This is a genomic window from Sphingomonas sp. GC_Shp_5, from assembly GCF_026540855.1.
Lineage (GTDB): Bacteria > Pseudomonadota > Alphaproteobacteria > Sphingomonadales > Sphingomonadaceae > Sphingomonas.
The window spans coordinates 1-55,865 of record NZ_JALNUP010000020.1 but is presented as its reverse complement, the minus strand read 5'-3'; the positions used below and the strand labels follow the sequence as shown (position 1 = coordinate 55,865).

The 55,865-nt window shown below is 65.4% G+C and carries 56 protein-coding genes, 1 tRNA gene and 1 pseudogene (1 of these 58 running past the window's edge); 29 read left to right on the top strand and 29 right to left on the bottom strand.

Annotated elements, in window-relative coordinates; genetic code table 11:
• Both OXR60_RS15145 and OXR60_RS15140 read left to right on the top strand, forming a co-directional pair.
• Positions 1–316: the 3' portion of a VOC family protein gene (locus OXR60_RS15145; protein WP_267396768.1), read on the top strand. It extends 476 nt beyond the left edge of the window; only the last 316 of its 792 coding nucleotides appear in the window; the start codon falls outside the window, past its left edge; its stop codon occupies positions 314–316.
• Positions 313–771, top strand: a complete 459-nt coding sequence (locus OXR60_RS15140) for an SRPBCC domain-containing protein (protein ID WP_267396767.1) — start codon at positions 313–315, stop codon at positions 769–771. The genes OXR60_RS15145 and OXR60_RS15140 overlap by 4 nt, the downstream gene beginning before the upstream one ends.
• A 21-nt stretch (positions 772–792) precedes the next feature.
• Here the strand turns inward: OXR60_RS15140 and OXR60_RS15135 are convergent, their stop codons facing one another.
• Positions 793–1,347, bottom strand: a complete 555-nt coding sequence (locus OXR60_RS15135) for a J domain-containing protein (RefSeq protein WP_267396783.1) — start codon at positions 1,345–1,347, stop codon at positions 793–795.
• 94 nt (positions 1,348–1,441) lie between these two features.
• Here OXR60_RS15135 and OXR60_RS15130 point away from each other — a divergent pair, with 94 nt between their 5' ends.
• From OXR60_RS15130 to OXR60_RS15105, 6 genes are all read left to right on the top strand, one after another.
• Positions 1,442–1,729 (top strand): BolA family protein, encoded by a 288-nt coding sequence (locus tag OXR60_RS15130; protein WP_267396766.1) that lies wholly within the window; start codon positions 1,442–1,444, stop codon positions 1,727–1,729.
• Between the two features lie 5 nt (positions 1,730–1,734).
• The gene (locus OXR60_RS15125) at positions 1,735–2,448 is read left to right on the top strand and encodes a glutathione S-transferase (RefSeq protein WP_267396765.1); all 714 of its coding nucleotides are present in this window, start codon (positions 1,735–1,737) and stop codon (positions 2,446–2,448) included.
• Positions 2,438–2,908 (top strand): NUDIX domain-containing protein, encoded by a 471-nt coding sequence (locus OXR60_RS15120; RefSeq protein ID WP_267396764.1) that lies wholly within the window; start codon positions 2,438–2,440, stop codon positions 2,906–2,908. Before OXR60_RS15125 ends, OXR60_RS15120 begins: the two co-directional genes overlap by 11 nt.
• On the top strand, positions 2,901–3,800 hold the full coding sequence (locus OXR60_RS15115) for a pirin family protein (RefSeq protein WP_267396763.1): 900 nt from the start codon (positions 2,901–2,903) through the stop codon (positions 3,798–3,800). Before OXR60_RS15120 ends, OXR60_RS15115 begins: the two co-directional genes overlap by 8 nt.
• Before the next feature lie 34 nt (positions 3,801–3,834).
• Complete coding sequence (locus OXR60_RS15110) at positions 3,835–4,716, top strand: alpha/beta hydrolase (RefSeq protein ID WP_267396762.1); 882 nt, start codon at positions 3,835–3,837, stop codon at positions 4,714–4,716.
• 108 nt (positions 4,717–4,824) lie between these two features.
• Positions 4,825–5,313 carry an RcnB family protein gene (locus tag OXR60_RS15105; RefSeq protein ID WP_267396761.1) on the top strand — a complete coding sequence of 163 codons (489 nt, stop codon included), beginning with the start codon at positions 4,825–4,827 and terminating at the stop codon, positions 5,311–5,313.
• Between the two features lie 23 nt (positions 5,314–5,336).
• Here OXR60_RS15105 and OXR60_RS15100 read toward each other — a convergent pair whose 3' ends face one another.
• Positions 5,337–5,834, bottom strand: coding sequence for a MarR family transcriptional regulator (locus tag OXR60_RS15100; protein ID WP_267396760.1), 498 nt, complete (start codon positions 5,832–5,834; stop codon positions 5,337–5,339).
• Between the two features lie 81 nt (positions 5,835–5,915).
• Here OXR60_RS15100 and hisG point away from each other — a divergent pair, with 81 nt between their 5' ends.
• Complete coding sequence (gene hisG, locus OXR60_RS15095) at positions 5,916–6,584, top strand: ATP phosphoribosyltransferase (protein ID WP_267396759.1); 669 nt, start codon at positions 5,916–5,918, stop codon at positions 6,582–6,584.
• Positions 6,581–7,876: a histidinol dehydrogenase gene (gene hisD / locus OXR60_RS15090; protein ID WP_267396758.1), complete on the top strand. Its 1,296-nt coding sequence runs from the start codon at positions 6,581–6,583 to the stop codon at positions 7,874–7,876. Before hisG ends, hisD begins: the two co-directional genes overlap by 4 nt.
• Positions 7,877–7,945: 69 nt before the next feature.
• Here hisD and OXR60_RS15085 read toward each other — a convergent pair whose 3' ends face one another.
• Entirely contained in the window at positions 7,946–8,437 is a 492-nt protein-coding gene (locus OXR60_RS15085; RefSeq protein ID WP_267396757.1) for a phosphatase PAP2 family protein, read from the bottom strand.
• A 776-nt stretch (positions 8,438–9,213) separates the two neighbouring features.
• On the opposite strand from OXR60_RS15085, the gene nusB reads away from it, so the two are divergent.
• The 3 genes from nusB (at position 9,214) to OXR60_RS15070 (ending at position 13,063) form a co-directional block, all read left to right on the top strand.
• A complete protein-coding gene (nusB, locus tag OXR60_RS15080; protein WP_267396756.1) occupies positions 9,214–9,669 on the top strand; it encodes a transcription antitermination factor NusB in 456 nt (151 codons plus the stop codon).
• Between the two features lie 26 nt (positions 9,670–9,695).
• Complete coding sequence (gene thiL, locus OXR60_RS15075) at positions 9,696–10,601, top strand: thiamine-phosphate kinase (protein WP_267396755.1); 906 nt, start codon at positions 9,696–9,698, stop codon at positions 10,599–10,601.
• A 296-nt stretch (positions 10,602–10,897) separates the two neighbouring features.
• A complete protein-coding gene (locus tag OXR60_RS15070) occupies positions 10,898–13,063 on the top strand; it encodes a sodium-translocating pyrophosphatase (RefSeq protein ID WP_267396754.1) in 2,166 nt (721 codons plus the stop codon).
• A 33-nt stretch (positions 13,064–13,096) separates the two neighbouring features.
• Here OXR60_RS15070 and OXR60_RS15065 read toward each other — a convergent pair whose 3' ends face one another.
• From OXR60_RS15065 to OXR60_RS15055, 3 genes are read right to left on the bottom strand one after another with little or no spacing between them, the layout of a single operon-like run.
• Positions 13,097–14,347 (bottom strand): adenosylmethionine--8-amino-7-oxononanoate transaminase, encoded by a 1,251-nt coding sequence (locus OXR60_RS15065; RefSeq protein ID WP_267396753.1) that lies wholly within the window; start codon positions 14,345–14,347, stop codon positions 13,097–13,099.
• Complete coding sequence (gene bioD / locus OXR60_RS15060; RefSeq protein WP_267396752.1) at positions 14,344–14,964, bottom strand: dethiobiotin synthase; 621 nt, start codon at positions 14,962–14,964, stop codon at positions 14,344–14,346. The genes OXR60_RS15065 and bioD overlap by 4 nt, the downstream gene beginning before the upstream one ends.
• The gene (locus tag OXR60_RS15055; RefSeq protein WP_267396751.1) at positions 14,961–16,079 is read right to left on the bottom strand and encodes an 8-amino-7-oxononanoate synthase; all 1,119 of its coding nucleotides are present in this window, start codon (positions 16,077–16,079) and stop codon (positions 14,961–14,963) included. The genes bioD and OXR60_RS15055 overlap by 4 nt, the downstream gene beginning before the upstream one ends.
• 227 nt (positions 16,080–16,306) lie before the next feature.
• Between OXR60_RS15055 and infA the strand changes: the two genes are divergently transcribed.
• The 8 genes from infA (at position 16,307) to OXR60_RS15015 (ending at position 24,245) form a co-directional block, all read left to right on the top strand.
• Entirely contained in the window at positions 16,307–16,552 is a 246-nt protein-coding gene (gene infA, locus OXR60_RS15050; protein ID WP_055844981.1) for a translation initiation factor IF-1, read from the top strand.
• A 43-nt stretch (positions 16,553–16,595) separates the two neighbouring features.
• Positions 16,596–17,183: a nucleoside triphosphate pyrophosphatase gene (locus OXR60_RS15045; RefSeq protein ID WP_267396750.1), complete on the top strand. Its 588-nt coding sequence runs from the start codon at positions 16,596–16,598 to the stop codon at positions 17,181–17,183.
• A complete protein-coding gene (locus OXR60_RS15040) occupies positions 17,176–18,123 on the top strand; it encodes a ribonuclease (protein WP_267396749.1) in 948 nt (315 codons plus the stop codon). The genes OXR60_RS15045 and OXR60_RS15040 overlap by 8 nt, the downstream gene beginning before the upstream one ends.
• Entirely contained in the window at positions 18,120–18,293 is a 174-nt protein-coding gene (gene yacG, locus OXR60_RS15035; RefSeq protein ID WP_267396748.1) for a DNA gyrase inhibitor YacG, read from the top strand. Before OXR60_RS15040 ends, yacG begins: the two co-directional genes overlap by 4 nt.
• A gap of 28 nt (positions 18,294–18,321) precedes the next feature.
• A tRNA-Phe gene (locus OXR60_RS15030) sits at positions 18,322–18,397 on the top strand.
• Positions 18,398–18,478: 81 nt separating this feature from the next.
• Positions 18,479–20,560 carry a beta-L-arabinofuranosidase domain-containing protein gene (locus OXR60_RS15025; protein WP_267396747.1) on the top strand — a complete coding sequence of 694 codons (2,082 nt, stop codon included), beginning with the start codon at positions 18,479–18,481 and terminating at the stop codon, positions 20,558–20,560.
• 163 nt (positions 20,561–20,723) lie between these two features.
• On the top strand, positions 20,724–22,817 hold the full coding sequence (locus OXR60_RS15020; RefSeq protein ID WP_267396746.1) for a phospholipase C, phosphocholine-specific: 2,094 nt from the start codon (positions 20,724–20,726) through the stop codon (positions 22,815–22,817).
• A 111-nt stretch (positions 22,818–22,928) separates the two neighbouring features.
• Complete coding sequence (locus OXR60_RS15015; RefSeq protein ID WP_267396745.1) at positions 22,929–24,245, top strand: MFS transporter; 1,317 nt, start codon at positions 22,929–22,931, stop codon at positions 24,243–24,245.
• Here OXR60_RS15015 and OXR60_RS15010 read toward each other — a convergent pair.
• The 4 genes from OXR60_RS15010 to OXR60_RS14995 form a co-directional block, all read right to left on the bottom strand.
• The gene (locus OXR60_RS15010; RefSeq protein ID WP_267396782.1) at positions 24,221–24,976 is read right to left on the bottom strand and encodes a DeoR/GlpR family DNA-binding transcription regulator; all 756 of its coding nucleotides are present in this window, start codon (positions 24,974–24,976) and stop codon (positions 24,221–24,223) included. The genes OXR60_RS15015 and OXR60_RS15010 overlap by 25 nt on opposite strands.
• 108 nt (positions 24,977–25,084) lie before the next feature.
• Positions 25,085–28,099 (bottom strand): carboxypeptidase regulatory-like domain-containing protein, encoded by a 3,015-nt coding sequence (locus OXR60_RS15005; RefSeq protein WP_267396744.1) that lies wholly within the window; start codon positions 28,097–28,099, stop codon positions 25,085–25,087.
• Positions 28,100–28,482: 383 nt separating this feature from the next.
• Positions 28,483–29,313, bottom strand: coding sequence for a 23S rRNA (adenine(2030)-N(6))-methyltransferase RlmJ (gene rlmJ, locus OXR60_RS15000; protein WP_267396743.1), 831 nt, complete (start codon positions 29,311–29,313; stop codon positions 28,483–28,485).
• A gap of 130 nt (positions 29,314–29,443) precedes the next feature.
• Positions 29,444–29,764: a hypothetical protein gene (locus tag OXR60_RS14995; RefSeq protein ID WP_267396742.1), complete on the bottom strand. Its 321-nt coding sequence runs from the start codon at positions 29,762–29,764 to the stop codon at positions 29,444–29,446.
• Between the two features lie 562 nt (positions 29,765–30,326).
• Between OXR60_RS14995 and OXR60_RS14990 the strand changes: the two genes are divergently transcribed.
• On the top strand, positions 30,327–32,840 hold the full coding sequence (locus OXR60_RS14990) for a TonB-dependent receptor (RefSeq protein ID WP_267396741.1): 2,514 nt from the start codon (positions 30,327–30,329) through the stop codon (positions 32,838–32,840).
• 56 nt (positions 32,841–32,896) lie between these two features.
• Here OXR60_RS14990 and OXR60_RS14985 read toward each other — a convergent pair whose 3' ends face one another.
• The 5 genes and pseudogenes from OXR60_RS14985 to OXR60_RS14960 all read right to left on the bottom strand — a co-directional run bounded on the left by OXR60_RS14985 (position 32,897) and on the right by OXR60_RS14960 (position 38,038).
• Positions 32,897–34,123 (bottom strand): hypothetical protein, encoded by a 1,227-nt coding sequence (locus OXR60_RS14985; RefSeq protein ID WP_267396740.1) that lies wholly within the window; start codon positions 34,121–34,123, stop codon positions 32,897–32,899.
• 327 nt (positions 34,124–34,450) lie between these two features.
• Positions 34,451–35,237 (bottom strand): annotated as a pseudogene (locus tag OXR60_RS14975) (SDR family oxidoreductase).
• An 85-nt stretch (positions 35,238–35,322) separates the two neighbouring features.
• A complete protein-coding gene (locus OXR60_RS14970; RefSeq protein WP_267396739.1) occupies positions 35,323–35,964 on the bottom strand; it encodes a 3-oxoacid CoA-transferase subunit B in 642 nt (213 codons plus the stop codon).
• Complete coding sequence (locus OXR60_RS14965; protein WP_267396738.1) at positions 35,964–36,674, bottom strand: CoA transferase subunit A; 711 nt, start codon at positions 36,672–36,674, stop codon at positions 35,964–35,966. The genes OXR60_RS14970 and OXR60_RS14965 overlap by 1 nt, the downstream gene beginning before the upstream one ends.
• Before the next feature lie 62 nt (positions 36,675–36,736).
• Positions 36,737–38,038, bottom strand: a complete 1,302-nt coding sequence (locus tag OXR60_RS14960; protein WP_267396737.1) for an Nramp family divalent metal transporter — start codon at positions 38,036–38,038, stop codon at positions 36,737–36,739.
• Between the two features lie 72 nt (positions 38,039–38,110).
• On the opposite strand from OXR60_RS14960, the gene OXR60_RS14955 reads away from it, so the two are divergent.
• Both OXR60_RS14955 and OXR60_RS14950 read left to right on the top strand, forming a co-directional pair.
• Positions 38,111–38,332, top strand: coding sequence for a hypothetical protein (locus tag OXR60_RS14955; RefSeq protein ID WP_267396736.1), 222 nt, complete (start codon positions 38,111–38,113; stop codon positions 38,330–38,332).
• Positions 38,333–38,588: 256 nt separating this feature from the next.
• Positions 38,589–39,359 carry a hypothetical protein gene (locus OXR60_RS14950; protein ID WP_267396735.1) on the top strand — a complete coding sequence of 257 codons (771 nt, stop codon included), beginning with the start codon at positions 38,589–38,591 and terminating at the stop codon, positions 39,357–39,359.
• Between the two features lie 558 nt (positions 39,360–39,917).
• Here the strand turns inward: OXR60_RS14950 and OXR60_RS14945 are convergent.
• Both OXR60_RS14945 and OXR60_RS14940 read right to left on the bottom strand, forming a co-directional pair.
• Positions 39,918–41,138: an integrase arm-type DNA-binding domain-containing protein gene (locus tag OXR60_RS14945; protein WP_267396734.1), complete on the bottom strand. Its 1,221-nt coding sequence runs from the start codon at positions 41,136–41,138 to the stop codon at positions 39,918–39,920.
• Positions 41,139–41,731: 593 nt separating this feature from the next.
• Positions 41,732–42,385, bottom strand: coding sequence for a hypothetical protein (locus OXR60_RS14940; protein ID WP_267396733.1), 654 nt, complete (start codon positions 42,383–42,385; stop codon positions 41,732–41,734).
• 736 nt (positions 42,386–43,121) lie between these two features.
• Between OXR60_RS14940 and OXR60_RS14935 the strand changes: the two genes are divergently transcribed.
• A complete protein-coding gene (locus OXR60_RS14935; protein WP_267396732.1) occupies positions 43,122–43,586 on the top strand; it encodes a hypothetical protein in 465 nt (154 codons plus the stop codon).
• A 162-nt stretch (positions 43,587–43,748) separates the two neighbouring features.
• Here the strand turns inward: OXR60_RS14935 and OXR60_RS14930 are convergent, their stop codons facing one another.
• Together OXR60_RS14930 and OXR60_RS14925 are read right to left on the bottom strand one after the other, a co-directional pair.
• On the bottom strand, positions 43,749–44,036 hold the full coding sequence (locus tag OXR60_RS14930) for a hypothetical protein (protein WP_267396731.1): 288 nt from the start codon (positions 44,034–44,036) through the stop codon (positions 43,749–43,751).
• A 77-nt stretch (positions 44,037–44,113) separates the two neighbouring features.
• Positions 44,114–44,500, bottom strand: coding sequence for a DUF6334 family protein (locus OXR60_RS14925; RefSeq protein WP_267396730.1), 387 nt, complete (start codon positions 44,498–44,500; stop codon positions 44,114–44,116).
• A 434-nt stretch (positions 44,501–44,934) separates the two neighbouring features.
• On the opposite strand from OXR60_RS14925, the gene OXR60_RS14920 reads away from it, so the two are divergent.
• The 3 genes from OXR60_RS14920 (at position 44,935) to OXR60_RS14910 (ending at position 47,911) form a co-directional block, all read left to right on the top strand.
• On the top strand, positions 44,935–46,548 hold the full coding sequence (locus tag OXR60_RS14920; protein ID WP_267396779.1) for a pilus assembly protein TadG-related protein: 1,614 nt from the start codon (positions 44,935–44,937) through the stop codon (positions 46,546–46,548).
• Positions 46,545–47,129: a TadE/TadG family type IV pilus assembly protein gene (locus tag OXR60_RS14915; protein ID WP_267396729.1), complete on the top strand. Its 585-nt coding sequence runs from the start codon at positions 46,545–46,547 to the stop codon at positions 47,127–47,129. The genes OXR60_RS14920 and OXR60_RS14915 overlap by 4 nt, the downstream gene beginning before the upstream one ends.
• A 77-nt stretch (positions 47,130–47,206) precedes the next feature.
• On the top strand, positions 47,207–47,911 hold the full coding sequence (locus OXR60_RS14910; protein WP_267396728.1) for a TadE/TadG family type IV pilus assembly protein: 705 nt from the start codon (positions 47,207–47,209) through the stop codon (positions 47,909–47,911).
• Between the two features lie 11 nt (positions 47,912–47,922).
• On the opposite strand, the gene OXR60_RS14905 is transcribed toward OXR60_RS14910, so the two are convergent.
• Positions 47,923–48,288 carry a helix-turn-helix domain-containing protein gene (locus OXR60_RS14905; protein WP_267396727.1) on the bottom strand — a complete coding sequence of 122 codons (366 nt, stop codon included), beginning with the start codon at positions 48,286–48,288 and terminating at the stop codon, positions 47,923–47,925.
• A gap of 847 nt (positions 48,289–49,135) precedes the next feature.
• Here OXR60_RS14905 and OXR60_RS14900 point away from each other — a divergent pair.
• Positions 49,136–49,375: a hypothetical protein gene (locus OXR60_RS14900; RefSeq protein ID WP_267396726.1), complete on the top strand. Its 240-nt coding sequence runs from the start codon at positions 49,136–49,138 to the stop codon at positions 49,373–49,375.
• A gap of 152 nt (positions 49,376–49,527) precedes the next feature.
• Here the strand turns inward: OXR60_RS14900 and OXR60_RS14895 are convergent, their stop codons facing one another.
• From OXR60_RS14895 to OXR60_RS14855, 9 genes are all read right to left on the bottom strand, one after another.
• Entirely contained in the window at positions 49,528–50,286 is a 759-nt protein-coding gene (locus OXR60_RS14895; protein WP_267396725.1) for a DNA adenine methylase, read from the bottom strand.
• Positions 50,287–50,680: 394 nt separating this feature from the next.
• Positions 50,681–51,565, bottom strand: a complete 885-nt coding sequence (locus OXR60_RS14890) for a hypothetical protein (RefSeq protein WP_267396724.1) — start codon at positions 51,563–51,565, stop codon at positions 50,681–50,683.
• Positions 51,566–51,577: 12 nt separating this feature from the next.
• Complete coding sequence (locus tag OXR60_RS14885; protein WP_267396723.1) at positions 51,578–53,377, bottom strand: hypothetical protein; 1,800 nt, start codon at positions 53,375–53,377, stop codon at positions 51,578–51,580.
• A gap of 40 nt (positions 53,378–53,417) precedes the next feature.
• Positions 53,418–53,678: a hypothetical protein gene (locus OXR60_RS14880; RefSeq protein WP_267396722.1), complete on the bottom strand. Its 261-nt coding sequence runs from the start codon at positions 53,676–53,678 to the stop codon at positions 53,418–53,420.
• 13 nt (positions 53,679–53,691) lie between these two features.
• The gene (locus tag OXR60_RS14875) at positions 53,692–54,108 is read right to left on the bottom strand and encodes a hypothetical protein (RefSeq protein WP_267396721.1); all 417 of its coding nucleotides are present in this window, start codon (positions 54,106–54,108) and stop codon (positions 53,692–53,694) included.
• Positions 54,108–54,344, bottom strand: coding sequence for a hypothetical protein (locus OXR60_RS14870; RefSeq protein ID WP_267396720.1), 237 nt, complete (start codon positions 54,342–54,344; stop codon positions 54,108–54,110). Before OXR60_RS14870 ends, OXR60_RS14875 begins: the two co-directional genes overlap by 1 nt.
• The gene (locus tag OXR60_RS14865; protein ID WP_267396719.1) at positions 54,344–54,700 is read right to left on the bottom strand and encodes a hypothetical protein; all 357 of its coding nucleotides are present in this window, start codon (positions 54,698–54,700) and stop codon (positions 54,344–54,346) included. The genes OXR60_RS14870 and OXR60_RS14865 overlap by 1 nt, the downstream gene beginning before the upstream one ends.
• A 24-nt stretch (positions 54,701–54,724) precedes the next feature.
• A complete protein-coding gene (locus OXR60_RS14860; protein ID WP_267396718.1) occupies positions 54,725–55,267 on the bottom strand; it encodes a lysozyme in 543 nt (180 codons plus the stop codon).
• Positions 55,268–55,378: 111 nt separating this feature from the next.
• Positions 55,379–55,747, bottom strand: coding sequence for a hypothetical protein (locus OXR60_RS14855; RefSeq protein ID WP_267396717.1), 369 nt, complete (start codon positions 55,745–55,747; stop codon positions 55,379–55,381).
• Between the last annotated feature and the right edge of the window lie 118 nt (positions 55,748–55,865).

The window sequence follows — 55,865 nt, the reverse complement described above, 5'->3', positions numbered from 1 at the left end:
GCATTTCTACGCGCGCGTGTTCGGCTGGCGCTACCCCGACCGGATGCCGATGGGGGCGATGGGCGATTATGTCTTCGTCGAGGCCGCGGGCACCACGATCGGCGCGACCATGACCGCCGCGGCCGAGGGGCCGCCCGCCGCCTGGCTGTTCTATTTCCGCGCGCCGGACATCGAGCGCGCCGCCGAGACCGTCACCGACCACTGCGGCACCGTCCATCGTGGGCCGATGACAGTGCCGGGCGGTGACCGGATCATCGTCGCCAGCGATCCCGAAGGCGTGATGTTCGGCGTAGTCGGGCCAGGTGAGCTTGCATGACCGACCGGCCCGGCTTCGAACTCGCGGTCACCGGCATATTGGAGGCGCCGATCGCCGCGGTGTGGCGCGCCTGGACCGAGCATCTGCCCGAATGGTGGTGCCCGGCGCCCTGGACGGTGGAGGTGATCGAGAACGACCTTCGCGCCGGCGGTCGCTCGGCGATGATCATGCACGGACCGGGCGGCGAGGCCGAGCCGATGGAGGGCGTGTTCCTCGAGGTGACCCCGCCCAGCCGGATCGTCTTCACCAATGCGTTCACCGCGGGGTGGATCCCGCAGGCACCGTTCATGGTCGGCTTCTTCGAATGGACCGAGGAGGATGGCCATACCCGCTATCGCCACGGTGCCCGCCACTGGAGCGAGGAGGCGATGCGCCAGCATGAGGCGATGGGCTTTCACCCCGGCTGGAGCATCGTCGCGCGCCAGCTCGAAGCGGTTGCCCAGCGTCTGGCCTAGCTCAGCCTGGCAGGCCGTTCATCAAGCGAACGCCGGCGCCTGCCGCAGTTGCTGATAGGCCGCGATCACCTTCTGCAACTCGCCTTCGAAGCTGCGGTCGCCACCGTTGCGATCGGGGTGAAAGCGTCGCACCAGCTCGCTGTAGCGCTTGCGCAGGGCGTGCCGGTCGGCGTCCGGCGCCAGCCCGAGCGCCTTGAGGCTGCTGCGGTCCTGACCCGACAGCGGCTTGCCGTCGGTGCGCTCGGGCGCGACCTCGCGGCGGTAGCGCGCGCCGATCGCGTCGAGCGGATCGCTGAAATCGGCCCAGCGTGGGCCCTGATCGCCGGTGCCGGCGCGCGCGAACGCCCGCGTCTCGCGCTCCCACCCGGCCATCGGCCGTTGCGCGTGGTGGATCTCGTCGGCGGTCATGCCGGCGAAGAAATTGTAGCGGCTGTTGAACGCGCGAACATGTTCCAGGCACATCCAGCGGAACTGCGGCGGGCCGCTGCCGTCGCCAGCGCCCTCGAGCGGCGGCGCGCGGAATTCACCGGGCTCGGGGCAGCCGGCTTCGGCGCACGGCTGGCCGCCATTGTCCATCCGCCCGTGAAAGCGGGCGTTCGGCCGATCCTTCCTGTCTTCCGTGCGCGCCACAGACGCTCCCTAATCGACGCAAACGGGCTATATAGGCGCGATGATCGACACCGCTACTCATCCGCCGCTCGCCACCATCATCGAACAACGGCTGATCGCCGCGCTCCAGCCGACCGCGCTCGAGGTGACCAACGACAGCCACCATCACGCCGGCCACATGGGCGATGACGGCACCGGCGAATCGCACTTTACCGTCACCGTCGAGGCACCGGTGTTCGTCGGTCTTTCCAGGGTCGCCCGCCAGCGGCTGGTGAACCAGGCGCTCGCCGATCTGTTGAGCAGCCGGATTCACGCGCTCGCCATCCGCGCCCGCGCTCCCGGAGAATAAGCGTCATGAGCTATTGCCTCTGGTATTGGCCCGAGATCCAGGGCCGCGGCGAGTTCGTCCGCCTCGCGCTCGAGGCTGCGGGCATAAACTACGTCGATTGCGCGCGCATCGACGGCGCCGAGGCGATGATGAACGATCTCGAGCAGCGCGCCGGCAGCGGCACCGGCCCGTTCGCCCCGCCCTATCTGGTGCAGGGCGACCAGGCGATCGCGCAGGTCGCCAACATCCTCCTGTTCCTCGGCGACACTCATGGCCTCGCGCCCGCGGCACCGGCCGAGCGCTACTGGCTCCACCAGCTTCAGCTCACGATCGCCGATCTGGTCGCCGAGGTGCACAACGTCCATCACCCGGTGGCGATGATGGACTATTACGAAGACCAGAAGCCCGAAGCCGATCGCGCCGCCGAGCAGTTCCGCAACCAGCGCCTGCCCAAATTCCTCGATCATTTCGAGGCTGCCGCCACCGCCCATCGCGGCGACTGGCTGACCGGCGACAGGTGGAGCTATGGCGATACCTCGCTGTTCCAGCTCGTCGAGGGACTGCGCTACATGTTCCCGCAGCGGATGGGCACGCTCGAACCCGACTATCCTGCACTGGTCGCGCTGCACGACAAGGTCGCCGCGCTCCCGGGGATCAAGGCCTATCTCGCCAGCGATCGCCGGATCCCGTTCAACACCCAGGGCATCTTCCGCCATTATCCCGAACTCGATGGCGCCTGAACCCGCCCCCGTGCTCGCCCGTGCGCCTCGTCCGGCGGCGCGCATCCTGCTGGTGGATGGCGCCGGCCGGGTGCTGCTGTTCCGCTTCGTGCCGTCGGATCGGCCGCCCTTGTGGTGTACCCCCGGCGGCGCTGTCGACCCCGGCGAGAGCTATGCCGCCGCGGCGCGGCGCGAATTGTGGGAAGAAGTGGGGCTCGACATGGATTGCGGGCCCGAGGTCGCGCAACGCACGATCGATTTCGTCACCTTCGAGGGCGTCGAGGTGACCGCCGACGAACGCTATTTCCGGATCGACGTCGATGCCTGCGAGGTCAAGGCCGGGCAGCTTACCGAGCTCGAACGCAAGCTGCTCGTCGGGCACCGCTGGTTTTCCCGAAACGACATCGTCGGTCATCACGAAGTGATCTATCCTGCCGATCTTGTCGCCCTTCTGGACGCTACGGAGCCCCGCCGTGCTTGACGATTTCGTTCTCCAGACCATCCTCCCCGTCACTCACGACCTCGGCGGGTTCAAGGTCCACCGCACCCTGCCGAGCAAGGCGCGCACCATGGTGGGGCCGTTCCTGTTCTTCGACCAGATGGGCCCGGCGCAGCTCGGGGTCGGCGAGGGCATCGACGTTCGCCCCCACCCGCACATCAACCTGTCAACCGTCACCTATCTGTTCGACGGCGCGATCGACCATCGCGATTCGCTCGGCACCAACGCGCGGATCGAGGCGGGCGCGGTCAATCTGATGACGGCGGGCCATGGCATCGTCCATTCCGAACGCTCGCCCGGCGACGAGCGCGCGGCAGGCCCGGCGCTGTCCGGGATCCAGACCTGGCTGGCGATGCCCGAGGCGGTGGAGGAGATCGATCCCGCCTTCGAGCATGTCGCCAAGGCCGATCTGCCGACGCTCGACGCGCATGGCGCGCGGGCGCGGATCATCATGGGCGAGCTGTGGGGCCAGCGCGCGCCAACCACCACCTACGCCGGCACGATCTATGCCGATCTGGTGCTCGAGCCCGGCGCCGCGGTGCCGATCGACGCCGCCGCCGAGGAACGCGCCGTCTATCTGGCGATGGGCGAGGCGACGCTGGAGGGCGTGCCACTAGAGCCGATGGTGCTCTACGTGCTGCGCCCCGGCATCGCCGCGACGCTGCGCTCGGCGACCGGCGGCCGGGCGATGCTGTGCGGCGGCGACGCCTTCGCCACCCCGCGCCACGTGTGGTGGAACTTCGTCTCGTCGAGCCGCGAGCGGATCAACGAGGCCAAGCGCGCGTGGAAGGCCGGCGATTTCCCGGTCATTCCCGGCGACGACCAGGAATGGATCCCGATTCCCGAGATCCCCAAGACGGTAAGCTATCCCTGATCTCCCCCGGATGACGTAAAGAAAGGGAAGATCGATGACGCAGCCCCTTCTCCGCATCGCCCTGGCCACCGGCGTCGAGCTCGACGTCGCGCTCGCCGGCGATCCCGCGCAGCCGCCGGTGATCCTGCTCCACGGCTTTCCCGAATCGCACCGCACCTGGCGCGGCATCGTCCCCGATCTCGCCCGCGACCATTACGTCATCGCCCCCGATCAGCGCGGTTACGCCCGCTCGTCCAAGCCCGAGGGCGTCGAGGCGTATGCGCCCGACAAGATCCTCGGCGATCTGATCGCGCTCGCCGATCACCTCGGCATCGATCGGTTCACCCTGGTCGGCCACGATTGGGGCGGCGCGATCGCGTGGATGGCGGCGCTTGCCCGGCCGGACCGGGTGGAGCGGCTGGTGATCGTCAATGCGCCGCACCCCCTGCTCTTCCAGCGCGCGCTGTTCGACGATCCCGCCCAGCGCCAGGCCAGCCAATATATTACCCGCTTCCGCGACACCGGCCTCGACGCCGGGCTGGTCGGCGCCGGGCTGGAACGCTTCTTCGCCTCGAGCTTCGCCGAGCACGCCGCCGCCGCCATCCTCGGCGCCGACAAGGCCGCTTATCTCGATGAATGGGGCCAGCCGGGCGCGATGACGGCGATGCTCAACTGGTATCGCGCCTCGTCGGTGATCGTGCCCGCGCCCGGCGAGCAGCCACCCCGCCCCGCCTTCCTCGATGCGCCCTTTCCGCCGGTGACGCAGGACACGCTGGTGATCTGGGGCATGCGCGACCACGCGCTGCTGCCGCCGCTGGTCGACGGCCTCGGGCCGTTGGTGCCGCGGCTGACGGTGGCGAAGATCGATGCCGGCCATTTCGTCACCTGGCAGCAGCCCGAGGCGGTGGTCGCGGCGATGCGGGCCTGGGGCATTTGAACCCTGTCGCTACGATGACTGGCGCATTCGGGAGGCGTTCAGTGGCGGGCGCCTAGCACTCGATCATGTCGGGCCCGCAGCCCGGCACCGATGCGAAGGAGAATCATCATGCGCAAGATCATCATCGCCGCGCTTGCCGCCACCATCCTTGCCCCTGTCGCCGCGCCGACCGTCGCTGCCGCGCAAAGCTATGGCGAGGTCGCCCGCGACCAGCGCGAGGTCGACCGCGACCGTCAGGATCTCGCTTATCAGCGCCGCAACGGTGACCGCGGCGACGTCCGCCGCGCCCGCCAGGAGCTGCGTGAGGATCGCCAGGAGGCCCGCGAGGACTGGCGCGACTATCGCCGCAGCCATCGCGACGTCTATCGCCGCCCGGCCTATGCCGGCCCGCGCAACTACCGTTATCGCCCGGTCACCGTCGGCTATCGCTTCGCGCCCGAATATTACGGCCAGCGCTACTGGATCAACGATCCCTACACCTACCGGCTCGGCCGCCCCGGCTATGGCCAGCGCTGGATCCGCTACGGCAACGATGTGGTGCTGATCGATACCCGCTCGGGCCGCGCGGTCCAGGTCTACAACAGCTTCTTCTACTAAAGGCTGCGCCGGCGGGTTGGGGGCTAGAACCCCACCCCGCTCAGGCTGCGGAAGTGCCCGCGCGCCTCGGCGCCCATCAGATTCTGCATCACCGTCCAATAGCCCGCCACCGCGGCGCCGCCCGAAGCGCTATAAGCCTGCGCCATGTTGGCGCGCAGATCGGCGAACAATTCCCGCTCCAACGCCTCGCCCTCGGGCGTCAGGCTCAGCAGCCGCGTCCGCCGGTCGCGTTCGCCGGCGCGCTGCATCAGCAACCCGCGGTCGATCAAATCCTTGGCGACCCGCCCGAACGACTGTTTGGTAACCCCGAGCAGCGCCAGCAGCTCCCCCACCGTCACCCCCGGCTTGCGCCCGACGAAATAGAGCAGGCGATGATGCGCCCGCCCCAGCCCGCGCGTCGCGAGCTCCTCGTCGACATGGCGCAGGTGGCGGCTGTGGGCGAAGAACATCAGGTCCATGCCCCCGCGGATCACGTCATCGCGCAGGAACAGCTCGGGCGGTGGCAGCACAATGTCAGTCATCTTGACACAATCCCGCAGGGATAGCGCCTTGGCTAGCCCCAATCGGTTGCCGGTCCCGGCCATGGCCACTAAGGCGCCCCCATGGCCGATCCGATCATCATCGCGGTGCCCAAGGGGCGCATCCTCGCCGAGGCGGTGCCGCTGCTCGCCCGCGCCGGCATCCACCCCGAGGCGGCCTTTTCCGACGAGGACAGCCGCGCGCTGCGCTTCGCCACCGACGATCCCGGCATCGAGCTGATCCGCGTCCGCGCCTTCGACGTCGCCACCTTCGTCGCCCATGGCGCCGCGCAGCTCGGCATCGTCGGCTCGGACGTGCTCGCCGAATTCGATTATTCTGAGCTCTACGCGCCGGTCGACCTCGGCATCGGCCATTGCCGCCTGTCGGTCGCCGAGCCGGCGGCGATGGCCGCGGGCGATGATCCGCGCGGCTGGAGCCATGTCCGCGTCGCCACCAAATACCCGCACGTCACCGCCGCGCACTTCGCCGCGCGCGGCGTCCAGGCGGAATGCGTCAAGCTCAACGGCGCGATGGAACTCGCGCCCACCCTCGGCCTCGCTCCGCGCATCGTCGATCTCGTCTCCTCGGGCCGCACCCTCAAGGAGAACGGCCTGGTCGAAGTCGACGTGATCACCGAGGTGACCAGCCGCCTGGTGGTCAACCGCGCGGCAATGAAGACGCGCGACCGCGTCGTGCCATTGGTCGAGGCGTTCCGCCGCGCCGTCGCCCAGACGCAGGCCGCCGCGGCATGATCCGCCTCGATACCAGCGACGCCGGTTTTGCCCAGGCTTTCACCGCACTGGTCGAGGATCGCCGCGAGGCCTCCACCGACGTCACCCGCGATGTCGCCACCATCATCCGCGCCGTCCGCGACGAGGGCGAGGCGGCGGTCGAGGCGTTCACCGCCAAGCTCGACCGCCACGATCTCGGCGAGACCGGCTGGCGCATCGAGCCCGCCGCCTGCGCCGCCGCTTATCAGGCGCTGGAACCCGGCCTGCGCGTCGCGCTCGATCTCGCCGCCACCCGCATCCGCGCCTATCACGAGCGCCAGACGCCCACCGACAGCGACTATGTCGATGCCGCCGGCGTCCGCCTCGGCGCGCGCTGGCGTGCGGTCGATGCCGCCGGCATCTACGTCCCCGGCGGCCGCGCCGCTTATCCCTCGTCGCTGCTGATGAACGCGATTCCTGCCAAGGTCGCAGGCGTCGAACGGCTGGTGATGGTGACGCCGACGCCGGACGGCCAGATCAACCCCCTCGTCCTCGCCGCCGCGCATCTCGCCGGGGTCGACGAGGTGTGGCGAATCGGCGGCGCCCAGGCGATTGCCGCGCTCGCCTACGGCGCCGGCCGCGTCGCCGCGGTGGATGTCATAACCGGCCCCGGCAACGCCTGGGTCGCCGAGGCCAAGCGCCAGGTGTACGGCGTGGTCGGGATCGACATGGTCGCGGGGCCGTCCGAGATCGTCGTCGTCGCCGATGCCAGGAACGATCCGCAGTGGATCGCCGCCGACCTGCTCAGCCAGGCCGAGCATGACACCACTACCCAGTCGATCCTGTTCACCGACGACGCCGATTTCGCCGATCGTGTTGCCGCCGCAGTCGACGCCGAGCTCGGCGGCCTCGCCACCGCCGCGGTCGCGCGCCAGGCGTGGGACGCCAATGGCGCGATCATCCTCGTCGACTCGCTCGAGGCCGCCTGCCCGCTGATCGACCGCCTCGCGCCCGAGCATCTCCAGCTCGCCGTCGACGATCCCCAGGCGCTGTTCGACCGCGTCCGCCACGCCGGCAGCGTGTTCCTCGGCCGCCACACCCCCGAGGCGATCGGCGATTATGTCGCCGGTCCCAACCACGTCCTCCCCACCGGCCGCCGCGCCCGCTTCGCCAGCGGCCTGTCGGTGCTAGATTTCATGAAGCGCACCAGCTTCCTCGCCCTCGACGAAACCGCGCTCGCCGAACTCGGCCCGGCGACGGTCGCCCTCGCCAACGCCGAAGGCCTCCCGGCCCACGCCCGCTCGGTGGCGCTGAGGCTGCGGCTCAACCACTGACGAAGATCATCGCTGGTGGTAGCTACGTGAGGCACCCGGGCCACGAGTTAATCAACAGCCGCATGATGCTCATGCACCTTCCGATGCTGGGGCAGGCTGTCCGCGATGATGCTCCGCTCGATCCAACCTGCCGACTGTCTTTGACATCAACTTGATCATCGTGATTGCAAGCGCAACCCCTGCTATCAGGTCGATCAAATAGTGCCCGCCGCTTAGCAATGCCGATTCGATCATCAGTATATTCACAGCCACCAACGGCAGCGCCCAGGTACCAAGGCGAGAAAACCCCCACGCTAGGATCACGCCATCGGCGGCGTGAACACTGGGGAACGTGACAAGGCCGGTAATCGCGCTTCCGTCGAGATGGCGCAATTCACCACTTCTGACCGCGATGAATATGTCCACAAAGCGATATGCATAAGGCGGGGTACCGAACGCCGGAACCAAGGCCATGATGAAAATTGCAACCGCAGCCGTCACGGTCAGTGCAGACATCACGACCCATGCCGATCGCAGTTGGCGACGAGCGATCATCGCGACGAGCAGCAGGTAAGGTGTCATCGCCGCGCTGCGGTAAACCCACCCAGATACCATCATTAACCAAGGCAGACATCACGACCCATGCCGATCGCAGTTGGCGACGAGCGATCATCGCGACGAGCAGCAGGTAAGGTGTCATCGCCGCGCTGCGGTAAACCCACCCAGATACCATCATTAACCAAGGCAGACGCCTCGCGGTCGCAACCACAGCTTGGCGATCGAATCCCAGTAACCCGACATCGATGGCGGCCAGCTCGGCGTCACGCATGGGCCACGCGGACGAGGCAAGCACCAGTGAACAGAAAGCCATCGCAATCGGTATAATTGCCGACAGCATCATCATTTCCACGCCGGTCGCAAGGCGCTCAAATCCCAACCAACGCATCGCATAAGCAATCATCAGGAAGAACACTGTCGACGCTATGCCGTCGTCGAGAAGGCCGCGATCAATATCAAACCGGCCGCTTGCCAGCGCCAGAGCTACAATCAGCACTGCTAAGGCCAACGCTCCATATACGGGTACCGCCATGGCATCGAAAAGGCGACGCCGGTTTGCACGAAGCACAGATGGCTGAACTAGGGATTCAGCTGAAAAACTCGGCGACCACATTAGGAGACCGGTACGTTGCCTGGGTGGAAAAATGGTTACTGGGCGCGACAACGCGATTTGGAACTGAATGGCAGCTATTGATGTTCCAATCGCATTGGACTTGATTTCGCGCCTGAGCTGCTTGAGGCAAGGCTCCTGAGGCAAAGGGGAGTGACGAAACCGCCGCTTGAGCCTACATGCCCCGCCGATGTCCCGTACCACCGCCCGCACCCAGGCTCGCGCCGCCGCCCGTCTTGCCGCCGTCCAGGCGCTCTATCAGCATGAGATGGAAGGCACTGCGGTGCCCGCGCTGCTCCACGAATTCCACAACCACCGGCTCGGCGCGATCATCGAGGAGGTCGAATATGCCGAGGCGGATCTCGATTTCTTCGACGATCTGGTGAAGGGCACCACCGCCCGCGCGGGCGAGATCGATCTCGCCATCGAGGGCAAGCTCGCCAAAGGCTGGACGCTTGCCCGGCTCGACAAGCCGATGAAGGCGATCTTGCGCGCCGGCACCTATGAATTGATGGCGCGCCCCGACGTGCCGGTCGGCGCGACGATCAGCGAATATGTCGATGTCGCCCACGCCTTCTACGAGCGCCGCGAGGCGGGCTTCGTCAACGGCCTGCTCGACGCCATCGCCAAGGACGTCGGCCGCTAGACCTGCGCTCGCCGGCAACCAGGGCCATGACCGAAGCCGATTTCCTCGCCGCCTTGCGCGCGCTGCCGCTGCACCCCGCCGCGCGCGGCCTGCGCGACGATGTCGCGCGGCTCGCCGGTGGCCCGCTGGTGGTGAGCACCGACACGCTGGTCGAGGGGATCCACTTCCTCACCGACGACACGCCGCAGGACGTCGCCTGGAAGCTGGTCGCGACCAACCTGTCGGATCTCGCCGCCAAGGGCGCCAAGCCCGAAGGCATCTTGCTCAACTATCCGCTGTCCGACGACGGCTGGGATCGCGCCTTTCTGGAGGGGCTCGCCACGGTGCTCGCCGCCACCGGCACCGCGCTGCTCGGCGGCGATACCGTCACCCTTCCCGCCGGCGCGCCGCGCTTCCTCACCGTCACCGCCTTCGGCAGCGACACGCCCGCGCCCCCGCGCGGCGGCGCCGGCGAGAATGACGCCTTGTGGGTCACCGGCACGATCGGCGACGCCGGTCTCGGCCTCGCGGTGGCGCAGGGCGGAGAAGGCCCCGCCGCGCTTGCCGAGCGTTACCGCCGCCCGCAGCCACGACTTACCGAAGGCCGGCTTCTCGGCCGCATCGCCCATGCGATGATGGACGTGTCGGACGGATTGCTGATCGACGCAGCTCGCATGGGCGCCGCAAGTGGACTGGCTGTAGAGCTCGACCTCGCCGTGGTGCCGCTGTCCGACGCCTATCGCGCCCATGCCGGGGATACGCTGGACGCACGGCTGGCCGCGGCCTCGTCCGGCGACGATTACGAACTGCTGTTCGCCATGCCCGCCAACACGCCCCCGCCGGTCGCCGCTACCCGCCTCGGTCGGTTCATGCGCGGCGACGGCCTGCACCTCCATCTGGCCGGCGAGCCAGTGCCGCTGCCGGTGCGCCTGGGTTACGAGCACCAGCGCTGAAATGCGCCAGCCCGGACTGATCCCGATTTTACCGCTGTCCTACAGCCGCCGACTCTGCCAGCCTCGCTGCGGGTCGTGAACCACCCGCGCTCTTTCTTTCCCCGCCATGGGGACCTGAATAACACCCTCGCGTAGGTGAGACTTTAGTATGACCTTCGGCGGTTTTCCGCGGGTTTCACGCGCCGCGCGACCCGCCCGGTCCGAATGGCTTGCGCCCACCCGCGACGCGCCATAGCCTCACCTTCCGCGCGAGCCGGGAACACGTCGGCCGCGCCCAACAGGAGAAGGACGCGAGCATGACCGTGGTCACCATCGCCATCCTCTGCGGCGCGATCGCCGTGGTCTATGGCTTCATCACCAGCCAGCAGGTGCTGCGCGCCTCACCGGGCGACGCCCGGATGCAGGATATCGCCAGCGCTATCCAGGAAGGCGCCAAGGCCTATCTCGGCCGCCAATATACCACCATCGCGGTCGTCGGCGTCGTCGTCGCCGCCATCCTGCTGCTGACGCTGGGGGTCACCTCGACCATCGGCTTCGTGATCGGCGCACTGCTCTCGGGGCTCGCCGGCTACATTGGCATGAACATCTCGGTGCGCGCCAACGTCCGCACCGCGGAGGCTGCGCGCTTCTCGCTGCAGGGCGGGCTGACCATGGCGTTCCGGTCGGGCGCGGTCACCGGCATGCTCGTCGCCGGCCTCGGCCTGCTCTCGATTACCGGCTTCTTCTGGTATCTCACCGGCCCCGCCGGCCATGCGCCCAACGATCGCATCATCGTCGAGGCGCTCACCGCGCTGGCGTTCGGCGCCTCGCTGATCTCGATCTTTGCCCGGCTCGGCGGCGGCATCTTCACCAAGGCGGCCGACGTCGGCGCCGATCTGGTCGGCAAGGTCGAGGCCGGCATCCCCGAAGACGATCCCCGCAACCCCGCGGTGATCGCAGACAATGTCGGCGACAATGTCGGCGATTGCGCCGGCATGGCCGCCGATCTGTTCGAAACCTATGTCGTCACCCTTGGCGTGACGATGATCTCGATCGCGCTGCTGATCCGCGCCGATGCCGCCGAGCTCACCCGGCTGATGACGCTGCCGCTGCTCGTCGGCGGGGTGTGCATCATCACCTCGATCATCGGCACCTACATGGTCCGGCTCGGCAAGGGCAGCATCATGGGCGCGCTCTACAAGGGGTTCTGGACCTCGGCGCTGCTCTCCATTCCGGCGATCTACCTCGCCAGCCGCTACGTGCTCGGCGATCTCAACCGCACCATCGGCGGCGCCGGCTTCCTCGATGCGGTGAGCGACGATCTCACCACCAGCCTTGATGCGCCGACCACCACCGCCGCGGGCACGCTCGCGAGCTTCACCGGCATGGATCTGTTCTGGTGCATGCTGATCGGCTTGGCCGTCACTGGCCTGATCGTCTGGATCACCGAATATTACACCGGCACCAACCACCGCCCGGTGCGCAGCATCGCCAAGGCCTCGGAGACTGGCCATGGCACCAACGTCATCCAGGGCCTGGCGATCAGCCTGGAGGCGACCGCATTGCCGACGCTGGTGATCGTGGTCGCGGTGGTCGCCACCTACCAGCTCGCCGGCATCATCGGCATCGCCTTTGCCGCCACCGCGATGCTCGCCCAGGCCGGCATGGTCGTCGCGCTAGATGCCTATGGCCCGGTCACCGACAATGCCGGCGGCATCGCCGAGATGGCGGGGCTGCCCGACGACGTCCGCGCCCGCACCGATGCGCTCGACGCGGTCGGCAACACCACCAAGGCGGTCACCAAGGGCTATGCAATCGGCTCGGCGGGGCTGGCGGCGCTGGTGCTGTTCGGCGCCTATACTAATGATCTCGCTACCTATTTCCCCGACGTCACGGTCGATTTCAGCCTGTCCAACCCCTATGTCATCGTCGGCCTGCTGCTCGGGGCGCTGCTGCCCTATCTGTTCGGCGCCTTCGGGATGACCGCGGTCGGCCGTGCCGCCGGGGCGGTGGTTGAGGAGGTCCGCGGCCAGTTCCGCGACAATCCCGGGATCATGCAGGGCACCAGCCGGCCCAATTACGCCCGCACCGTCGATCTCGTCACCCGCGCCGCGATCCGCGAGATGATCGTGCCGAGCCTGCTGCCGGTGCTCAGCCCGATCGCGGTTTATTTCATCATCACCGCGGTGGCGGGCCAGGCCTCGGGCTTCGCCGCTCTGGGCGCGATGCTGCTCGGCGTGATCGTCTCGGGGCTGTTCGTGGCGCTGTCGATGACCTCGGGCGGCGGTGCCTGGGACAATGCCAAGAAGTTCATCGAGGACGGCAACCACGGCGGCAAGGGCTCCGACGCCCACAAGGCGGCGGTCACCGGCGACACGGTGGGTGATCCCTACAAGGACACCGCCGGCCCGGCGGTGAACCCGATGATCAAGATCACCAACATCGTCGCCCTGCTGCTGCTCGCGGCGCTCGCGGCGCACTGACGGCTCTCCCCCGGCTGAGGCCGGGGGACACGGCTAGGCCATGGCCTCGCAAGCCTCGCCGATGGCATCGTAGACCCGGTCGAGATCGCCCGCGTCGATGCAATAGGGCGGCATCACATAGACCGTGTTGCCGAGCGGCCGCAGCAGCAGGTCTCGTTCGCGAAAGAAGGCGAGCAGCCGCGGGCCCAGCGCGGACAGATAAGCCCCCTCCTCGCCGCCGATCTCGAGCGCGGCGATGGTGCCGAGCCGGCGGGCGCCCGACACGCCGGGCAGCTTGGCAAGCCGTGCGATCCCCGCCGCCTGGCACCCGGCAAGGTCGGTGACCCGCTCGAGCACCGGTTCGTCGCGCCAGATCGCCAGATTGGCGGTGGCGGCGGCGCAGGCGATGGGGTTGGCGGTGTAGCTCGACGAGTGGAAGAACATCCTGGCGCGGTCGTCGCTGTAATGCGCCGCGAAGATCGGCTCGGTCGCCATCGTCACCGCCAGCGGCACCGCGCCGCCGGTCAGCCCCTTGGAGAGGCAGAGGATGTCCGGCACCACGCCGGCCTGCTCGCAGGCGAGCAGCGTGCCGGTCCGCCCCCAGCCGGTCATCACCTCGTCGGCGATGAACAACACGCCCGCCGCCGCGCAGATCGCTCGCATCTCGGCGAGCACCCAGGCCGGGTAGAACAGCATGCCACCGGCGCCGAGCACCAGCGGCTCGACGATGAACGCCGCCGGTCCGGCAGCGCAGGCGCGCTCGAGCGCATCGAGCGTGTCCTGCTCCCGCCCCGCCGCGGGATAGGGGATGGTGCCGACATCGAACAGCAGCGGCGCATAGGCCTGGTTGTACACGCCACGTGCGCCGACCGACATCGCGCCGATCGTGTCGCCATGATAGCTATGCTCCATGACGAGGATGCGGTGCCGCGGCTCATCGCGCGCCAGCCAATAGCCAAGCGCCATCTTCAGCGCGACCTCGACGCTGGTCGATCCCGAATCGGAGAAGAACACCCGGGACAAGGCGGGCGGCATGATCGCGGTCAGCCCCCGCGCCAGCGCCTCGGCCGGTTCATGGGTCCAGCCGGCGAAGATGATCTGGTCGAGCCGCTCGGCCTGGTCGCGGATTGCGGCGACGATGCGGGGATGGTTGTGGCCATGGGTGGTGACCCACCAAGACGAGATCGCATCGACGATCCGGCGGCCGTCGGCCGTGAACAGGCTGGCGCCCTCGGCTCGGGTCACCAGCGGGATCGGCTCTCCCAGGCCGTGCTGGGTGAATGGATGCCACACCGGCGAGGTCATCGGAAATCCTCTACGTCGAAGCCGGCCGCGAACGCCCGTGCCAGCGTGGTGGAATCGAGCGGATCGAGCATCGGCAACCGCCCCAGACGGCGCACCCCGCCGAGCCGCGCGATAGTCGCCTCGCTGTCCTCCACGCCCTCGCCGACGAAGGCGACGCCGAGCAGCGGAATGCCGCGCCGGCGCAGCGCTTCGATCGACAGCAGGCTGTGGTTGATCGTGCCGAGGCCGGTCCGCGCCACCAGCACCACTGGCTGCTGCCAGCGGGCGAACAGGTCGGCGAACAGCAGGTCTGGCGTCACCGGCACCAGCGCGCCGCCAGCACCCTCCACCACCAGCGGTCCGTCGACGGCGGGCAGCGCCAGCCGCGCAGGATCGATGACGATGCCGTCGATCGCCGCGGCCCGGTGCGGCGAGCAAGGGGTGCGCAGGCGATAGGCCTCGGGAATGATCCGCGAGCGGGGCACGCCCAGCCGCTCCACCCCCGCAGCGTCGCCGCCGTCGTCAGTGCCCGCCTGGATCGGCTTCCAGTAACAGGCGCCGAGCGCGACGGTCAGCGCGGCGGCGAATACCGTCTTGCCGATGTCGGTATCGGTGCCGGTGACGACGATATTGCTCACACCACGCGCTCCAGAATGGTGGCGAGCGCATCGATCTCCGCCTCGCCGATGTTGAGGGTAAGGGAAATCCGCAGCCGGGAGGTGCCGGCCGGCACCGTCGGCGGCCGGATGCCGCGCACGTCGAAGCCCGCCGCTTGCACCGCCGCCGCCGCCCGCATCGTCGCGGAATCGTCGCCCAGTACCAGCGGCAGGATCTGCGACCCGCTGGCGCTCACCCCGCAGCGGCTCAGCGCCTGTTCGGCATAGGTGACCAGCCCGGCCAGTCGCGCACGCCGCTCCGGCTCCTCGGCCAGGATGCGCAAGGCTTCCCGCACCGCGCTCGCCATCAGCGGCGATGGCGCGGTCGAGAAGATGAAGCCACGCCCGCGGTTGATCAGGAACTCGCGCATCGCTGCCGGGCCACACAGCAGCGCACCTTCCGCGCCTAGCGCCTTGCCGCAGGTGCGGAGGCTGATCACGTTGGCGCCGCCGTCGAGCCCGGCGGCGAAACCTCGCCCGTCCGGGCCGAACACGCCGGTGGCGTGCGCCTCGTCGATCAGCAGCATGCCGTCATGCGCATCGGCGACCGCGAGAAGATCGGCCAGCGGCGCGCGATCGCCATCCATGCTGTACAGGCTCTCGACCGCGATCCACGGCGTGCCGGTGCCCCCCGCCCTGCGCCAGTCGCGGATCGCATCGGCCACCGCGTCGGCATCGTTGTGGGCCGCGGCGACACAGCTAGCCCGCCCCAGCCGCATGCCTTCGTGCGCACTGGCATGGATCAGGGCGTCATACACCACCAGGTCGCCGCGCTGGGGCAGGGTGGCGAACAGCGCGGTGTTGGCGGCATAACCACTGGCGAAGAACAGCGCCGCCTCGCTGCCGAAAAAGGCCGCCGCCTCCGCCTCCAGCGCCTCATGCTCGTCGTCGTTGCCGCGCAGCAACCGCGATCCGCCCGAGCCGACCGGCACGCCGCGCGCCAGTGCCGCGGCGACGGCGTCGCGCAGCCGCGCCGAACCGGCAAGGCCGAGATAATCGTTGGAGGAGAAGTCGATCCCGGCCCGTGGCATCAACGCACGGCGCCGGTCGCGCGCGGCGAGCTCGGCCAGATCGGCAAGGTGAGGCATCAGCGGCATCGGTGCGCCCTAGCGATCTTCTGCACCGCTGCCGACCCGCTTGTGCTACGGCCGGGCGCACCGTGGCAGCGGCCGGGCCGACGATTCTGGTAAGGATCGTGGCCGCGGCGGTTGTGGCGGCGCATCCTACTCCCCATCTTGCTGGTGAAATCCGCGCGCGACTTCCCTTTTGCGGCCTTGTCCGCTAAGGCCCGCGCCGATTTCGTACATCCGAAAAGAGGTTTTGTTTGGCCAAGGAAGAACTGCTCGAAATGCGTGGGCGTGTGGTGGAGCTTCTCCCCAACGCGATGTTCCGCGTCCAGCTCGAAAACGACCATGAAATTCTTGGTCATACCGCCGGCAAGATGCGCAAGAACCGCATCCGCGTGCTGGTCGGCGACGAGGTGCTGGTCGAGCTCACCCCCTACGACCTGACCAAGGGGCGGATCACCTACCGCTTCATGCCCGGTCGCGGCGGTCCCGGACCGTCCTGATCACGCCCGATCCGATAATCCGGTCTGACGCGGATTGTTGCTCGTGACCGATGATCCCTCCGCCACGCTGGTGCTGGCCTCGACCTCGCCGCGCCGCCGGGACCTGCTCGCGCGCCTCGGCGTGGAGCCGGCGCGCATCGCCGCGCCTGACATCGACGAAGATCCCCGTCCTCGCGAACTGCCCCGCGTTTACGCGCTGCGACTGGCGGTGGAGAAGGCCGCTGCGGTGGAGCGTGGCGCGCATGAGATCGTCATCGCCGGGGACACCACGATCGCGCTCGGCCGCCGTATCCTGCCGCCGGCGCTGACCGAGGACATCCAACGCGACCTGCTCCGCGCGCTCTCCGGGCGGCGCCATCATGCGCTGTCGGCGGTGTGCGTGGTCGATGCAGCCGGCAAGGCTCGCACCCGGCTCGCCGACACCGTGGTCGCCTTCAAGCCGCTCGCCGAGGCCGAGATTGACGCCTATGTCGCCAGCGGCGAAGGTCTTGGCAAGGCCGGGGGTTACGCCATTCAGGGGCGCGCCGAGGCGTTCGTGCGCTTCCTCCATGGCAGCCATTCCGGCGTGATCGGCCTGCCGCTGTTCGAGACGCGCGCGCTGCTCAAGGCTGCCGGGCTGCCGCTTGCCTGAGTGGCTGTACGAGGCGGGGATCGGAGAATCCCGTGCCGCGCTGGTCGACGATGATCGCATCATCGAGGCGGCGATCGAGCTCGACGGCGCCTTGCGGCTCGGCACCGTCGCCCGGGCCAAGCTGGTCGAGGTGTTGCCCGGACGATCGGGGCGGCTCGACCTTGGCGGCACCGAGCTGCTGCTGCCGCGCGTGCCGGCGGGGATCACCCAGGGCGCCACCCTCACCGTCGAGATCGTTCGCGAGGCGCTTCCCGAAGCCGGCCGCGCCAAGCCACCCCGCGCGGTGGCCGTCGATCCCGCGACGCCGCCGGCCGACGGCCCAGATCTGCTCGCGCGCCTCACCGCGTCCGGCCACCCCGTGCGCCACGTGCTCGCCCACCAGCCCGATGCGCTGGAAGCGGCGGGCTGGTCCGAGCTGCTCGACGAGGCAACGTCGGGGGAGATCGCCTTCCCGCTCGGCAGCCTGCGGATGAGCCCGACGCCGGCGATGACCTTGTTCGACGTCGATGGCCCGCCGCCCCTCGAATCACTCGCGCTCGCCGCGGCACGCGCCGTTGCCGAAGCGATCCGTCGCCACGCCGTTGGTGGCTCGATCGGGATCGATTTTCCGACGCTTGCGGGCAAGGCGCCACGCCTGGCGGTCGCCGACATGATCGACACGCATCTGCCAATGCCGTTCGAGCGCACCGCGGTGAACGGCTTCGGCTTCCTCCAGATCGTCCGTCCCCGTCCCCGCGCGTCGCTGCCCGAAGGGCTCCGCGCCGATCCGGTCGGCGCCGCCGCACGCGCCGCGCTGCGGACGATGGAGCGGGTCCCGGTAGGTGCGCCGCGCCAGCACCGCCTAGCGGCGCCGGTCTACGCCTATCTGCACGCCCGCCCCGCCTGGCTTGCGGCACTCGCCCGCCGCACTGGCGTTGCTCCCCTATTGGAAAGCGCATGACCACCAAGCCCTGCCCCCTCTGCGACAAGCCGGCGACCGCCGAACACACGCCCTTCTGCTCGCGCGGCTGCCGCGACCGCGACCTGCTGCAGTGGCTCGGCGAGGGTTATCGTATCCCCGGGCCGGCGATCGACGAAGACGGGCTAGACAGGCGCGATGGCGCCGCCTAAAGGCGCACCTCCGAACGCGGTTCGGCAAGCCCGGGTAGCTCAGTTGGTAGAGCATGCGACTGAAAATCGCAGTGTCGGCGGTTCGACCCCGTCCCCGGGCACCACTTCCAAAACTTGATGTTGGCGCAACCTGACCCCGCCGCATCATCTCGCCACCAGCTTGAGAGCCCGCTAGACGGGGTACCATGCATGGATCACTTGCGCTCAGCCGTCGCCAGCTCCTGCTGACCAGTTCCGGTGGCACGCTTGGCATGCTGCTCGCCGACGCGCCGGCTGCAGCACTAATTCCGGTATCGCGGCCGGCTGTGCCCGGGCAAAACCGTTTGCCTCTTGCACCGCAGCCTTTCCTGCCCCTGCCGACCGGTTCCGTCCGCCCGGCAGGCTGGTTGAAGCGACAGCTGGAGATCCAAGCGCGCGGCATGGGCGGACGGCTTGATGAGTTCTGGCCCGATCTGGGCCCGAACAGCGGTTGGCTCGGCGGCAGCGGCGAAAGTTGGGAACGCGGTCCTTACTTTCTTGATGGGTTGCTGCCTCTCGCCTGGGCGCTCGATGATCCAATATTGAAGGCCAAGGCGCAGCGTTTCATTGATTGGACGCTTTCGAGCAGGCAGTCGAACGGCATGTTTGGCCCCGCGTCGAACGACGATTGGTGGCCGCGCATGGTCATGCTCAAGGTGCTGATGCAATATCACGACCTGACTGGCGATGCCCGTGTGGTTCCGCTGATGACCGCCTACTTCCATCATCAACTCGCCGCTTTGCCTACACGCCCGCTCAAGGATTGGGGTCGGTTCCGCTGGCAAGACCAACTTGTCGCGATGATATGGCTCTATAATCGCACAGGCGATCCCAGACTGATCGACCTTGCTCATCTGCTTCGGCGGCAAGGCTGGGACTGGAAAGCGATGTTCGCCGCCTTCCCGTTCACCGCCAAAGTCACGCCGCGGGAGATCGGGCTGGTGTTGCGACCGGAGGGCGATATCGGCGGTACTGGCGACCCCGCCCTTTCTGCCCACGGCGTCAACAATGCGATGGGGATCAAGGCGTCGCCGGTCTGGTCGCTAATTTCCGGTGACCCTGGTGATCGCGACGCAGTGTTTCACCAATTGGCCGAGCTTGACCGCTATCATGGCATGCCGACCGGTATGTTCGCCGCCGACGAGCATCTGGCCGGACGCAACCCAAGCCAGGGCGTCGAACTGTGTACGGTGGTGGAGACCTTGTTCTCGCTTGAGCAGGCGTTGGCGATCACGGGAAATGGTGCGCTCGCCGATCGGATCGAGCGCATCGCCTATAACGCGCTGCCCGCCGCCTTTACCGATGACATGTGGTCGCATCAGTACGATCAGCAGCCCAATCAGATCCGCACAGGCATCCAGCACGGTCCCTGGACGAGCAACGGCGATCAGGCGAACATGTTCGGCCTGGAGCCGCATTTTGGCTGCTGCACCGCCAACTTTCACCAAGGCTGGCCCAAGCTGCTCGGCAGTACGTGGATGGCGACCGCCGATGGCGGCTTGGCCGCGGTAGTGCATGCACCGGCCCGGCTGTCGACCAGCGTGGGCGAGGTGCCCATCACGATAGAAACTAGCACCGATTACCCGTTCCGCGGCACCCTCGCCTACCACATGGCGCCGGCGCGCCCGGTCTCCTTCCCGCTCAAGCTGCGGGTGCCGAACTGGGCGACGGGGTACCTATTGCGCGTAAACGGCCGCACGCTGGATGCTGTGCCGCAAGCCGGCTTTGTCACAATAACGCGAGTTTGGCATGCCGGCGACCGGGTCGAGTTGATCATCGCGCAGCGGCCGACGACCGTGGCGGGGTACAACGGCAGCTTCAGCGTCGCTGACGGCCCGTTGCTCTATGTGTTGCCGATCGGCGAACGCTGGACCAAGCTCCGGCAGCGCGGCCTATCAGCGGACTGGCGCACGGAACCGACGACCTCCTGGAACTACGGCCTGCCACAAGCCGCGGTGTTTCAGCGTGGAGAGGCCCCCATACCGCCGGTCCCGTTTGGCCGGAGCGCACCAGCAGCGTGGCTCACCACCGAGGCGCGGCACGTTCCGAAGTGGCAGGCCCAAGGCGCCTTTGCAGCACCGCCTCCGCCCTTCCCCGCTGCAACCGCTGGCTCGACTGAGAAGATCACGCTCGTTCCTTATGGAGCCGCCAAACTCCGCATAACGTCTTTTCCCGCCGTTGCTTCATTGCAGCAACCCGCGTTGATTGTCTCGCGCGCCGATATTCAGAACCGCTTAGCCGGGTTCTGAAACGAACGCTTATCAACCTTTGGCTTGGTGCCTCGGTTTAAACGCGCAAGCGCCCACGGCACTAGCAAAGATGCCGGTAAAGTGACTGGATCGAGCAGAATTTGCGCACATGCGGTTTTCGTCACATCCCTTGCACATCACTTAGCTAGAGCTTCAGTCGAGCATGCCGCGCTGCGGCGAGGAGACCATGGTGCCGATCGACCGCAGAACCTTTCTTCGCAGCGCTTCCGGGGCGGCCGCGGCCGGGGGCGCACCGGCGCGCGCGCTGCAGCGGCTGACCGCACGGGGCGGGATCGACGATATCGAGCATGTCGTCATCCTGATGCAAGAGAACCGCTCGTTCGACCATTATTTCGGATGCCTGCGTGGGGTGCGCGGTTTTGCCGATCCGCGACCCGTCACCTTACCGGGCGGCAAGCCGGTGTGGGCGCAGCGCCGCGCCGATCGCGACGGCGGGCAGATCGCCTGGCCGTTCCGGCTCGATTACACCAGCAGCAACGCGCGCTGCTTCACCGGGCTCGATCACAGCTGGAAGGACAGCCAGGCGCGCTGGCGAAACTGGGACGTGTGGGCGGACCAGAAGGGCGCGCTGACGATGGCGCATCTCACCCGCGCCGATATCCCCTTCTATTACGCGCTGGCCGACCAGTTCACCCTCTGCGACAGCTATCATTGCTCGCTGCAAGGCCCTACCGGCCCCAACCGCCTCTATCATTTCACCGGCACCAACGGCCTCAGCGTCGGCCAGGAGGGCGTCTATTGCGTCACCAACGGCGGCACCGATGCCAATCCTGGTGCCGACATGGCAAAGGACGATAGCAGCGAAGGGCTGCCGTGGCGCACTTATGCGGGGCGGCTGGAAGAGGCCGGGATCAGCTGGAAACTGTACCAGGAACTCGACAATTATTCCGACAATCCGCTCGGCTATTTCAAGGAATTCCGCAAGCTTGACCCCGCCTCGTCGCGCTACCGCCGCGGCCGGGCCTATGTCGATTGGATCGGCGGGGTGGCGCCCGCGGATCCTGGAAAGACCCAGGCGCGCCATCTCATCGCGGCGTTCGCGGCCGACGTCGCCGCGGATCGGCTGCCGTCGGTGTCGTGGATCGTGCCGCCGATGGCGATGAGCGAGCATCCCGACGCGCCGGTTCCGTTCGGCGAGGTGCTGATTAGCAGCCTCGTCGCCGCGCTCGCGGCGCATCCCAAAGTGTGGGCGAAGACCGCGTTCATTCTCAACTATGACGAGAATGACGGCTTCTTCGATCATGTCCCCGCCCCCGTACCGGGGATCGCGCCGCGCTATGGCGCCAGCAACGTCGACGTGCGCAGCGAAACCTATGAGGGCGAGCCCGTCGGCCTTGGCCCGCGCGTGCCGATGATGGTGATTTCGCCGTGGACGCGGGGCGGCTGGGTCAATTCCCAGCTGTTCGACCACACGTCGGTGATCCGCTTCCTCGAGAAACGCTTCGGCGTGATGGAGCCTAACATCTCGCCGTGGCGACGCTCGGTGTGCGGCGATCTCACCTCGATGTTTGATTTTGCGGTGCCGCCGAAGGCGCGGCTCGACACAAGCTGGGCGGCCTCCTTGCCGTCGGTCGCTGGCTATATCGCCGAGACCGAGCAGCTGTGCGCCAGCGCACCGCCACCGCCGATCGCCAAGAGCATCGGCGTGCCCGCCCAGGAGCCCGGTACCCGCCCGGCGCGGCCGCTGCTTTATCGCTTCGCGGTCGAGCCGCGCTGGTCGGACGCTGGCCTGAGCTTGCGCTTCGTCAACGATGGCCCGGTCGGGATCGTGCTCGGCGTGCAGGATGAAGTGGCGTTTCCCGACTGGCGCTATTTCACCGTCGCCGCCCAATCGCGGCTGGAGGAAGCCTGGCTGTTCCCGCGCGACCGGCCCCACGCAATCGTGGTGCGTGGCCCCAACGGCTTCTACCGCGACTTCCGCGGCGGCGGCGGCGTGCCCAGCATCGAAGCCGCGGTGGCGTGGCGCGAGGATGGCACGGCGGGCACGCTGCACCTCGCCAATCGCGGCGATCGAGCGGCCGCGCTGGAGATGCATTGCGCCCATCGCGGCACCCGCGAGCAGTTGACGCTCGTCGCGGGCGCCGAGACGCAGCGCCCGGTGATGGCGGCGGACCACGGCTGGTACGATTGGCTGCTGAGCGCGCCGGGTGCGGTGCAGATCCGCCTTGCCGGTCATGTCGAGACCGGCCGGCCGGCCGTCAGCGAACCCGCCCCGGCTTTTCCCCACCCCGCCTGACCGCCTCATAGCCACTGTCATCAACTTGTTGCCGAGCGTGCCTACAGGCCCCGCTCAGCGGGGACGGGCGACATGGCATCGAGGGACGGCGCGGTAGCAGGCGTCAAGATAGTGGATCGGCGGTTTCTGGCGCTTGCCGGCATGGAATTCTGGGAGCGCTTCGCCATGTATGGCGTCAAATCGCTGCTGGTGCTCAGCCTGGTCGATCGGGTGCTGGCGAGCGATCTTACGCAGGTGATCGGTGCGACGGCCTTGCGCGATGCCAGCGCAGCGATGTTCGGCTCGATCTCGCGCGCGGCGCTGGCCTCGCAGCTCTACGGCTATGCCAATGCGCTGATCTATCTTGCCATCCCGGCCGGCGGCTGGATCGGCGACCGCATCGGCGACCGCCGGGCGCTGGTGACGGGCGGCGCGATCGGCATGTTGCTCGGCTTGGCGATGATGCTGAGCGATCGCAGCTTCCTCATCGGGCTGATCCCCTTCGCGGTCGGCACGGGGGTGCTCAAGGGCAATCTCTCCGCCCAGCTAGGGCTGCTGTTCCATGACGAGGCGCAGCGCCGCCGGGGCTATACGATCTACCTCGGCTTTCTCAACGCCGGCGTGATCGGCGGCCCGCTGGCGTGCGGCGTGCTGGCGACGCTCGTCGGCCCGATCAGCGCGATCGCCGCCGCCGCGGCTGCGGTCGCTGCGGGGCTGACGATCTACAGGCTGGGCGATACCGAGGACGCCACTCCCGGGCCGGCTGCAGGCCTGCCAAGTGTCGATCTCCCGGACAGCCCAGCCGCCAGCACCACCGTTCTCGTCGTCGCGCTGACCGCCGTCTATCTATGCTTCGCCGCCTATGAGCAGCTCGGCAACGTCTTCCTGATATGGGCGCGCACCAGGGTCGACCTGCAGCTCGCCGGATGGACGATGCCGGTCGGCTGGTTCCTGTCGCTCGACGGAGTGATGACGCTGTCGCTGATCGCAATATCCCAATGGGCGACGCAGGCGCTCGAGCGCCGCGGCATGGTGCTCAGGCCGATGACGCAGATCACGCTGGGTGGAATGCTGTGTGCAGCCGGCTATCTGGTGCTGGCGGTCGGCAGCGCCACCGCTGGATCATCGCCGCTGCCGCTACCATGGGCGCTCAGCTATCTGCTGCTGGTCGACGCCGCGATCGTGCTGATCTGGCCCGCCGGCCTTAGCCTGATCGCCGGCGTCGCCCCGCGCCGGCAGCTTGGCCTGTGGATGGGGTTATTCTACCTTCACGGCTTCGTCGCGAACCTGTGGGCGGGCTTCAGCGGCATGTATGTCGATCGGATGGCAACACCGGATTTCTGGCTGCTCCACGCCGGTGTCGCCGGCGCCGGCGCATCGCTGGCGCTGGTCGCGGGCATGCCGCTGATGCGCACCCGAGAGCGTCAGGCGATCACGACCTTGGCGTGAGCGAACGCCCGCGCGTAATCGTCCTCCAGCGGCTGATCTGTGACAAGGATGTCGACTTCGTCCAGCGTTGCGGTCTGGACCAGCGCGTAGCGGCCGAACTTGGAGGCATCGGCACAGAGTAGCACCTGCTTGGCGGTGGCATAAGCGATGCGGCTCATCGCGGCCTCGCCAGGATGAAAATCCATCAAACCGCGCTCGAGGCTGATTCCGCCGACCGAGAGGATTGCGAGATGGGGGGTGAAGCCGCGGACATAGTCCTGGGCGACATGATCGGAAAAGGCGCGATAATCATAATCCATCTGCCCCCCGGCGAGAAACAGGCGGTTGTTGTTGATGCCGCCGAGATCGCCGGCGACGCGCATCGAATTGGTGATCACGGTCAGCGAGCGTCGCTCGAGCAGCTCCCGGGCGATGAAGCAGCTCGTGGTGCCGGAATCGATGAAGAGAATCGCGCCGTCGGGCACCAGCTCGGCCGCGGCGCGGGCGATGCTGAGCTTGGCGTCGGCATTCTCCTCCATCCGTTGGTGAAGCGGCCCTTCGTGCACCGGCGCCACCATGCGCGCGCCACCATGCTCGCGGATGATCACGCCCTGCTCCTCCAGCGCGCGGAGCTCGCGGCGGATGGTCTCGTCGGAGACGTCGAGATCGGTTGCCAGCGCCGTCACCGACAGCGATCGCCCGCTGCGCAGCCGGGTCATGATCTCGCGCTGGCGGTGTGATCGCTTCTCGATGGTGCCCTCCTTGGTTGTGCGTTTCAGCCGTGTCGCGCCGGCGCACGGGTTTATTGCAGGCAGGATGCGCCGGGGCCAGCCCGCAAGGCCGGCCCCGACAACACAGGGTCAGAAGCCCATCCGGGCGGTCAGCCGCATCGAGCGCGGTTGCTGGTAATTGACCGGCGAACGGTAATCGGAATTGACCGAGCCATCGCTCAACTCACCGAAATTGTTGTACGATGTCACCGCGCCGCTGTTGAAAACGTTGAACACGTCGAGGCGGATCGAGGTGTCGAGCAGGCCACGCACCGGCAGGTGTACGGTGGCGCTGAGATCGACCTGCGTCAGCCAGTCGCCGGTGAACGCCGTGCCCCGCGGGATCAGCTGACCCTGACAATAATAGCCATAGCCATGATAGGTGTTGGCATAGGCATCGACGCTGACCGGCACCGCGCCGATGCAGCTGTAATGTTCGGGCGATTGCAGCACCGCATTGGCGCCGAGGTCGAGCGCCTCGAACACGCGATAGCTGCCATAGGCCTTGAAGCTGTGGCGTCGATCGTTGGGTAGATAGCCATAGGCGCCGTTCTCGAAGCCCGGTGAGTCGAAATCGGCGGTGCGGTTGATCGCCAGCTGGCCGTTCTCCGAGCGGACACCGCCCTCGTAATTGCCCTTATCGAACGCCAGCGTGTACGAGCCCGACAGGCTCCACCGCTTGTCGAAGGTGCGATCGAAGGTCAGCGTCAGCGCGTTATAGTTGCGGCCCGGCTTGGGGTAGCCGAGGTCGGCTGCCTTGAGCGTCACCGTCGGGGTGGTGCCGTCGGGCAGCTTGTTGATCTGCACCGTCACGTCCTTGCCCGGATTGGCGATGACGAACTGGCTCCCGCCCGGATAGGCCGCCTGACACGCAGCCGCGGTGAAGCCCGCGGTGACACAATAGGCCCGGGCGCCCCCATCGATCGACATGTCCTCGATGATGTTCTTCAGCTCGCGGTGGGTGAAAGAGACACCGATCCGCACATGGTCGCCGAACTGATGCTCGCCGCTGATGATGAACTCATTGTCCGACTGCGGCTTGATGTTGGTGGCGATCGCGCCGGCCGGATTGAACGCCGAACCGTCCGCCGACACCTCGCAGTTGCGCACCCCGGTGTCGGGGCAGGCCGTGGTGTTGACCACCGACAGGATCGGCGTTCCCGCGACCGGGATGTTGCCCGCGCCGTTCACCCCGGTGAACAGATTGTAGCGGGTGTAGGTCACCAGGCTGCCGGCGACGTTGAGGTTGATGTCTCCCGCCATCGGCAGATAATATTGCGAATAGGAGCCGAAGATCTTGGTGCGGCCGTCGCCGAGCGGATCGAACGAGGCGCCGACGCGCGGCGCCCATTGGTTGCCCGATTCGAAGAAAGACTTGCCGTTCACGCCCTGGTTGCTGAAGCGATCGTTGCGCACGCCGATGTCCAGCCGCAGGCGGTCGCCGAGCAGCGACCATTGATCCTGCACGTAAAAGGCCTCGTTGCGGACATGGGCGATGCCGTTCTGCGCATAGACGCGGGTGGTATAATATTGCGTGCCGACCGGCAGGCCGAGCCGCGCTGCTGAATCGGCGGTGACGGCATAGATCTTGTACGCGCCGTCACCGATCGTCTGGTAGGTCTGCGACTGGGTGTCCTTCTCGTGATCATAGCCGATGCGGACGTGATGGGAGCCGAGCAGGTGGAACTGGAGATCCGCATCGCCGCGATAGAATTCGCGTTCGTCGTCAGTCTGGCTGAAGGCGTCGGTCACCTTGTTGAGGCCGATCTGGATCCCCGCCGGATCGGTGCGGTAATCGAGAACCTGGGGATTGACGGTGTCGAGCGGCACGTTGCCCGAGCGCAGCTTGTTGACGCCATAGGCGCCCGACAGGGTGAGCCACGGCGTAAAGGTGCCGGTGTAGCGGCCGACGTAATTGACGCCGCCGGCACGCGCGTTGGTGCCGCCGGTCTTGGCACCGAGCGTGGCGGTGGTGCGATCCCAATCATAGCTGCGGTTGCGCGTGTCGTTGGTCGTGTCGAAATAGGTGAATTCGAAGTGATGATCGCCGGTGATGTAGCCGTCGATCTTGCCGCCCCAGAATGGGCTGGCGTTGGTCGATCCGGTGGCATTGTCCTGGTTCGCCGAGGGCGTCAGCGTCTCGATATCGCGCAGATTGTAGAGGCCGTAGACGAACAGATGGTCTCTGATGATCGGGCCGCTAGCCTGGAAGATCGCCTCCTGGCGGCTCGCCGTCGCGTGGCGATAGTCAGTGGTGCGCGTCGAGGGCGAGCTATCGCGCAGCGCGTCCGGCTCCCAGATGCCGGTGACGCTCGCATGATATTCGTTGGAGCCCGATTTAGTGGTGGCGACGACATAGCCGCCGGTAGCGCGGCCGAATTCGGCGGGGGCGCCGCCCGTCTTGACCTCGACCGTCTCGTAGAAGTCGAACGGCACCTCGGTCGGCTGGCCGCCCGAGACGAAGTCGGTGACGTTGAGGCCGTTGATGTAGAAGGCGTTCTCAGTGAAGGCAGCGCCAGCGATCGACACCTGGCTGGCGAAGCCGCCGTTCGACGGCGACGATCCCTGCACCGTTCCGGGCGTGAGCAGCATCACGTCGCGCAGCGACTGCCCGATCGGCACCCGCTGGGTCAGCGACGCCAGATTGATCGTGCTGCCAACGGTGGTGTCCTGGAAGTCGGCAACGCGCTGGCGTGAGCCCTTGACGACGATATCGGTCGCCTGTGACGCCGGCGCCAAGCGGAAGCTGTTGGCGCCGCCGGTCTCGCGGGTGAGGGCGATGCCGGCCTCAATATAAGGCGCAAAGCCCGCCGCGGTGATGGTGACGTCGTAATTGCCCGGCGCGAGCTGCGGGATGGTATAAGCGCCGGCAGCGTTGGTCGTCACCGTGCGGCTGACGCCCTTGTCGGACGAGGTGATCTTCACCTCGGCATCGGCGATTCCCTGACCGTCCTGCGCTGTCACGCGGCCCGACGCGGCGATGTTGGTATAGTCTTGCGCGCTGGCCGGCGCGGCTGCCAGCACGACAGACACGGCGGCGGTCGAGCTGAGCATCAGCAGCAGGCGCGCGGCAGCGCGCGCCGAAAGTCGCGTGGAACGAGGCATGGAAGCCCCCCATGAAGATGTCACCGGCAGCGCGAGGTGCCGCGCCACCACCGGGCGGTTAGCCGCGGTCTGTGGAACTTCTGTGACAAACAGACAGATTTCTCACATTGCACGGTAACGTGCAAGAACCGCCCTGGCGACCCGTAGATCAGCTATTGGCGGCCCCAAGACGGCCGTTGTTCTCTTCGCCGTCGCGTTTGATCCGACAGTTAACCATGTTGCGCGCTCTCGACGTCGCACATTCGTTCACGTCCGCTCGATGCCTCGACGAGCAGCCTTGGAAGACAAGGAGTGAGACTTAACTACCGTTCCCAGCACCTTCGTAGTCGAAACCGTAGCGCGGCAATTCCCTATTCGAGCGAAGGGGACGAGGAGAATTTACCTTAATCGCCCGACCAATCGGTTGTGATCTCGCCCCTATGCCCGTCCGGCGCCAGCACGGCGCGCAGGGCTTCGAGCAGAGGCGGCAGCGCCTGGGTGAAGGCGTAGGGTGGATTGACGATATAAAGGCCTGCGCCATTATAGATGCCGGGCTGATCGTCATCATATAACCAATGCTCCACCTGCAGCAGTTTCGGCATGCCGAGCTTGCGCAACTCTTCCTGCCACCGCCAGTGCGTGGCGCGGTCTTTCAGCGGAAACCAGATCACCGTCACGCCATGCGCCCATTTGCGGTGAGCGGCGGCGAGCGTGGCTGTGATCCGGGCGCGCTCGTCGAGTTGTTCGTACGGCGGGTCGACCACCACCACGCCGCGCGGGGTTCGGGGCGGCAGCATCGCCAGCCAGAATTCGTAGGCGTCACGCTCATGCACGGCAGCGGATGTGTCGCGCATCACGCCGCGCAGGGTATAGGCGTCCGCGGGATGCTTTTCGTTCAGGATCAGCAGATCCTGTGGACGCAGAAGCTGCGCCAGGATCCGCGGCGAACCAGGGTAGAAGTGCGGCTCGGCCCCGAGGTTCACCGCCTGTACGGCGGCGCAATAGTCGTTCAGTAAAGGGTCGGGGTCGGCAAAGGCGCGCAGCACGCCCTGTGTGGCCTCGCCGGTGCGTTGGGCTTCCTCGCCGCGAAGGTCGTACAGCCCGCAGCCGGCGTGAGTGTCGATCAGGGTCAGCGCACTCTGTTTTTGCTGCAAAGCCCGCACGAGCGCGATCAACAGGCTGTGCTTTACGACATCGGCGCTATTGCCGGCATGGAAGGAATGGCGATAATTCATTGCAACTCAAAATTTTTGGGGATCTATCTTTATACGTGCTGCGGAGCGCGAGGCGACCAAAGCATTCAGGTCGGGCAACAGCCTTCAACGCATGCCCAAACAGACTTCGGCTTTCGGCACATCGGCCGTTTCAATTGCCCTCGGCATCGACGGTGAACACCACCGGCTTGCCCCGGGACATTGGCTCCCAGCCGGCCGACAAAGCGGCGCGCACGCACCGCGAGATCGTTGCGTCATCGAGTTGGAGACGGCCGCGCGGCAAGCCCTTCAGGAGCCGCCTAGGCGGCGGGAATTGCACCCATGCTTCGCGTTTGGCATCGCGCTGGAGCAAGGCAATCGTCATGCCCTTCCAACCTTCGTCATCTGTCTGATGTGGTTCACGCTGCAGGTGCCAATCATATAGGGCGCCATCTACATTGATGGTGCCGCCGTTGTTCTGGGATTTCGACATATAGGTGGTTCTAGCATGCTGGCCCGGCCAAAGCACAGGTTTGGGGCTGGGTCGGACATCAGAGACTCGTTACCGCTGCCGGATTTCGGACGCTCGTCAATCTTGGCAATGTCACCGCTGTTGCGGTTCGGCTTCCCGCTCGCATGTGTCAAATCCTGTGAACCGCGGACTGTCCATCTAGCGGAAGGCATGTGGCAAATGCCGGCATCTCTGGAGCACGTTTCCGTTCCGCAGAACCGGGTTCCACGGTGTCCGAACTTGGAAGTGGCTTCGAAACAGCCTCACGGGATGAGCAGCGTTGAACAAGGTAACTGGCGATCAGGCCTGCATGGCCGTCGATCCATCCCTTACCACCAGCGCGTTTGTACAATCTCTGCCTTAATTACAACATGATCTCTGGTACAAACTCACCCATGTCCAAGGCGTTGACGATGCCATCGTGTGGCTCGCAAAAGGGATTGTCGAACGTTGATCCTTGATCACTTGCGTGGATAGATTTCGACGCTCCTTTTCATGCTTGGCGGGGATTGTGCTTCTGCCATGTGGCGCCATCGCTCAAGGGATGGACACCGGGAGTGCTGACCAGCACACGGTCACTGACACGGCCGGAGAACAGCTCGCTGGTGATGGTGATATCGTCGTCGTCGGGCGGCGTGTCCCTGGATCCGCAATCGGCGATGTCGAGCCGATCGCCGTGCTGGACCAAGACGCGATCCGCTCGATCGGGGCAACCAGCCTCAAAGCACTGATCGAGCGCCTGAAACCGCTGACCACGTCGACCGACGGCAGCGAACCAGTCTACCTGCTGAACGGCCGCAGAGTGTCGGGTTTGTCGGAACTGGACAATCTGCCACCCGAGGCGATCGAGCGGACCGAGGTGCTGCCGGAAAGCGAGGCGTCGAGGTTTGGCTTCCCGCCTACCGTGCGGGTCTCCAATTTCATCACCAAGAAGCATTTCCGCGCGGTAACGGTGCAGCAGGTCGCCGGCACGACGACGGAAGGCGGCGGTGGAACAGACTATGTGGAGGTCAACTCGACCCGTATCAATGGTCCGCGCAGGCTGTCGGTCAGCCTGTCGCATTTGCGACTAAGCCCGATTTTGCAGTCACAGCGAAGTATCGCTCCCGATCCGGACGCGCTCTACGCTGTTGGCGGCACCGTCACGGGCATCAACGGTGGCAGCATCGATCCGGGGCTCGATGCCTTGGCCGGTCACCCGGTCACCGTCTCCCTATTGCCCGACAGCGCCGCGGCCCGACGTAGCTTGGCCAGCTACCTGACCAGCCCAAACACGGCGGCCGTCAGCGACATCGGCGCGTATCGATCGCTGCAGCAGCGGTCCGACACCGTCGACGTGAGCGCCACCCTGGCATCACCGATCGGCAAGTCACTGGACGGATCGCTCAATGTTTCCATGGAGGCGCAGGGAAGCTCGGGCGTGAACGGCCTCGCCCCGGCCGTTCTGCAGGTGCCGGGTGGCAGCGGCAATTTGCCATTTGCCGACGACGTGCTGGTGTACCGCTATCTGCCCAATGCGGTGCTGCGTCAGCGCAGTGCCAGCCTCAATCTTCACGTTGGCGGCACGCTGCAAGGGGGCATCCGCCGCTGGGCGTGGAACGTGACGGGCAGCTACGATCGCCTGCGGAGCAACAGCCGATCGGATCAGGGCGTCACGCTCGATGGCCTGCAAGCAGCCGTCGACGCCGGGGCCGATCCGCTGACGCCGCTCGGCGCGATCGGCGCCGGCAACCGACTGGTCGATCGGAGCAGCACCGTCACCGGCACGTTCGTCACCAAGGCGGTTGCCACCGGTCCGTTGCTGCGGCTGCCGGCAGGCGACGCGCAGATGACCGTGTCGGCGGATTACGCCCGGTCGAGCAGCACCGGCGAGCAATCGTTCGTTCCTGCCGAGCCCTTCGACTTCGTGCGCACGACGAAGACGGCCAGCGTCAGCGCCAGCCTGCCGGTCGCGTCCTCCGATCAAGACGTCCTGCCCTTCCTCGGCCATCTGGCGCTAAACGGCATGGTCGGCGTGGCCGATGTGTCCGGCTATGGCCGCCTGACGAGCTCGAGCTATGGCGCGACCTGGACACCGGGGCGCCTGATCCAGTTCTCCGCAACGATCAGCGATGCCCTGACGCCACCCGATATCACGCTACTCACCAGCCCCGTCGTGACCACGCCCAACACACCGTTCTTCGATTTCACCACAGGATCAAGCGTGCTCGTCACCACGCTGATGGGCGGCCGCGCCGCGTTGCTGCCCGAGCGCCGCCGTCGCTCTCAGTTCGGCGTTGCGCTGACACCGATCAAGGGCAAGGAGCTGCGCCTCAGCGCCGACTATATCGACACCCGCCTTGCCAATCAGACGGCGACGCTTGGCAGCGCGACCACGGCCTTCCAGACCGCCTTCCCCGGTGCGTTCGTCCGCGACGCCTCGAATCAGCTCGTCAGCGTCGACCTCAGGCCCGTCAACATCGACAGCGAGCATGAACGCCGCATCAGGCTGGCGTTCAATCTCTCCACGCCGATCGGGCGAGCGCCTCCACCTGCGCCGGTCCCTGGTGCAGCACCTGCCACGACACCGCCGCCAAAGCCGCCAAAGCCGCGCCCGACGGTAAGCGCGACCGTGACCTCGACGGTACGCCTCGACGACCGGCTGACCCTGCAGCCGGGATCGGTGCCGCTTGATCTGCTCGGTGGAGCGACGCTGACAGGCGTTGGCGGCAAGCCGCGATGGGAGACTGAAATCGATTTTCGGGGAACGGCCGGGCCGCTGAGCCTCGGCCTATACGGCAGACTGCAGGGTCCGACACGCATTCGCAGTGACCTTGCTCAGTCAGACCTGTTCTTCTCAGGGAGAATCTGGCTGATCCCCTATAGCTCGCTCGACGCCGGAAAGCTCGTCGATCGACCATGGGCGCGCAACATGACGCTGTTCTTCACGATCGAGAACCTGCTCAACGATCGGGTCGATGTGCGCGACCGTACCGGCGCCACGCCCAACCGCTTTCAGTCGGCCTATCAAGACCCGCTCGGGCGATCGGTCCGGCTCGGCGTGCGCAAGCAATTCTAGCGACGAGGTGAGATCGCCAAGATCACGCCTTCATGCGACCGCTCATCGAGCCGATGTCACGGCTGAGTAGCAAAGCGTAAGGGCTCCTGAGGCGCGATCAGCATGGCGGACGGCGATCCGGCTTCAACTACGACCTGATCCAACGGGATCGCATCGAGCGGCGCCGTCGCAGGAAACACCTGGACAAGATGGCGTCCGGCAGTCGGCAGAAGCTGCTTGGGCACTGGCAGCGGTTTGCCGCCGAGGTCAGCTAGCCATGCTGGTCGGCCGTAGCGATACTCGCGTCGTGGGTGCACGACTTGGAGGTCAACCGCTCCAGCATATTGGCCGAGCACCAGCGGCTTATCTCCCTCGAACAAGATGCCGTCTTGGTTATTCACCCGGGCAACCGCGAGATAGTAAGACTTGCGGGTAGCTGCGGGAAATTCGGTTACGGTCGTCTGATCGATTGTTAGCGGATCGATGCCCGTCATCCGCTTTAGCCGCGCGGCCATCCATTCGATCTTGCCACCGTCTTCCTCCTTGAGCGCAGCCTCCGCGACATGGCTGTAGCCGACATAAATCAGAAGCTTGGCCGTGGGCAGGCGGCGGTGGATCGCGACGAGATTGTCCGCCTCTGCCTGTTCCCGCGCTTCGATGCTCTGCCGACGCCCCAGATCGCCCTTGGGTCGTTGCTGACTGTTCTGTTCATAGGATACAGGTTGATACCCGATCACCAGCGCGTTGCGCAGGAACGCCGCGTACACCGGGTCGCGAGTGTAGAAGCCGGTGCTAATCCGCACCAGGCGATCGCGGGCGAGCCGCTCCACGACAGTCGGCTTACCGCCATAGGAAGGCTCGTTGTCGAACGTCTCTGCCGCGAGCACCGAATAACCCAGCGGACGCAGCGCCTGGGCGACCCGCCATGCGAAGTCACGGTCGCGTGGGCTGCTATGCGCTTCGTTGAGGATCACAATGCCGGTATAGGCTGCGCGGCGAACAATTTCTGTGATCGCGTCGCGCGAAACCGAACCTGCGATTGCCTTGTCCCAGCTGCTGTCGGCGACTCCTGGCGGGCGGGCTTTGTCGAGCGTCGCAAGATCAAGTTCATTGGTAACTGTCGAGCTGACCTGTTCCCACATCTGAAAGGCGTAATCGTCGGTGGCCTTACCGTCCTTATCGAACGCCGCGGCCGATAGCCTATGTGTCGCCTCGAAATAGCGGCCCTTGTTGTACGCCTCCATAGCGGCGTCCACCCGTTTAGTTGACGGGGACACCTGCGCCAGCAGCGGTGTGGAGAACATGATAGCCAGCGCTACTCTAAACCTCATCCGCTGGCACCTCCTGATCCATGCCGAAGCTGAACGATCGTGAAGCGCGCGTCTAGATGTCACCGATTTGGTGACGCAGATTTGCTATGGATGCTTTACTGAGAGACCGACGGCGGGCTGCCCGTGGGAGCAATAGCCTCTCAAGATTGGAGAATGTGGGCTTATTGATCAGCAGCTTGCCACCCCGGTGACATGGGCGACCAAGACTGTTTGCTGGAACCCAGATGGTGATCCTGGCACGAGCCCGACCAGGCAGGAGACGGCTTGGCGCCGCCCCCTGCCCGTCATCGGCCGGACTGATCAGGCGATGGTCGGGATCATCCCACCCTCGACCCTGATCGCGGCGCCGTTGGTCACCGCACCAAACGGGCTGGCGAGCAGCGCAACCTGGGCGGCGACCTCGGCAGGATCGATCAGGCGGCCGAGCAGCGACAGCGGCCGGTGTCGTGCGAAGAACGCCTGTTCGCGCGCCGCATCGTCCATGCCCTCATCGGTGACCACCGAGCGGATGAAGTCGCCGATGCCTTCCGACTGGGTCGGCCCGGGCAGCACCGAATTGACGGTAACGCCGGTGCCGCGGGTGCGTTCGGCAAGGCCGCGCGCGATCGCCAGCTGCGCGGTCTTGGTCATGCCGTAATGAATCATGTCGGCGGGGGGGCAGCAGCCCGCTCTCGCTGGCGACGAAGATGATCCGCCCGCTGCCGCTTGCCAGCATCTGCGGGAAATAGTGCCGCGCCAGCCGCGCCCCGCTGACGACGTTGACCTCAAACAGATGATGCCAATCGGCGTCGGCGATGTCCTCGAACGCCTTGGCTTCATAGATGCCGAGATTGTTGACGAGGATATCGACGGTCGGCACCGCCTCGATCAGTTGCGCCGCGCCCGCCGCCGTCGCCGGGTCGGCCAGCACCGTCCGCACCCGGGCGGCGTCGCCGATCCGCGCCGCCGCTGCCGCCAGCTTGTCGGCACTGCGTCCGCAGATGATCACCTGCGCGCCTTCCGCCGCCAGCCGCTCCGCGATGGCAAGGCCGATGCCCGCGGTGGCACCGGTGACCAGCGCCGTCTTGTCCTCAAGATGCAATTCCATGGATAGCCCTTCCGTATCGGATGATCTGCCCAGTTAGTGCGCGATCGCGGACTTACCACCAGCGCTCGTTGGTCCGACCCGGCCGTCAGCCGTGCAAATCCTCGACGAAGGCGGTACCGGTTCTGGCCCGCACCTCGTCGACAGTGACTCCCGGCGCCAGTTCGACCAGCCTGAGGCCGGGCTTGTCGCACGCCAGCACGCACAGATCGGTGATGATCAGGTCGACGCACCCCCTGCCGGTCAGCGGCAGGCTGCAATGCTCCAGGATCTTAGGCTCGCCGGCCTTGTTGGCATGGTCCATCACCACCACAACGCGCTTGACGCCGGCGACGAGGTCCATCGCCCCGCCCATGCCCTTCACCATCTTGCCGGGGATCGTCCAATTGGCGATGTCGCCGGCCACGCTCACCTCCATCGCGCCGAGCACAGTGAGGTCGATATGACCGCCGCGGATCATCGCGAAACTGTCCGCGCTCGAGAAGAAGCTCGAGGTCGGCAGCGCGGTGATGGTCTGCTTGCCGGCATTGATCAGGTCGGGATCGGCCTCGCCCTCGTACGGGAACGGTCCCATGCCGAGCATGCCGTTCTCCGACTGCAAGGTGACGTCGACGCCGGCGGGGATGTAATTGGCGACCAGCGTCGGGATGCCGATGCCGAGGTTGACGTAGAAGCCGTCCTGCAGCTCGCGCGCCGCGCGCTGCGCCATCTGCTCGCGGGTCCAGCTCATCACACAGTCTCCCGCTGGCGGACGGTCAGCTTCTCGATCCGCTTCTCGTTGACGGTGCTCAGCACGACGCGGTCGACGTAGATACCGGGGGTGTGGATGCAATCGGGGTCAAAGCTCCCCGCATCGACGATCTCCTCCACCTCGGCGACGGTGATCTTGCCCGCGGTCGCCATCACCGGGTTGAAGTTGCGCGCGGTCTTACGAAACATCAGATTGCCCGCCGGATCGGCCCGCCACGCCTTGATGATCGACAGGTCGGCGCGCAGCCAGCTTTCGCGAACATAATCCTCGCCGTCGAATTGCTCCACCGGCTTGCCCTCGGCGACCACCGTGCCCACCCCGGTCTTGGTGAAAAACGCCGGGATCCCCGCCCCGCCGGCGCGGATGCGCTCGGCGAGCGTGCCCTGGGGCGTTAATTCGAGCTCGAGCTCGCCCGACAGATATTGCTGTTCGAACAATTTGTTCTCGCCGACATAGGAGGAGATCATCTTCGCGATCTGCCGGCTTTCGAGCAGCATCCACAATCCGAAGCCATCGGCACCGGCATTGTTCGAAATCACCGTCAGCCCGCTGACGCCACGCGCGCGCACCTCGGCGATCAGGCTTTCGGGGTTGCCCGACAGGCCGAACCCGCCGGCCATGATCGTCATCCCATCGAACAGCAGCCCGTCCAGCGCCGCCGCGGGCGTCTCCACCACCTTGTTCTTCATCAACGTCCATCCTCTCGCCGGGCCATCGCTGCTCGGTCGCCCGCTGCTCTAGCGCCGCCGCGCTACCAGAACCAGCTTGCGACCAGGCAAGCGGTCGCCGCAAAGGTCGCGGCGGTGGTCGCCCAGCCGACCACGTTGAGCAAGCGGCCGTTGCGCCGCTCCCCCATCATCCCGCGATCATTGGTCATCAGCATCATCATCAGCAGCAGCGGCGGCACCGAGAAGCCCTGGACGATGCCGGAGATCACCAGCGCGCGCATCGGGTTGAAGCCGAGAAAGTTCAGCCCGGCCGCGATCACCGTCACCACCAGGATCACCGCATAGAACAGCTTGGCCTCGCTCACCCTGTGGTGGAGCGTACCGTCCCTGCCGATGCCCTGGACCAGATCATAGGCCGCGCCGGTGGTCATCACGGGGACCGCGAGGAAGCCGACGCCGACCACGCCGAGCGCGAACAGCCATTTCGCACCCGCGCCGGCGAGCGGCTCGAGCGCCTGGGCTGCCTGTGCCGCGCTGTCGATCTGGGTGATCCCCTGCGGGTGAAGCGTGGTCGCGGTGGAGAGGATGATGAAATACAGGATGATGTTGGCGAAGATCATCCCCGTCATCACGTCGCGCCGGGTCCGCGCGAGCTCGCCGCGGCTCGCCCCGCGCCGCTGGCGGGCGGTTTCCTTGCCCTCGTCGATCTGCTCCTCCACTTCCTGGTTGGACTGCCAGGTATAGACGTAAGCGGACAGCGAGGTGCCGATGCAGGCGACCACCATCGCCAGGAAATCGGAGGAGAAGGTGATGTTGGGCGAGACGGTGGCGCGCACCACCTTGATCCAGTCCGGCTTGGCGAGCACCGCGGCGATCACATAGGCGAACAGCGCCAGGGTAAGCCAGCGGAACACCTTGCGCAGCATCTCATAGCTGCCGAAGAACTGGAACAGCATTACCCCGATCGCGACCAGCACCACGATCAGCGGCACGGGGATCGGCACCAGCAGGTTGATCGCCGCGCCGACCCCGCCGAGGTTGGCGGAGGCCTCGATGACATTGCCGGTGAAGGCGCCGAGCATCAGCGGATAGAGCAGCCAGCGCGGGTAGCGATCGCGCACCGCGGCGAACAGACCCTTGCCATAGACCCGCCCGAGCTTCGCCGCGAGATAGGTGACGACGAACATCATCGGCAGCAGCACCGGGGCGATCCACAGGAAGCCGAGCCCGAACTTGGCGCCGGCGCTGGCATAGGTGCCGATCGCTGAGGGATCGTCGTCGGCGGCGCCGGTGATGATGCCGGTACCGAGCGCGCGCAGGGCCCCGCCCTGTTTGGCTTGGGCGTCTTGGCCGTCCTTGCTCTTCGCCGTCACCGAACCTGTCATGATGCTCCCGCCCAATTGCATGCGATGCAAACAGCCGCACACTGGGTTGGTTCATCGGCGATCGGCGCCAGCATGCCGATGAATGGCTCAACGGCGCGGAAGTTGACGCAGATCAGCTATGATGTTGATTTAAGACGAGATATCTCCGGCGCGGATGAGCTGGTGCGCCCCTGCGTCGCCGAGCGGCCGGTGTTCGCACCATATCCACCGCCGGCGCACGCAGGCAATAAAAAAAGCCCGCTAACTCTAGGAGTTAGCGAGCCTTTCTACTCTGGTGGGCGTGGCAAGGATTGAACTTGCGACCCCTGCGATGTCAACGAAGGCGATAGTCCGGTTTCCCGCCGTTTTCTGACTTTCACCGCCTCCGTTGACCCCGCAAAAACCCGCGGAAAACCGTGCGTGAGATCGGCCAACGCCGAACTCGCGCCGAACGCCCCCAGCAACATCTAGGCGTCCCGCACGCCTCCACATCACGTAAGCGCGCGGCTGTCGACACCGATTCAGCCGACGCTTTCGTGCGCCCATCGACTTCCCTGCTGGGGGCCGAACGATGTCGTTTACCCGTTCACCTGCTGCCGCACCGAACGCGCGCCAGGTTAAGTCTGTTCTCAAGGGCGCCGCTGCCTCACTCAGCGGCAAGAAGCGCGGCGCCGACGGCGCGGTGCGCCGCAATAGCTACGACGTCGATGACAACCGCGCGAAGCCGTGGCGGCCGATCGGCGACGGCACGGTGACCGGTGCCCTGGACTGGATCGACGCGCTGATGAAGACGGCGCGCGAGTACGATCGCATGCACAAGAAGCCCGGCCAGCGCGGCGGCGGGCTCGGCGGCCCGTTCGTCATAACCGTGCTCGAGGCGCTGCTCGGCCGGCGCGGCACCATCGGGATAGACTTCAAGTCAGGACGCCTGGATCCCGCTCTCGACACGCTACAGCGGGTGACCGGCTTCGCGCGGGGCACTATCGTTCGCGCGCTGGCAAAGCTGAAGGAGCACGGCTTCCTGAGCTGGGTCCGGCGTTCGCAGAAGACCGGCAAGGAGGGCGAGCTCGGCCCGCAGCGCGAGCAGGCCAGCAACGCCTACTATTTCGACCTGAAGGCGATGAACAAGGCGGTGCGCCAGCGGCTGCGTGACCTGATCAACGCCCGCCGGCGTCGACGCGACACGGAGCGCGCCCAGGCCGCCCCAGCTGCCCTGGCAGCGACTGAGCCTGCCACTGCCCAAGATCCTGCCCTGGCGGCCGTCCTCGAGAGGGTTCGCGCGTTGGTCGATAACGCGAGTTCACCGAACGCTCTCTATCAGGCCTCAGGGGTTAAAGGATGAAAGGAATGGGATCGCTGAAGCGATCCCATGCGTGAATTCGCACTCCCCCACGCCGAAACGGCGAGCCCCAAGCACCCGATAGCCAAGACCCGGCTGTCGGAACGTGGCGGCTTGCGCCGCCCCGCGGCTGCCTAGTGGGGGAGGAGCACGAAGCGTGCCACACTCCCTCAAGGTTCGGGGTGTGACGGCGCCTGGCCTTGGCTCGTGCTTGATTGAGCCCGCTTTTCTCTAGGCGAGGTGACGATGGCGCTCCCGACATCCTCGATAGAGTGGTGCAGATTTGACAGCATTTCGCTCATCGTGAGGTGAGCTGAGTCCTTTAGCCGGGGCTCAGGGCGGCTGTCGTTGTGCTTGTTCTCAGGCATGGTGCCACACTCCGGTTCTCCGGAGCAGACCGGACAACGGCGTATCCCTACACCAGAACACGACGCCTTACCGCTGCTATTGCTCGGCTCGACAGGCGCTTGATCTTTTTACTGCCAAACACCTCGCGGCGCACACGGACCCACTACGCGGTGTCCGGCCGGGTCGGCCGCCGAGTTTCGACCCCCCGCCCAGTCAGGCTGCGGCCGCCGGCGCCGCCGGCGCCGGGACCAGCTCGTCCGCCCAGGCCTGGAACAGCTGGGCGCGGCGGGCGAGCTGCTCGCTGCGGTCATAGGCTGCAGCCACCTTGTCCTTCGGCGCGTGGGCGAGAGCGCGATCGATGGCGGTGTGATCGCCCGGGCAGCGCTCGTTGAGGATCGTCGCAAACGTCGCGCGCCAGCCGTGCGGCACGTGCCGGCCGGCGAAGCCCGCGCGATCGTAGAGGGCGCCGATCGCCGCCTCGCCAATCTGGCCGCCGGCGCGACCGGGGAAGATCAGCCTGTGCAAATTTGCATCCGTTCGATGCATATTTCGCGCGACGCGCAGCAGCTCCACCGCCTGGCGCGACAGCGGCACCAGGTGATCGTTGCGGGCCTCGAGCTTCTTCGCGGCGGCGAGCTTCATGCGGGCGGCCGGGATCCGCCACAGCGGCGCCTCGCCGTCGAGATCTTCAATCTCCTCCCACCGCGCGCCGCGGACGGCCGCCAGGCGCACCGCGGTCAGCGCCAGAAAGCGCGAGGCGAGGTTCACCGCCGGCGCGGCGTCGACCAGCTCGGCCGCGGCGAGCAGCTCGCGCGCGCCTTCGATCTCGAGCAGCGCTGGATGGTGGCGCGCCGGCGCCGGCGGCATCAGCGCTCGGCCGACGATCGCGGCAGGATCCTGGTCGACCAGGTCCTCGGCCATCGCGAAGCCGAACACGGCCGAGATCCGCTGGCGGACGCGGCGCGCCGTCTCGAGGCTGCCGCGCTCCTCGATAACGCGCAGCGCGCTCAGCACCACCGGCACGGTGATCGCCTTGATCGGCATGGCGCCGATCGCCGGGAAGATATCGCGCTCGAGGCTGGCGAGGACGTCGCCGGCGTGCACCGCGGTCCAGCGCCGGCGCATGTGGGAGTGCCAGCGCCCGGCAATCGCGTCAAATCGAGCTTGCGCAATTTCGCAAACTGGCGCCTCGCGCGGATCCTCGCCGCGATCGAGCCGCTCGCGCGCCTCGTCGCACCGCGCCCGGGCGGCGTCCAACGACACTTCGGGAACGGTGCCGAAGGTGAGCAGCTGCTCCTTACTCTGCCACCGGAAGCGCATGCGGAACGACTTGCGGCCGTTTGGCGCGACATAGAGGTGGAGGCCGCCGAAATCGGCAAGCTTATAGGCGGCCGCGCGCGGCCGCGCGGCTTTAACCGCGGCGTTGGTCAGCATATATAATACCTGCAAAGGGAGGGTCGACAATTGATTGGAGCGAGAGGCGTTCAGCCAACGGAATTCGAGAGGTTAGCTCTCTTCGGCATCCCAAGTGCCGCAGTCCTCGGGTTCACGCTTCAGCCGGTTGTGGCGATTGCCGACCCGATAGCTCTGTTGATCACAGGCGTGCTAACCGCGATGTTACTCGTGGTTTTCGTGCGCTCCTTTGTCGTTGGGCAAATGAGTGACCGTGACGAGGAAGTTGCAGGCCTGATCGTTGTGGCGGCGTTTATCTCTGTATTGATAACTGTAGGAAGCGCATGGTGGGAGCATAGAAAAGCGGATGCAATCTGCGCTCAGCTGCAGCGTGTGATGCTCTTTGAGCACCGCGTTCGGAAGGATGTCCCAGAGATTTTCCGGTCCCTGGGATGCAAGATACAGACGTGATCGCGGCTGCGAACTCCTCCGCCGCACCCACGCATTTCAGCCGTTTTTGAGCAGATGATACCCGCAGCTGGCTCAGTCAGTACCCGCAGCCAGAGCGATGTCCGCTAACGCCCACATTCAGCCATTGAGCGGCCGCAGGTTGCGTCCTGAAAGCAGACGCAATATCAGAAGGGCGCTGGTACTTTGCGCGTGACGACCACCTGCGATAAATGCTTCAAATCAAAGCGCACTTCGGTGACAACGTCGCCCGGCACACCCAACCAAATTCTAACTTCGTCGGCATCTTGGGTGATTGCCCAAGGCGCCAACGTGCGTAGAGCTGCACTGATGGCTTTGTTGCCTTTGCACAGGCCGGACGATGTCGTGTCAGCACATTTATACTTCGTCCGACTTGCTACAGCGCTTACTTGTCTGAAACCTGTGAGTGCCTCCCACCCTTGATCTACACTGATGCCAGGGTTCAGATGCACGTACTCTCCTGACGGGCAGACATTTCCCAGGATCCAAGAAATCTCACGCGTGGGGTAAGTGCCAATTACCGTAGCGGCGCTGATGTCTGCGCCTGGTGCCGCCTGGAACTTCACGGTCCAACGCGTTCGGACACACCCCGGACCGGTTGCAGTAGGCCGCTCTACCAGCTGCCCGTCTATCATGCCTGGAGCGTTCATTCCGCCAGTTGGCGACTCGAACGCCTCGATCGGACCATGCTGCTGATCGCGCAGAATGACGTCGCCGGCCACGACGGGCGGCATCGCTCGGATTTGCGCTAGCGAGACGGTATCAGTGGCTTGCGCCAGTAGAAAAGCTAGAGTGATCACCCGGCGTTCCTCATTGTGCGGCAGCTTCCATGCATTTGGCCGCCGAAGGCCGCTAGACGGAAACTCACCAAAGCCAATCATTCACGCCTGTCGGTTCAAGCTATGAGCCATAGATGATGTAAATTCAAAAGATTAGATCTGCGCTGATGTTTTTGACCACATCGCTAACAGGCCTCGACCAGCGACCGCGATACCGCCTAGAAAGCGGTAAGGCGGAAACTGAGGAACGTTAGAATGGTGCGCTTTGCTGCGGTCGGTGTCGTAGGTTTGGCAACGCTTGGTATATTGACGGCGATGGGCGTTGCCGTCTCGCCTGCGGCTGTTGGTGCAGCGACGGGTTTGCTTGCCGTTATGGCTCTCGGACGTAAAAAGAGCGAAGCACCTCGCTAAAGACTGGCTCGCTCGGAGTACCCGGATGCCTGGATGGGGTTGATGCAAAGATCATAGGTTCTGCGTCATGCTGGCAACCGCAGCAATCGGGCCGCTTCCACTATGCATAATGCCGATGCACGTTGCTGTGGAATGCGCCGATTACGGCCACAACGGCGCTACCTTCGGAACGCCAGCTAGCACTTATCCCGCTTCGAAAAGCCGCCTTTCCGCTTGCCACCAGGTCGAGACATTCGCGACCGGGAAAGCGGGCGCCGAAAGCGATCGGTCGGCTTGCGCCCAATCTCATCTGTTCCGAAGCTTACGCTCCGGCGCTAGAACCGGACGTTCGTAGATGGAGCGAGATGTGCCCAAGGATCCGTGGCTAAGCGCATTTGGTGAACCTTACGACCCCCGGCCCGCGATAGAGGCTTGGCGTGCCGGACAGGCCGAGGATGCCGCGCAGGAACTATGGGATAAACTCTACCACCAAGGGACCGTCAATTCGGCCTCGTATGCGGCCGTCGGCGAGATTGTCTTGATGATGCAGGAGCAAGCGGAGCCAGATTGGAACGCTTACTCGTTGGTGGCGTCAATTGAGAACGGTCGTTTGGCCCAGGGAAACCCACCGGTCCCGCCCGAACTCGAGCAGGATTACGAAAACGCGTGGGCTGCTATACTCCCGATAGCATTACGACACCTTGGAGAAGCACAGGACGATCTTGTCGTCAGGGGCGCTCTGGCCGTCGTTGCCCATGCCAAAGGTCAACATACGCTGGCGACCATCGCGCTCTGTACAGAGGACGAGCGGGTAGAAATGCTAGTCGGGTAGCGTCCGCTTTGCCTTCCGTTGTCCCGAAAGCAGCCGGACCGTTCACCACCAGATCGCGACATTCGTGGACCGAAAAGCGGATCCCGAACCTGACAGGCCGAAAGCGCCCAAAGTCGGTCGTTCAGAGTGGTAACGATCCATTCCAAAAGCAGCCACTCTGCATCACGAGCGGGTGACTGCAATCCAAAGGATCGGGCTTGCTATGACGCTAAAATAAGCCGCGATAGCGAGCACCCGCAGGCGGCTTTCATGTAAACTTGCCCAGATGGTCATGCTGATCGCAAAGATCGGGATTACGACAATCGCGAAAATCCAGCTAGGCTGGCCAAGTGGATGCGCTCCCATTGAACCAGCAACTTGCATCGCGCCAAATGAAAGCAACACTACCCCGCAGGCACAAAGACTGGCGGCGACTTTCGCGATATGAAGCGGCGTCATGCTTTTGAGCATTGGAACGGTTTAGCGAGACGCCTCGCAGGTGTCTATGGGAACGACTGCTATCGGTCTTTCCGCTCCAAAAGCCGCCTTCAGCGGCTCCCGATGATGTGCTTGATCGTGAGCGTGGAGGCCTCGCCAAGAAAGCAGATTTGCGGATCGATGCCGGAAAATGACAACGTGAACATGTCGAGGTAGCCACGGTAGTTCCGGCCTATCCAGCACCATCCGAGGGCAGAACCAATGGCGTTGGCAATCTCCGCGACTTCAATCCAGTCGCTTGCAAGATCGGAGGCATCTTCCAAGGTGACGACGACTTCATCGGTGTTGGGATCAACCCGAAGCACGACGGCACGATTATCGATCACAAAGGCAATGGAACCCCAACCGGCATGCCCATCTCTGCGTCCCACGACCCCGCTCACCGTTCGCCCGTGAACGTCCTTATAGTCGAATTGGAGCATCGTGCGGTCAGCCATGCGGCCCTATAACCCAACAACGGAACGTCAGCTAACCACCAGATCGCGACATTCGTGGGCCGAAAAGCGGACCCCGAAACCTGCCAGGCTGAAAGCGCCCAAAGCCGGACTTAGCTCGCGGATCTTCAGATCTTGAAAGCGGACGTTCCGGAGACTGTTCGAAGCGCAGGCGCTACCGGTCGCCAAGCCGGGTCCGAGAGAGGCGCTCGACATCAGCTTTGCGGCCAAGTGTTTCGATCGAAAGGCCGTCAACGTGTGGAAAAACGCTTCGCATTTATCGGAAGTTAAGAGGCGCGCCCTACCGCTCGCACGATGAGGTTTCTGAAGCCTCAGCGTTGTTGCGTTGCGAGAGCCGTTCGATGTGCCGCGATCTAGTTTGCCGTTTGAAGCTGCTGAGCAGGAACCTTGCTCGCGACGTTCGCGGAAACGTGACCATGCTGACGGCGGTATTCGTCATCGTGCTGTTGGCGGTCGTTGGGTCCGCTATCGACCTCGGACGGGCCCACGCCACCCGCACTCGCCTGCAGCATGCATGCGATGCAGCCTCGCTTGCTGGTCGTCGCGCCATGACCACGAGCACCGTGGATGACACGGTAAAGGCCGAAGCGTTGAAGTTCTTCAACTTCAACTTTCCGCAGCGCGCGTTTGGTACGTCGACATTCACGCCCAGCGTATCGAGCCTATCGGGATCGACGCAGACGGTTGTAATCACGGCGGCCACGACGTCTCCGACTACCGTCATGAAGTTTTTCGGCTTTTCGTCGATCCCACTGAACGTGACGTGCAATGCCAAGCAGGACTTCGTCAACACGGATGTCGTACTGGTACTTGATACCACCGGCTCCATGGCTGACAAGGCGTCCAGTACGGATACCAGCACCAAGATCGTCGCTCTGCGCAAGGCAGTGCTGGCGCTCTATGATCAGCTCGCGACGGTTCAGACCAACCTCGAAGCGTCCGGAATGCGACTTCGCTACGGCATTGTGCCATACGCCAGTACGGTAAACGTCGGATCCGCGATAAGTGCGGTGAACGCCAGCTATCTTGCTCAAACAGCTAAATACCAATCTCGCCGCGTGGCCACCGCTACCTCCAGCTCGTCCGCATGCGATGGAGTTTACGGCAGCTATAACAGCAATTCACGTGTCTGCACGTATTTCATTTATAACCAGTACTCGTACGACACTAGCAAGTTCGTAGCTGGATCATCAGTCGATGTCGCGCCGTTCATCGGAACATCGACTTATTACAGCTCCGGGCGCTCGCAGCTATATGGCCTCACCCCAACTAATCAGGTCGCAAATAAAACGACGTGGGGCGGTTGCACTGAAGAGCCTGTGACGGTTGTGATGTCGGCGACCGCCACCAGCATTCCGGATGGCGCTAATGATCTCAACATCGATCTGATCCCTGCAACGGATGATCAAAAATGGCGGCCGTACTGGCCGGAGGTGGAGTTCACGTCCTACCGAAGTAACATTTACTCCGCCGATCTCATGAAGCCGCAGTACGCCTGTCCCACGGCGGCCGCGCCGATGAAGGCATGGTCCCGCACTACGCTATCGACATACCTGGACGGCCTGAACCCGGATGGCGGAACGTACCACGACTTCGGCATGATGTGGGGAGCACGTTGGGCCTCATCGAATGGCATCTTCTCCGCCAACAACCCCTCGACGTACAACAGCATGCCGGTCAAGAAGTACATCATCTTCATGACGGATGGTCTGTTCGATACCGGCTACTCGACCCTATACTCCGGGTACGGCGTGGAACAACTCGACGCGCGGGTGACTCCTGGCGGCTCGTCGTCAAACGAGACGGACCAGCTTGCTCGTCACAAGCAGCGGTTCAATTTGCTGTGCTCCAAAGCCAAGACCATGGGATATTCCGTCTGGGTTATTGGGTTCGCAACCACGCTCGACGCCAGCCTGACCAATTGTGCCAGCAGCGCAAGCCAAGCCTCGACCTCGGCCGACTCGGCCGCCTTGCTTTCCAAGTTCGTCGAGATCGGCAAGAATATCGGCGCTCTGAGGTTGACCCAGTGAGAGGCTGGTCCAGTCGGCTGCTGAGGGAGAACCGCGGCGTCACAATCGTCGAGTTTGCGATTGTTGCGCCATGCCTGATGCTCATCATGATGGGCCTTCTGAGCCTAGGTCTTCGGGCTTACATAGGTATCCAGCTGCAAGGAGCGCTGGAGCAGGCTGCACGACAGGTCACCGTGGGGACCACCACTACCACCGCGATGGTGACGGCCTCGGTCAAGGCGCAGGTAAACCGCATTATGCCAAGGGCGTCGGTGACCGTCGTGCCGACCAGCTACTACGACTTCGCCCACGTCGGAAAGCCCGAGCCAATCACGACCGACACGGCTCCACTGGGCACGTACAACACGGGTGATTGCTTCCAGGATCTGAACGGCAACGGCACATGGGACGCGGACGCTGGCTCGTCGGGGACCGGTGGATCTGACGACATCGTCTACTACACCGCGACATTGACCTATGCAGATCCACTGCCGGTTAAACGCCTTTTAGGCTTCCCGGCAACCACAACGGTGAGCGGCACAACGATGATGAAGAACCAGCCGTACGCCTCGCAATCAGAGCCAGCGATCGTATGCAGCTAAATTGCCAGACGCTCATCGCTTGTCGCAAAGCGAGATTGATGGCTGTGGTCGCTGACGGTGCTGCTAACCGCTCCGGCTTGGCGCTTGTCGAATTTGCGTTCGCTCTGCCGCTACTCCTGATCCTCGGCCTTGGCGGCATCGAGACCGCTCACTTCATGTCCGCCAGTCTTCGGCTCTCTCAGATCGCCATGACCGTAGCCGACAACGCGGGCCGAGTCCGCACCTCTATCGATGAGGCCGACATCAACGAGTTGATGGTCGGCGCTAAGAAGATTGGCGAGCCAATATCATTTTCAACGAGTGGTCGGATCATCCTTTCGGATCTGGAACAGAGGACCAACGTGACTGGTGGCGCGACCACGGTCACGACTGACAATCCGAACGGATATCGCCAGTGGATACGATGGCAGCGCTGCGCAGGCGCGCTCAACGTCACGTCCTCCTACGGGGTGCCTCTGAACAGCAGTGGTACGGCCGTGACCAATCTGGATGATAGCACTAACACCGACCACGGTGCCGTGGAGACCAAGTCCCTCATCCTCGGCATGGGGTCATCCACTAACATGATCGCTGCTTCCACCGGAACCGCCGTCATGGTTGCCGAGGTAGCATACACCTACCAACCAGTAACCCCGATCGGCCTGTTCAAGGGATGGACCATCCGCCGACTGCAGGCCTTCAACGTTCGTCAGAGAACCGACTATGTTGTGCGAAACGACGGCGCATTGTCTGGCACCGGTCGATCGGACTGCAAGCTTTTCAACAGCAGCGTTCCGACCTAACGGAAGCCTCTCTAGAGGCTACTCCGGTCCACTTCCACCGCCAGCCTGTAGGTGAGACTACGTCGTTCAAAAACGATGTTCAGGCGTGGTAGCGGAAGCCCCCTAAGCTTTTTGCGCAGATTCGAGACGTGCGACTTTGTGGTCTGAATTGACGAGTCCTCCACATCAATGCCGAGGTGTTTCGCCAAGTCTGCGGTCCTAATGCGCCGATCAACGCCTCCGGCCAACCTGTCCAGGATTGCCCGCTCCGTCCGCGTAAGGTGGATCTGATGCCCATTAATGGCGACAAATTCCTCACCAATTTTCAATTCGACACTGTCGGTATCTCGTTGCTCGCCATTCGCTTTGATCATTGTGTCTGCCCGGGCCTTGATCACCTTTGCTGTCAACTTAGCCGCGCGTTAGCACCACGAGAGCAGCGTACAACCGAAGCAAACGCTTTCAAGTGACGCGGCGGCTGAACACGGACAGCTTCTCCGGCCTGCTGCGTCAGCAATACAACACAATAGCTGGCGATGTCACCTCCTCGATACGCCGCCTCAAGGCGGCTCGCTTCTATGGTGCTTATCGCGACAGCCGTCTTTCCGCCGTCGTAGGGATTGATGTAGGCCCTTGGCCTGCCCCGAGCCGAGTAAACTCCTTCGTTTTGGAGGCGATAAAGTAACGGGTGCCAAGGTGAATTCGTCCCGGCGAAATCAACAAAGCCCGCCGCACGTGAAGCCCACGGCTCCGCGAGCAGCGCTAACAAGCATCCAAAAGCCAAAACGACTGACAGAGCCAAGAGACGGCCAACAAGACCGTTGTTGGCCGCACGGACCAACCGGACTCCCGCCGTCGCACTTAGCGACCCACCTGCAGCTGCGAAGCCGAAGCGAAGCGTGTCTGGAGTCGGCGTGATTAATTCTGAGCAGGCCAGTAGCGTCCAGGCCATATTTGCAGCGATTAGACTAACGGCCGCCACAGCAATGACCCGGAAGTAACGCGATAAGGCTTGGTGAGCACCATTTGTGAGTTCGGCATCTTGCATGCACCAGCGCTCCGTTCGTCAAGATCATAGCGGTAGAGAGTTAACGTCCGCTAATGCGCACGGTGACATCAAAGCAGCCGTTCCGCTCACCACCAAAGTCGGACATTCAGCGGCTTGCGGCGGAGACATCCCCCGTCGCGCGGGCGCGCATGCGACCACGGCTTTGATCGCCGCGGATCTAAGCATAAGGTGCAACGATGGTCAGGGAGGAAGAGAGTCGACGGCACTTCCGCGACGCGGAACGAGCCTTGCTGGGGAGACGCTGGACAGCCGGCCAAGCTAAGGCGCTGATCAGGCTGATCAAAATCGGTTGCGAGGCACTCCCCGCCCGCTCGTCTCCCGAGGAGTTCTGGCGCAGCATGATGGAAATTGGCGCTATTTCAGCCGACGAATACGTCGAAGTAACGGGTCATAAATCGGTGATCAGTAGGGATTGAGCCTTGGCGCCTGGCCCGGCCGCCTTGCGAATAGCCGGGCCCACCCGCCAATGATGGCGGAGATGCCCTCCGCCCTGATCCGCGCGAACACACGGAAAACTGCGCCGTTTGGGCCTCTGGCCGGGGCGCGATACCCCGGCCGATACCCCTGCTCAGCGCGCCTTGTTGCGGATGATCAGCTCGGTGACCTTCGCGCCGGCGCCGGTCGCCTTGGTGCCGATCGTCCAGGTGGTCTCGACCTCCTGGATGTCGAACCGGGCAAACGCCTCGCGCACGAACGGCGTGTCGTTGATCGAGATGATGAAGTCGCCGGCGATCACGGCGAGCTGCTCGGCCATCGCCAGGTAATCGGCTCGGCCGAACTCGACGCCATAGCCAGTGGTCTCGTCATAAGGCGGATCGAGGTAGAACAGCGCGCCGGCGCGATCGTAGCGGCGGATCACCTCGGCATAGGGCAGCTGCTCGATCTGGACCGGCTCGAGGCGGCGACTGAGCAGCTTCAGCTCCCCGCGCAGCTTGGCGAGGTTGAAGCGCGACGGCACGCCGGCGCTCACTCCATAGGTCCGGCCGATCACCTTGCCGCCGAAGGTCAGGCGCTGGAGATAGAGGAAACGGACCGCCCGCTCGATATCGGTGAGCGTGGTCGGATCCACGCGCTTCTGGCGGTCGAACTCCTCGCGGCTGGCGCTGAGCCAGCGCAGCTCGTCGACGAACGGCTCGTAATGCCGGCGCACGACGCGGAACAGGTTCGCGACGTCGCCGGACAGGTCGTTGATCACCTCGACGCTCGGCTGGCGCGATCGGCGCAGGAAGACGCCGCCCATGCCCACGAAGGGCTCGATGTAGGATTTGTGCGGTATCTCATCGATGATCGCGCAGAGACGCGCGGCCAGGTTCCGCTTGCCGCCCATATACGGGGCGACGGGGCGGGATACGGGTGCAGGGTGCATGCTTGGAGTTGGCCTTCATGACGAGGCACGGGCTACGCGCGCCATGATGGCCGCCGATCGACGCGATCGGCGGAGCCCCGGCCATCGGCCGCGGGATGAGGTGAGGCGCTCGAGGCGCCGGATCTGGGTGGCCTTCGGAGATACGCTGGCGAGAGGCCCAACCTCCACCCGGGCGGACCGGGCGGTTAGCCGCGCAGCAGTAGGCAACTGCGCCCTGCGTATTCCCCGAAGGTCTTTCATTTCGCAGGCCACCCGGCGAACCGGTAGCCTACTGTTCCGCGCGCGCGGGCCCGACGTCGCGGCTAAGCTCAGCCAGGCGACGCGGTAATGCCACGCCGGCCGCGCCGGCGAAAGGCTATGCCGGCCGATATTCTCTGAGGATCAACGCGCCCATGGCGCACTTGCCGCTCTCCGAGGTATTCGATGGCGCGGTGTACCAGGTCCAATAGAGCTGGCCGTTAGGGGCGGGCAGCACCTTCGACGCGACCGCCTTCCGGCTGGTGTTGAAGCTGATGTCGAGCGTCAACGGCAGCACCACGTGACCAGGATCCCCGACGTCGAAGGCCGTGATGCTGCCCGCCTCCTGCCGGCTGCCGTAGAACTCAACGTCATAGGCGTAGCCGACAACGGCGCCGGCGATCGCATCATTGATCGGATAGCCCGCATAGTTGGTGTGGTTGGAGATGTTGACGTTGTCCGGCAGGTTGCCGCTGTTCGACGGGTTCGACATCGTGCCGTAGCCGTTCGCGTCCGCGGTGTTGCCGGTGCGGGCTTTGAGATAGAACGGGGTGCGCGCGGAGCTTGTCGACTGCGGCGACTGATCGTCGAAGAGCCCCAGGCTTTCTGTCGTCTGGTCGCTGTGGAACCGCTGGTTCCAGCTCGGCGTGGAGTTGCCCGGCGGATCTTGCTCAAAGTCGATCTTGATCACCCGGCCGGTCGCCACCCAACTGCCGTTCGGCTGTGGCGCCGGCATGATCGTCGTCGTGTCAGGACCCGACGGGGTGGGGGTCGGCGTCGGCGTGGGAGAAGGCGTCGGGGTGCCCGTCCCCGAGGTCGGTGCCTCCGGCAACGTGTCGGCGATGGTGGCCATCGCCAGAGCCCGGGCGGAGCAGGTGCGCATCGCATAATAGAGCGCCGGGTGGAGCTGGATCATCGAGCCCTTGGCCTGGGCATAGATCTTGTCTGCCATCTGCGTCTCGAGCGCGGCGAGATCTAGCACGTCCTGCTTGTATAGGGTCATTATCGTGCCCCCTTAGCTCGCAACTGCGACCCGCCACGTCAGGTGCTCTCCGCCTGACGTAGGAGCGATGAACTCGATCGCCGCCACCCCGCGCGGGGTCCCGCCCTTGAGCCAGAACGACATGACGCCGTCCTTGTGCTCGATACGATCGACGACCAGCAAGGGATCGGTGCTGGTCGCTTCGATCTCTCCCACGATCTCCTGCCCAGCTAGATCCTGACGCCAGTCCGCGTCATACCGGCGTTCCGCCGCAGGTGGTTTGATGATCGACATGATGGTGCCTTTACAGATGGTGAAATGCCGCTGACGTACCGGAACGGTGAAGGCGCGCTGCTGCGCAGGGACAACAAAGTAGTTGAACGGCGCAACGACCACCGGCACGCCAGCACAGGAGAGCGTCGCCGATTGGGGCGTGAGGGCGAATCTCCCCGGCCGCGCCACCAGGCGGCGGTGGACGCGCAGCGCGATCGGCGCAGCGATGATCGCGAGGGTCCCGGCCTCAGCATGGAGCTGGCGGCCGACCGCGCCGATCTCGCTGCCGGCGATCGCGAACGCTTCCGCCTCGAGGCGGAAGCGCCGGTGCGCGCGTAGCGTCACCGGTGAGCTGGTGAGCGCCAGCGCTGCGCCATCGGCGACCAGGCGCCGGCGGGTGACCAGCTCCGTTCCCTGGCCGGCCAGGATCAGCTGGCCGGTCTCGGCCATCCAGGAGCGCTTGCCGATCTTGGTGAAGCTCGCGTCGGTGCCGACCAGGTGGAGGCTGCCGGCGTCGGCCGCGAGGCGGCGCGCATAGATCGCCTGGCTACCGCCCCCGGCGAAGCTGAAGCTGCCGGCGCCAGCGCCGAGCACCCGCGATGGCCGCAGGATCACCGGCACGCCGGCGAGCACCAGCGCGCCCTTCTCTACGACCAGGCGTCGACCGTCGCGCAATGCGACATCGCGGCCGGCGATCGCCAGCCGGCCGGCGTCCGCCGGCATGGTGAAGCCATGGAGCAACGCCGCGGGCTTGCCACTGATCGCCATCGCCCCAGTGCCGGCGCTGAGCGTCGGGCCGCCCGCCACCATGGGCGGACCGCTCTTGCTCGGGTGGTCGGCCGCCAGGTCGCCCTGCACGCCTGCACCCCAGGCAAGATAGCCCTGGAGGTTCTGGACGTCGGCGACGCTCAGCGCGCCGGCATAGATGACGAACTCGCGTGCCGCGCCGACCAGGTTGCGGTCGTTGAACTTGGGCCGGGCGAACAGATTGCACTGCTGAGCGGTGTTGGCGGAGATCGTGACGGTCGCGCTCTTCTCCGCGATCCCCACGTTCTTCATGGTGACGATCTGCGGCTGCCCCGCCGCGGCGCCGGCGCCAACGGCTATCGCTACCCGGTATCGGTCGAGAGTCGCGAACTCGCTGTGGATCTCGGTGCCGGCGAAATTGCCGATGATCCGGTCGTTCTTGAACTGGATCTGGTGGCAGGCGGAATAGTCGTCACCCCAGCCGAACGACACGCCCTGGTCGTTGCCGCTGGTGGGTGCCGCCACAGCAGCCATGGTGAAGGCGGCGCTGCCCGAGGGGAAGGTCGCATCGCTAGAGATCTTGAGGCGCTGGGTGCCGGTGTTGCGCGCCTCGGGCTTGCCGTTGATCGTCGAGCTGGCGTTGTACGTCAGCCGCTGCGCGGCCGTTTCCGCCTGCGCGTATGTCCCGCCGACTTTGGCATTCCAGCGGTCGATCGCGCCGCTGATCAGGCTCAGCGTGCCGGCATCGTCGATCGTGAACCACCCGACCAGCTGAGCCGACGTTGCGTCGGCCGGTATCCAGGGACGTGCCATATCAGCTCCCAGCTGGTCGGTGAGCGATCACGAACGCCGATCAGGCGTCCGTGGCATCCTCGGTGGGCTCGCCGGTCTTGCCGCCGAGTGCGCGCGAGATCATCGCCGCTTCCTGGTCGATCGCGAGCAGATCAGCTTCGACCTCGTTAATCTCGGCCGCCTTGGCAGAGAGCTGTTCGTCGGCCTGGCGCGCGATCGCGTCGCGCTCTTCGCGCAGCGGGCCGGACACGGCGATGATGCTGGCGCGCTGCGCGCCCAGCTCGGCGAAGCGGGCGCGCAGCGCCGGAGGGGAGAGGTCCATGGGCATGCTCCTGTTACGCCAGCGTCAGCACGCCGGTGGTTTCGTTGAAGTCGATGGTGAGCGTCTCGCCGCTGGCGCCGAGCGTGATCGGCGAGCCATAATCCCAGAAGCCGATCAGGCCGCCCGAGGTGGCGTTGTAGAGCACTGCCCATTCGAACGGGCCGACCGCACCGCCGCTGGAGGTGATCACGGTGTCGGCGGTCACCAGCTTGTAGGTGCCGTCGGTCTGGCCGGAGGAAGAGACCGTCGCCTGCGGACCGCCGGCGACATAGCCGTTGCCGGCCGCGATCTCGGTGATGTCCGCCTTCACCGCGTTGGTGACGAGCGGCTTTGTGTTGGTGAGCATGATCCGCAGGGTGTCGGACTGCAGGTTGTGCTGCTTGTGGGCGAGCGCCTGCGGGAAGATGTTGAACTTCGTGAATGCGACCATCAGGCGTCTCCTTCTGGGTAGTGGAAGTCGCCCTTGCCCTCGACCGTTTCGAGGAAGGCATAGGCGGTAGTTTGCAGGTCAAACTTGGGGCTAATCCTGCGGCGAGCGGACGTCGGTTCTTCGCCCGGCATTTGCACGCGAACCGACCATCGCTTTCCGTCAAGCGACACAAAGGCTCGGCCACCGAAGGGCACGCGCGGAGGTTGCTTGCCCACCAGGCGGGCGAGCCAGCCCACTATTTGAACCCCAGCAGCTTGAGCAGCGCTGTCGCGATCGTCAGCAGCGAGGTCTGCTTCACCTGAGCGACCACCTCCTCGACGACCATGCCGGCGAACTGCTCGACATCGGCGACGACCGCGGCGAGCCCGCCCTTGGCGACCTCGTCCTTGATGACCGGCACCAAGGTGGCGATCACCTGCGCCTTCTTCTCGGCGCCGGTGAGGGTGGTGCTCTCGATCGCGTTCACCGCGGCGATCGCGGCATCGCCGATCGGATTGCCCGCCTCCGCGACCGCGGCGACCGCGCGGGTGAGAGCCGTTGCGGCGACGGCGATGACCGCCTTACGGGTGATGGTGAAGCCGAGGAATTTCATGAGTGTTCTCCGTTGGGAAGGGTGTCAGGCGGGGAGCTGGATCAGGCACTGCGCGCGCTCGCGCTGCCTTCGGGCGGTGAGGCCGGGCACGACTTTGCCGCCCGCCTTGTTCCAGACGAGGAAGCGGTCGCAGGCGCGCTGCCAATCGCCGCGGTTGAAGCGATCCGCGATGCTCGAGCCGCAATAGCCGCCGACACCGATGTTGAAGGTGATGCGCGTTGCCGCGGCGAGCTGGTTGGGATGAGTGGCGAGCACCGGCGTGCACCGCAGCACGCCGTTCAAATGCTCCTGAGCATCCTTCGTCAGCAGCGTCTCGCATTGGGCGTCGGTGCGGCGCGTCCCGACCTTCACGTCGGGTCCAGTGTGCCCGTAACAAGCGGTCGGCACCTTCACCATGTCGAGGTAGTCGACGTTGCGCTTGCCTTCGTCCGGCTTCAGACCCGCGACAGCCAGGGCGAGGGCCGCGGCGATCGCGGCGGCAGCGCTGCCCCCAGCGACGGCGGAGCCGGACGGGACGCGCGGGTTCGGCGCCGCGCCCGGCCGGGGCGGCTTGGCAACGTCGATCATGGTAATGACATCCTCGGTTGATCTGTTAGGCGGCAGCCAGGGCGCTCACGCAGGGTGAGCGCCTCGGCGCCCCGTCATCCCAAACGCTGGCGGGGCGCGTTCCAGCCGGATTCAGCGTCGCCGCGGCGCGCAGCGCGCCATCGCGGTGATGCGGTTGAGCTTCCGCCAGACCCTGGCGGGCAGCCGCTGATGCAGGACGTTGACCAGCAGCGAGCCCTTGTAGATCAGCAGCGCCAGGCCGAGCGCAGCGCCGGCCGCGGTCGCGCCCGGTGGGGATGCCTCGTCAAGGTGCCAGGCGAGCAGAAAGCGGCTGCCGAGGAAGATCAGCACCGAGGCGAAGCAGAAGAACACCGTCAGCAACCAGCGGGGAGCCTGGGGATAGTTGGCGACCTTGGGTTCGAGCAGGAAGTGACGGACGAGACCGCATCCGCCTGCCAGCACCAGCGAGATCCCTGCAACGAGGGAGTTCGAGATGGTCATTTTGCACCTCCGATGAGAGCCCGGAACAGGTTGGCGATGTACTCGACCACGAGCGGGGCGAGCGTCTTGACCAGCGGCTGGGCAACCGGGTTGACCAGCAGGCCGATAGTAAATGCGA

Excerpts from the sequence above, each read along its gene's own strand:
- OXR60_RS14955 (WP_267396736.1), top strand. The coding sequence starts at position 38,111 with ATGCCGATGAATGGCTCAACGGCGCGGAAGTTGACGCAGATCAGCTAT.
- OXR60_RS14925 (WP_267396730.1), bottom strand. The coding sequence starts at position 44,500 with ATGGCTGACCGCACGATGCTCCAATTCGACTATAAGGACGTTCACGGG.
- OXR60_RS15125 (WP_267396765.1), top strand. The coding sequence starts at position 1,735 with ATGAGCTATTGCCTCTGGTATTGGCCCGAGATCCAGGGCCGCGGCGAG.
- OXR60_RS14995 (WP_267396742.1), bottom strand. The coding sequence starts at position 29,764 with ATGTCGAAATCCCAGAACAACGGCGGCACCATCAATGTAGATGGCGCC.
- OXR60_RS14875 (WP_267396721.1), bottom strand. The coding sequence starts at position 54,108 with ATGGTCGCATTCACGAAGTTCAACATCTTCCCGCAGGCGCTCGCCCAC.
- hisG (WP_267396759.1), top strand. The coding sequence starts at position 5,916 with ATGGCCGATCCGATCATCATCGCGGTGCCCAAGGGGCGCATCCTCGCC.
- OXR60_RS14930 (WP_267396731.1), bottom strand. The coding sequence starts at position 44,036 with ATGCTCAAAAGCATGACGCCGCTTCATATCGCGAAAGTCGCCGCCAGT.
- OXR60_RS14950 (WP_267396735.1), top strand. The coding sequence starts at position 38,589 with ATGTCGTTTACCCGTTCACCTGCTGCCGCACCGAACGCGCGCCAGGTT.
- OXR60_RS14885 (WP_267396723.1), bottom strand. The coding sequence starts at position 53,377 with ATGGCACGTCCCTGGATACCGGCCGACGCAACGTCGGCTCAGCTGGTC.
- OXR60_RS14880 (WP_267396722.1), bottom strand. The coding sequence starts at position 53,678 with ATGGACCTCTCCCCTCCGGCGCTGCGCGCCCGCTTCGCCGAGCTGGGC.
- OXR60_RS14945 (WP_267396734.1), bottom strand. The coding sequence starts at position 41,138 with ATGCTGACCAACGCCGCGGTTAAAGCCGCGCGGCCGCGCGCGGCCGCC.
- OXR60_RS14960 (WP_267396737.1), bottom strand. The coding sequence starts at position 38,038 with ATGACAGGTTCGGTGACGGCGAAGAGCAAGGACGGCCAAGACGCCCAA.
- OXR60_RS14865 (WP_267396719.1), bottom strand. The coding sequence starts at position 54,700 with ATGAAATTCCTCGGCTTCACCATCACCCGTAAGGCGGTCATCGCCGTC.
- OXR60_RS14920 (WP_267396779.1), top strand. The coding sequence starts at position 44,935 with ATGCTGACGGCGGTATTCGTCATCGTGCTGTTGGCGGTCGTTGGGTCC.
- OXR60_RS15110 (WP_267396762.1), top strand. The coding sequence starts at position 3,835 with ATGACGCAGCCCCTTCTCCGCATCGCCCTGGCCACCGGCGTCGAGCTC.
- OXR60_RS15100 (WP_267396760.1), bottom strand. The coding sequence starts at position 5,834 with ATGACTGACATTGTGCTGCCACCGCCCGAGCTGTTCCTGCGCGATGAC.
- rlmJ (WP_267396743.1), bottom strand. The coding sequence starts at position 29,313 with ATGAATTATCGCCATTCCTTCCATGCCGGCAATAGCGCCGATGTCGTA.
- nusB (WP_267396756.1), top strand. The coding sequence starts at position 9,214 with ATGTCCCGTACCACCGCCCGCACCCAGGCTCGCGCCGCCGCCCGTCTT.
- OXR60_RS15055 (WP_267396751.1), bottom strand. The coding sequence starts at position 16,079 with ATGCCGCTGATGCCTCACCTTGCCGATCTGGCCGAGCTCGCCGCGCGC.
- OXR60_RS15025 (WP_267396747.1), top strand. The coding sequence starts at position 18,479 with ATGCATGGATCACTTGCGCTCAGCCGTCGCCAGCTCCTGCTGACCAGT.
- OXR60_RS14985 (WP_267396740.1), bottom strand. The coding sequence starts at position 34,123 with ATGTTCTCCACACCGCTGCTGGCGCAGGTGTCCCCGTCAACTAAACGG.
- OXR60_RS15005 (WP_267396744.1), bottom strand. The coding sequence starts at position 28,099 with ATGCCTCGTTCCACGCGACTTTCGGCGCGCGCTGCCGCGCGCCTGCTG.
- OXR60_RS14965 (WP_267396738.1), bottom strand. The coding sequence starts at position 36,674 with ATGAAGAACAAGGTGGTGGAGACGCCCGCGGCGGCGCTGGACGGGCTG.
- OXR60_RS14970 (WP_267396739.1), bottom strand. The coding sequence starts at position 35,964 with ATGAGCTGGACCCGCGAGCAGATGGCGCAGCGCGCGGCGCGCGAGCTG.
- OXR60_RS15120 (WP_267396764.1), top strand. The coding sequence starts at position 2,438 with ATGGCGCCTGAACCCGCCCCCGTGCTCGCCCGTGCGCCTCGTCCGGCG.
- OXR60_RS14890 (WP_267396724.1), bottom strand. The coding sequence starts at position 51,565 with ATGACCCTATACAAGCAGGACGTGCTAGATCTCGCCGCGCTCGAGACG.
- thiL (WP_267396755.1), top strand. The coding sequence starts at position 9,696 with ATGACCGAAGCCGATTTCCTCGCCGCCTTGCGCGCGCTGCCGCTGCAC.
- OXR60_RS15105 (WP_267396761.1), top strand. The coding sequence starts at position 4,825 with ATGCGCAAGATCATCATCGCCGCGCTTGCCGCCACCATCCTTGCCCCT.
- OXR60_RS14860 (WP_267396718.1), bottom strand. The coding sequence starts at position 55,267 with ATGATCGACGTTGCCAAGCCGCCCCGGCCGGGCGCGGCGCCGAACCCG.
- yacG (WP_267396748.1), top strand. The coding sequence starts at position 18,120 with ATGACCACCAAGCCCTGCCCCCTCTGCGACAAGCCGGCGACCGCCGAA.
- OXR60_RS14855 (WP_267396717.1), bottom strand. The coding sequence starts at position 55,747 with ATGACCATCTCGAACTCCCTCGTTGCAGGGATCTCGCTGGTGCTGGCA.
- OXR60_RS15140 (WP_267396767.1), top strand. The coding sequence starts at position 313 with ATGACCGACCGGCCCGGCTTCGAACTCGCGGTCACCGGCATATTGGAG.
- OXR60_RS14900 (WP_267396726.1), top strand. The coding sequence starts at position 49,136 with ATGGTCAGGGAGGAAGAGAGTCGACGGCACTTCCGCGACGCGGAACGA.
- OXR60_RS15085 (WP_267396757.1), bottom strand. The coding sequence starts at position 8,437 with ATGACACCTTACCTGCTGCTCGTCGCGATGATCGCTCGTCGCCAACTG.
- OXR60_RS14990 (WP_267396741.1), top strand. The coding sequence starts at position 30,327 with ATGGACACCGGGAGTGCTGACCAGCACACGGTCACTGACACGGCCGGA.
- OXR60_RS15020 (WP_267396746.1), top strand. The coding sequence starts at position 20,724 with ATGCCGCGCTGCGGCGAGGAGACCATGGTGCCGATCGACCGCAGAACC.
- OXR60_RS15065 (WP_267396753.1), bottom strand. The coding sequence starts at position 14,347 with ATGACCTCGCCGGTGTGGCATCCATTCACCCAGCACGGCCTGGGAGAG.
- OXR60_RS15135 (WP_267396783.1), bottom strand. The coding sequence starts at position 1,347 with ATGGACAATGGCGGCCAGCCGTGCGCCGAAGCCGGCTGCCCCGAGCCC.
- OXR60_RS15130 (WP_267396766.1), top strand. The coding sequence starts at position 1,442 with ATGATCGACACCGCTACTCATCCGCCGCTCGCCACCATCATCGAACAA.
- OXR60_RS15070 (WP_267396754.1), top strand. The coding sequence starts at position 10,898 with ATGACCGTGGTCACCATCGCCATCCTCTGCGGCGCGATCGCCGTGGTC.
- hisD (WP_267396758.1), top strand. The coding sequence starts at position 6,581 with ATGATCCGCCTCGATACCAGCGACGCCGGTTTTGCCCAGGCTTTCACC.
- OXR60_RS14895 (WP_267396725.1), bottom strand. The coding sequence starts at position 50,286 with ATGGGCGGCAAGCGGAACCTGGCCGCGCGTCTCTGCGCGATCATCGAT.